Source organism: Diaphorobacter sp. JS3050, assembly GCF_013154915.1.
GTDB classification, from domain to species: domain Bacteria; phylum Pseudomonadota; class Gammaproteobacteria; order Burkholderiales; family Burkholderiaceae_C; genus Diaphorobacter; species Diaphorobacter nitroreducens.
In genome coordinates this window covers 1493960-1550232 of record NZ_CP053553.1, presented here as the reverse complement: position 1 = coordinate 1550232, position 56273 = coordinate 1493960, and the positions used below count along the sequence as shown (strand labels likewise).

The window sequence follows — 56273 nt, the reverse complement described above, 5'->3', positions numbered from 1 at the left end:
GCCCCCTGGCGCTGCCTCGGCCTGCGCCGCAATCTGCGCCGTGCGCGCCATGCCCACGATGCCGCCGGCCGGCCCGGAGAGGATGGCGTCCTTGCCCTGGAAGCGGTGCGCATCCGTGAGCCCCCCCGAGGACTGCATGAAATACAGCGGCACGCCCGGCATCTCGGCCTCCACCTGCTGCACGTAGCGCCGCAGGATGGGCGACAGATACGCGTCCACCACGGTGGTGTCGCCCCGGCTCACGAACTTCATCAGCGGGCTGGTGCCGTGCGAAGTGCTGACCTGCGTGAACCCGGCAGCCAGCGCCAGGCGGGCGGCTGCTTCCTCATGCGCGGGATAGCGGTAGCCGTGCATGAACACGATGGCCACGCTGCGCAAGCCGGCGTCATAAGCGGCCCACAGGCGTTCCTTCAGGTGGTCTTCCTCCAGCGGCTGTACCACCTCGCCGTGCGCGCCCACGCGCTCCTGCGCCTCGATGACGCGGCTGTACAGCAGTTGCGGCAGCACGATGTGCCGGTCGAAGATGCGCGGGCGGTTCTGGTAGGCGATGCGCAGCGCGTCCTTGAAGCCACGCGTGGTAACCAGCAGCGTGGGTTCCCCCTTGCGCTCCAACAGCGCGTTGGTGGCCACGGTGGTGCCCATCTTCACGCACTCCACCAATTCAGGCGTCACGGCCTCGCCCGGCGCCAGCCCCAGCAGGTGGCGGATGCCCGCCACCGCCGCATCGCGGTACTGCTCGGGGTTCTCGGAGAGCAGCTTGTGCGTCACCAGGCTGCCGTCGGGGCGCCGGCCCACGATATCGGTGAACGTCCCCCCCCGATCCACCCAGAACTGCCAGAGTTTCTTTGCCATACCCGTTTCCTTTGTGTGCCGCGTGTGAAACATTGCGGAGAAAGAACCCACAATTTACCGATAATTTATCTGCAAGCCTGCATGATCCATACCGGATATTCACCACCCCGCCCACGCATATGACCCAACCGCCCGCCGCCACAGGTTCCCGGCTGCTTGACCTGCCACTGGAGCGCACGCTGCACGCCTGGGTACAGCGCTTTGGCGAGCCGCGCTGGCGCGGCTGCCACGTGGAAGGCTGGGTGTTCGAAAGCCAGGCCGCGCGCCTTGCTGCGGCGCAGCAGCTGGCGGCCGCAGGCGTGCATGCACGCTTTCACAGTGCCTACAAGCCGCTGGTACAGCATTTCATGGACCACGTGGATTGCACCCAGGTGGTGCAGGCCCGCGTGCGCTACCCGCTGGCGGCGCACGGGCCTGCACAGCGCTTTCGGTTGGAGGCCTATCCGCTCGCCGCCCTGCTGGGGGGCGGCATCTTGCACATGGAGCCCCACGACGACGCCAGTGGCGGCTACCGCGTGGAACTGGAACTGCGCGACGGCACCCGCACCGTGCAGCACGTGCACGCACCCAACCGCGTACACACCGACATGACGGGCGCCACGGTGCTCTCGCCCACCGGCTGGCTGCGCGTGGGCACACAGGAAGGCGCTGCCGACCTGATCGACACCGCCGTATGCACCGACTACGAGCAGGCCTTCGCCGCGGCGGTGCAGGCGGTGCGCGGTCACGCGTGGCCGGACCATGAGCCGTACTTCGACCGCCTGCTGCTGCGCGTGGACCTGCCGGGCTACGAGCAGCCCGTGGGCGCCACCGGCGAGACCATAAGCACCCTGGAGGCGCTGCACGAGGACCTGTACTTCACGCTGCTGGAGTTCTTCCAACAGCACAGCGGCCGCCCCGTGGGCGACCGCCGGTTGCAGCCCGGGCAGATCGTGCCCGACGTGCGCGCGGGCGACGGCGCTCCGCACGTACAGGTGGACCTGCTGCCCTTCGCGGCGTGCGCCGACGACCTGCCAGCCCACCCAACGGCCCACGCCCCGGACAGTTTGGCGACGCTGGCCGAGTCCCCTGCCCCTGATCGCATCACCCAGACCCTGCACGCCTGGCCCGCGCAACGTTTCAGTGCCCGGTCACGCCAGGGACGCACCGTATGGGGGCAGTACCACGCGGGCACGCAGGCACCGGTGTTCATCAGTGCGGGCCAGCATGCCAACGAGACATCGGGCATCGTGGGCGCGTTGCGCGCCGCCGAAGTGCTGCAGGCGCAACCCGGCGCGCACTTCGCGCTGATCGCGCTGGAGAACCCCGACGGCTACGCCCTGCACCGCGCGCTGTGCGCCCGCCACCCGGGCCACATGCACCATGCCGCGCGCTACACCGCGCTGGGCGACGATGTGGAATACCGCGACCACGCGCCGCTCTACGAGCGCGAGGCCCGCCAGTCCGCGCTGGCGCTGTCGGGCGCGCAACTGCATGTGAACCTGCATGGCTACCCCGCGCATGAGTGGACGCGACCGCTGTCGGGCTATGTGCCGCGTGGATTCGAGCAGTGGATGCTGCCCAAGGGGTTCTTCCTCATCCTGCGCTACCACGCCGGCTGGCAGCAGCCCGCGCGTGCGCTGCTGGAGGCCGTGTGCGCGCGCCTGCGGCAAGTGCCGGGGCTGGCAGATTTCAACGCACGCCAGCGGGCCCTCTACGAGCACCACGCGGGCCCGCTGCCCTTCGAGGTGCTGGATGGCATCGCCTGCATGCAGTCGCAGACGTCGCACGATGCGCCGGTGACGCTGATCACCGAGTTCCCCGACGAGACGGTGCACGGCGACGCCTTCCGCTTTGCGCACACGGTGCAGATGCACACCGCCCTGGCCGCCGTGCAGGCCTGGCAGGACATTGCCACGCATCTGCCATCGCCCGTCGGCACTTCAAGCCAAACAGGCCTCTAGCGCTTTACCGACAAGCGCTAACAGCTATTAAATATATAGCACGTCTCACATGGACGCCGCGGCACGGGCCGCCTGGTCGTACATGCCGGACAGCACGCGCAGCAGGCGCGCCAGCTCGCCAATGTCGCGGTTCAGGCCGTCGTCGGCATTCAGCGCATCGATCAGGCAGCTCTCGCGGATCTCACGGTAGCGCTGCACATGGGCGCGGCCCGCCTCGGTGGCGGCGTAGGTCACGTCCTTGCCGTTCTTGCTGGAGGCCACCACGCCCAGCGCCAGCAGCTTCTTGAGCGAGTAGTTCACCACGTGCGTGTCTTCCACGTTCATGATGAAGCAGATGTCGGCCAGCCGCTTGTCGCGTGCGCGGTGCGTCACATGGTGCAGCACCACCACGTCCAGCGGCGTGAGGTCGCGCAGACCGGCCGCGGCCATGCAGTGCACCACCCAGCGGTGAAACGCATTGCCCGCGACGATGAGGCCGAACTCGAACTCGCTCATCTCCGCACTGCGGTCCGACACCAGGTGCGCGGACGACACGATGGGCCCGCGCGCCTTGGCGGCCTTGCCCACCTTGGCAGTGGCAGCGGGGGCTGGGGACTTGGGTCTGGCGGCTGCGGTCATGGTTTCACTCCGAGGACTGCGCAAAAAGCGACAGATGGCATTGGCATGGGATGTGCATGTCGATTGATTGTAGGGAGCAGCCCGATGATTTGCCGGCAATTTATCGACATTCAGGTGAATCACCTAGGCCGTTTCCCTGTGGCCCCCGCTACAGTGAACGCGCTGAGCCCCCTCTCTTCTCAACCCTTGCGGAGACCCCCGAGATGAAGCGTCGAAACCTTGCCGCCGTTGCACTGGCTGCCCTCACCGGCCTGTGCGCCCCCGCCCTGCATGCCCAGACCAAGTGGGACCTGGCCGCCGCCTACCCGGCCACCAATTTCCACACGGAGAACCTGGCGCAGTTCATCAGCGACGTGGACAAGGGGTCAGGAGGCAAGCTCAAGATCACGCTGCATGCCAACGCCGCACTGTTCAAGGCGCCCGAGATCAAGCGCGCCGTGCAGGGCGCGCAGGCGCAGCTCGGCGAGATCCTGCTCGCCAACTTCCAGAACGAATGGCAGATCTTCGGCGTGGACGGCCTGCCCTTCCTGGCCGACAGCTACGACGCGTCGATGAAGCTGTACAAGGCGCAAAAGCCCTTCCTGGAGAAGAAGCTGGCCGAGCAAGGCATGGTGCTGCTGTACGCCGTGGCCTGGCCGCCACAGGGTATCTACACCAAGAAGCCCGTGAACAACGCCGCCGACCTGAAGGGCATCAAGTGGCGCGCCTACAGTCCCGCCACGGCGCGCATCGCCGAGCTGGTGGGCGCGCAGCCGGTGACGGTGCAGGCCGCCGAGTTCTCGCAAGCGCTCGCCACCGGCGTGGTGGAGTCCACCATGACCTCGGGCGCGACGGGCGTGGACAGCAAGCTCTACGAGCACCTCAAGTATTACTACGACACCCAGGCCTGGCTGCCCAAGAACGCGCTCATCATGAACAAGAAGGCATTCGATGCGCTGGACAAGCCCGTGCAGGACGCCGTGCTCAAGGCCGCCGCCGACGCGCAGACCCGCGGCTGGGCCGCCAGCCGCCGCGTGAACGAGGACACGTTGGCCAAGCTCAAGGCCGAGGGCATGCAGGTAGTGCCGCCCAGCAGCCAGCTGAAGGCCGACATGGCCAAGGTGGGCGACACCATGCTCAAGGAATGGCTGGACAAGGCCGGGCCCGACGGCAAGGCGCTGATCGACGCCTACCGCAAGTAACACCTCCCCGCCCAGAGCCTCCACGCGCCAGACCACGATGCGACGCCTGTTGAACTTCCTCTATGACGGCGCCGCCGCGCTGGCGGCGCTGTGCATGGTGGCGCTTCTGTGCGCCGTGCTGCTGTCCATCGTGAGCCGGCAGCTCAGCTTCCATGTACCGGGCATCGACGCCTATGCGGGCTACCTCATGGCGGCTGCGGGCTTTCTGGCGCTGGCGCATACCCTCAAGCGCGGCGAGCACATCCGCGTGACGCTGGTGCTGAGCGCCCTCAAGGGGCGCGCGCACCAGGCGCTGGAGCTGTTCGCGCTGGCCCTGGGCACGCTGCTGGCCGTGCTGTTCGCGTACTACAGCGTGCGGCTGGCCTGGCAGTCGCATGCGTTCAACGACATCTCCACCAGCAGCGACGCCACGCCGCTGTGGCTGCCGCAGCTGTCCATGGGCGTAGGCGCGATGGTGATGGCGATAGCCTTCGTGGACGAACTGGTGCTGCAGCTCCTGGGCCGGCGGGCGGGCGCCACGCCGGGCGAAGCCCTGCGCAACGAATGACCGGAAGACGAATGACCGGAAGACGCCTTCATGAGTGACCTTGCCATCACCGGCCTGTTGATCCTGTCGCTGTTCCTGATCCTGGGCAGCGGCGTGTGGATCGGGCTCACGCTCTCGGGCGTGGCCTGGATCGGCATGCAATTGTTTTCCTCGCGCCCCGCGGGCGATGCCATGGCGGTGACCATCTGGGGCTCCTCGTCGAGCTGGACGCTCACCGCCCTGCCCCTCTTCATCTGGATGGGCGAGATCCTGTTTCGCACGCGGCTGTCGCAAGACATGTTCAAGGGCCTGGCCCCGTGGGTGCAGGGCCTGCCCGGGCGGCTGCTGCACACCAACGTGGTGGGCTGCACCATCTTTGCCGCCGTGTCGGGGTCCAGCGCCGCCACCTGCGCCACCATCGGCAAGATGACGCTGCCCGAGCTCACGCGCCGCGGCTACCCCGAGAAGATGGTCATCGGCACGCTGGCCGGCGCCAGCACGCTGGGCCTGCTGATCCCGCCCTCGATCATCATGATCGTCTACGGCGTGACGGCCGAGGTATCGATCTCCAAGCTGTTCATTGCCGGCATGCTGCCCGGGGTGCTGCTGGCCGCGCTGTTCTCGGGCTACATCATGTTCTGGGCATTGCGCCACCCCGACCAGGTCCCAGCGGCAGATCGGCAGATAGGCCTGCTGGACAAGCTGCGCGAATCGCGCGCGCTGATTCCCGTGGTGCTGCTCATCGCCGCGGTGCTGGGCTCCATCTACACGGGCATCGCCACCGCCACCGAGGCCGCCGCCGTGGGCGTGGTGGGCTCGCTGGCGCTGTCCGCGGCGCAGGGGTCGCTGAACTGGGCGAGCTTTCGCGACGCGCTCATGGGCGCCACGCGGCTGTACTGCATGATCGCGCTGATCCTCGCGGGCGCGGCCTTCCTCACGCTGGCCATGGGCTACATCGGCCTGCCGCGGCACTTGGCGGAATGGATCTCTTCGCTGGGGCTGAGCCAGGCGCAACTGGTGGTGGCGCTGGCCGTGTTTTACATCGTGCTGGGCTGCTTCCTGGACGGCATCTCCATGGTGGTGCTGACCATGGGCGTGCTGATGCCCACGGTGAGCGCAGCGGGCATCGACCCGATCTGGTTCGGCGTCTTCATCGTGCTGGTGGTGGAGATGGCGCAGATCACCCCGCCCGTGGGCTTCAACCTGTTCGTGCTGCAGGGCATGACGGGCAAGCAGCTGCCGTGGATCGCCCGCGTGGCCGCTCCCATGTTCCTGCTGATGTGCGCGGCCGTCACGCTGATCTATGTGTTTCCGGGCATCGTGACCTGGCTCCCGCAGCAAATGACGGCGCGTTGACGAGGCCGCCGCCGCTCGGCAGCGCCTCCCTACAATGCGCCGATGTTCCACGTTCTTGCCATCTGCGCCGGTGCCTGCGCCGGCGCGCTCGCGCGCTGGCGGCTGGGCCTGTGGCTCAACACGCAGGGCGCGCTGCTGCCCTGGGGCACGCTCGCGGCCAACCTCATCGGCGGCTACCTCATCGGCCTGTGCCTGGCGCTGTTCCAGGCACTGCCGCAGTTGGACCCGGTATGGCGCGCGCTGCTCATCACGGGCTTTTTGGGGGCGCTGACCACCTTCTCCACCTTCTCGGCCGAAGTGGTCGGGCTGCTGCAGCAGCAGCGCCTGGCGCAGGCCCTGGGCCTGTGTGCGCTGCATGTGGCCGGCTCGCTGTGCATGACCTGGGCCGGGCTGCACAGCCTGCCCTGGCTGTGGGCGGGCGCGCGGCAAGGCGTTTGATCGCTATTAATTTAATAGCTGTTAGCGCTTGATACATAAGCGCTACAGGCCATTTTCATTAAAATCCCCTCGCTACACTGCGCACCCCGGCGACTGCCCCACAAACAGCCGCCTCCACTGAAAAATCATCCATGCAAGCCAATACCGACCTTCAAGACAGCCGCCTGGCGCATGCCTGGGCCGAGCTGCACAACTACGCCGTTGCCGGCAATCCGCTGCACGCCGACGCCTACCGCCTCGCCTTCGCCGACCCCGAGTTCATGTTGCGCCGCGAGACGCGCGGCATCCGTTTTCAACTGGAACTGCTGAAGCCCGACCTGGGCCTGACGGCGCAGGGCATCGAGCACACCGTCGTGGTGTACGGCAGCGCACGCTTCATCTCGCCCGAAGCGGCCGAGCAGCAACTGGCCGATGCACGTGCCAGCGGCGATACCGAGCGCATTGCGCGCGCCGAGCGTGCGGTGAAGAACGCCTATTACTACGACCAGGCCCGCCAGTTCGCGCGCCTGGTGGCCGAGTACAGCGAGAGCCGCCCGCCCGCCGAGCGCCTGTACATCTGCACCGGCGGCGGCCCGGGCATCATGGAGGCGGCCAACCGCGGCGCGCACGACGCAGGGGCGCTCAACGTGGGCCTCAACATCTCGTTGCCGCACGAGCAAAGCGGCAACCGTTTCATCTCGCCCTCGCTGTCGTTCAAGTTCCACTATTTCGCGCTGCGCAAAATGCACTTCATGATGCGCGCCAAGGCCCTGGTGCTGTTCCCTGGCGGCTTCGGCACGCTGGACGAACTGTTCGAGGTGCTCACGCTGGTGCAGACCGGCAAGGCCAAGCCCGTGCCCATCGTGTTGTTCGGCGTGGCCTTCTGGAAGAAGCTGATCAACTTCGAGGCGCTCGTGGAGCAAGGCACGATCTCGCCCGAGGACCTCCAGCTGTTCCACTACACCGACGACCCAGCCGAGGCCTGGAGCATCATCCGCACGTTCTACGAACTCTGACCGCGCACCAGCGGCGCGGCACACCCTGCGGACCGCCTTGCCAATCCAGGCCTGTCAGGGATGCGGCGGAGGGGCCGGCGCCTCGCCGCGCAGCCGCCAGGCCACGCGCGCACCCAGCCCCACGGTGGCGCCCACGGCCCAGAACAGGCCACTCAGCCCCACCAGCGCGCTCGCGGTGCCAAACAGCAGCGGCATCACCACGCTGGAGCCGTTGATCGCCATCAGCCGCAGACCCAGCGCCTCGCCATGGCGGTGCGCGGGCGTGAGTTGGTGCAGCATGCTCATGATCATGGGCTGCACCGAGCCCAGCGCGAACCCCAGCAGCACCGAGCACGCTCCCAGCGTCACGGCCGTCGGCAGCAGCGGATAGACCGCGAACAGCAGTGCCGTCGCCACCATGGCGCCGGTGACCACGGTGGATTCGCGCAGCCGGTCGGCCACCAGCGGCATGAGCACGCGGATCACCGCGGCGGCAATCGCGAACGCGCCGAGGATGGAGCCGATCACCGAGGCCGACAGCCCCCGCTCATGCCCCAGCAGCGGCACCACGAAGGTGTGCACGTCCCAGCACGACGACAGCAGCCAGTTCACGATGAGCAGCCGCCGAAAGCCGGGCTCGGCCAGCAGGTCCCAGGCCCGCGCGCGCGTGCCGTCCTCCGCGGCCACCACTGGCGGCATCTCCTGCGTGCCGCGCACCCAGAACCAGGTGGCCAACGGCAATACCGCCATGAGCGCGAAGGCCGCGCGAAAGCCCATGGTCGCGCCCGCCTGCGCACCCGCGTGATCGATCAGCAGCCCCGCGCAGAACGGGCCCAGGAAGTTGGACACCGCCGGCCCGATGGCCAGCCAGCTGAAGACCTGGCGCAGCTGCGTGCCGCCGTGCGCGGCGCGGCCCACGTGGCGTTGCAAGGCGATCGTGGCAGCCCCCGTGGCGCCACCGGTGAGCAGTGCCGCAACGCACAGCACCGCAAACGTCGGCCACACCAGCGCCGCGCCGGCACCCAGGACGGCCGCGACGACCGCGTGGCGCACCGGGCGCTTGAGCCCATGGCGGTCGGCATAGCGCCCCGCGGGCAGCGCCAGGAACACCTGCGTGAGCGCGAACAGCGCCAGCAACACGCCCACGGCCGCCGCGCTGTAGCCCTCGCGCAGCGCCAGCAGCGGCGCGGCCATGCGCATGCCCGCCATGCTGGCGTGGATGCAGATCTGGCCGGCGATCAGCCGCGCGAGCGCCAGGTTCAAGTCACTCGCCTTCGTCTTCGATCAGCAGGTCCGGCAAGGGTGCACCCTCTGCATCGCCCTGCCCCGCCGCCGGCTCCGGCGCGGGCAGCTCCTGCACGCCGCGCAGCTTGCGCTGGATGGCACGTGTGCGCACATCCACCTGCTCGAATTTCTTGGCCGCCGCGTCGATGGACTTGCGCGTGGCCTCCACCACGTCGCCGAACTTGGCGAACTCGGTCTTCACCTGGCCCAGCACGCTCCACACCTCGGACGAGCGCTTCTCGATGGCCAGCGTCTTGAAGCCCATCTGCAGGCTGCTGAGCATGGCCGCCAGATTGGCAGGCCCGGTGATCATCACGCGGCAGTCGTTCTGCACCGCCTCGACCAGCCCGGGGCGGCGCATGACTTCGGCAAACAGCCCTTCGGTGGGCAGGTAGAGCACCGCGAAGTCGGTGGTGTACGGAGGCGCCACGTATTTGCTGAAGATCTTCTTGGCTTCCAGGCGGATGGAGGATTCGAAGGCGTTGCCCGCCGCCGTGATCGCGAGCTTGTCCGCCGTGTCCTGCGCGTCCAGCAGGCGCTGGTAGTGCTCCACGGGGTACTTGGAGTCGATGGGCAGCCACACGGGCTGCTCGTCGCTCTTGCCCGGCAGGCGGATGGCAAACTCCACCAGATCGTCGCTGCCCGGCATGGTCTTGACGTTGCGGGCGAACTGCTCGGGCGTGAGCACGTTGTCGATGATCGCGCCCAGCTGCATTTCGCCCCAGGTGCCGCGCGTCTTCACGTTGGTCATCACGCGCTTCAGGTCTCCCACGCTGCCGGCCAGCGTCTGCATCTCGCCCAGGCCCTTGTGCACCTGCTCCAGCCGGTCGCTCACCAGCTTGAAGGACTCGCCCAGGCGCTGCTCCAGCGTGGCGTGCAGCTTTTCGTCCACGGTGCGTCGCATCTCCTCCAGCTTGGCGGCGTTGTCGCCCTGGATGGCGGCCAGGCGCTCGTTGAGCGCGCCCCGCAGCGCCTCGGCATTGTTCTGGCTGCTGGCGACCAGGCCGGACAGCTGCTGCCCCATGGACTCCTGCAGGGCCGAGAACTGGCTGCGCAACTGGTGCGTGGTGCCTTCCAGCTGGTCGCGCAGCGCGCCCGACATGGTGCCCAGCTGGCCCTGGATGTCGCCCTTGAGCGAGTCCAGCGTGCCGCGCGTGGTGCCGCTCAGCGCCTCGAAGCGCTCCTGGATGCGCTGGCCGAAGAGCTGCGTGCTCTCGGCCATGGCGTCGCGCGACTTGAGGCTGTCGGCCGCCAGCGCCTGCGCCGTCTGGCTCAGCTCGGCACGAAAGGCGGACAGCGCATCCGCCTGCTCCTTGCGGGCCACGGCGGCATCGGCGCGCGCCTGCGCCAGGTGCTGCTCCAGACGCGACTGCAGCGCGGCAAAGGACGCCTGCAGCTCGCCGCGGCTGGTGCGCGACTCCTGCGCGGCCAGCGCCAGTCGCTCGTCCAGCAGGGCCTGCGTGGTCTGGGTGAACCCGCGCAGTTGCTGGGCCATGGCATCCAGCGCTCCGTCATTCTTGGCCACGGCCAGCTGCGTGGCCTGCACCGCAGATTCCAGCGACTGCAGGCGCGCCAGCCATTCGGGCGGCAGGTCCACGCGCGGGCGGCGCAACAGCAGCACCGCCAGCAACACCACGGTGAGCACCAGCAACGCCAGTGCGGCGGTCATTTCGAATGTCATTCTTGAACTATCAAAACAATAGCTGTTAGCGCTTGTCCATCAAGCGCCAGAGGCCAATTTCATTCACACCTTGGCGGGCGTGTTCACGGGAGTGAGGGCACCGCGCCCGTCGAAGAACGCCACCAGGTTGTCCGCCGCCAGTTGCGCCATGGCGAGCCGCGTGGGCACGGTGGCGCTGGCGATGTGCGGGGTGAGCACCACGTTGGGCACCTCCAGCAACGCGGGGTGCACCGCGGGCTCGCCTTCGAACACGTCCAGCCCCGCGGCAGCGATGCGGCGCTCCTTGAGCGCCTGGGCCAGCGCCGCGTCATCAACGATGCCGCCGCGCGCGATGTTGATCAGCGTGGCCGTGGGCTTCATGCGCGCGATCTCGGCCGCGCCGATGGCGTGGTGCGACTCGGGCGTGTAGGGCAGCACCAGCACCAGGTGGTCGGCCTGGGCCAGCAGCTCGTCCTTGCCCACGTAACGCGCCTTGCATTCGGCCTCCAGCGCGGGCGACAGGCGCGAGCGGTTGTGGTAGATCACGTTCATGCCAAAGCCGTGCGCCCCACGCTTGGCAATGCCCTGTCCGATGCGGCCCATCCCAAGGATGCCCAGCGTGCTGCCATGCACCTCGCAGCCGGCGAACATGTCGTAGCTCCAGCGCGTCCACTGGCCGGCGCGCAGGTAATGCTCGCTCTCCGTGATGCGCCGCGCCGTGGCCATGAGCAGCGCAAAGCCGAAATCGGCCGTGGTCTCGGTCAGCACGTCGGGCGTGTTGGTGCCCTGCACGCCGGCGGCGGTCATCGCGGCGATGTCGAAGTTGTTGTAGCCCACCGTCATGTTGGCCGCGATGCGCAGCTGCGGGCAGGCGGCCAGCAGCTCGGCGTTCACCGGCTGGGTGCCGGTGAGCAATGCGCCGTCCTTGCCCTGCAGCCGCTCGATGAGCTCGGCCTGCGTCCACAGGTTGTCGTCCTGGTTGGCATACACCTCGAAATGCTGCGTCAGGCGCTCAATGACCTCGGGGAAGATCTTGCGCGCGACGAGGATGTGGGGCTTGGACATGGGAAGTGCTCCTTTCGGTCAGGTGTCGGCAGCCTGAACGCGCGGCCGTGCCGAGGCACCCCGCGGTTCAGGCCCGGGCTCATTGCAACCAGATGAAGGTCATCACGACGAACAGCGGCACCAGGATGCCGCACGACCACAGCATGTAGCCGAAGAAGCTGGGCATCTTCACGCCGCGATCCTCCGCAATCGCCTTGACCATGAGGTTGGGCGCGTTGCCGATGTAGGTGTTGGCGCCCATGAACACGGCGCCCGCCGAGATGGCGGCCAGCGTGGCGGCATGCGTGGTCATCAGCGTGGCCGCTTCGCCGCCGGCCGTGTTGAAGAACACCAGGTAGGTGGGCGCGTTGTCCAGGAACGAGCTGAGCAGGCCGGTGGCCCAGAAGTACATCGCAGGATCGGGCGAACCGTCGGGCCGCGTGACGGCGGAGACGATGGCGCCGAAAGGCCCGTTCACGCCGGCCTTGAGCATGGCAATGACGGGAATGATGGTCAGGAAGATGCCCGCGAACAGCTTGGCCACCTCCTGCATCGGGCCCCAGCCGAACTGGTTGTCTGCATGCACTTGCCGCGGCGTCAGCGCCAGCGATGCCACGGTCACCGCGATCAGCCCCGCATCGCGCACCAGGCCGGGCAGGCCCAGCGGCGTGCCGGCGATCACCCATTCCACGGGCGACTTCCAAATGCCGCTGAGCAGCACCAGCCCCACCACGGCCAGCAGCAGCACGAAATTGATCTTGCCGTCAAAACCCAGCGCGGCCGGTGCCGAGTCGGGGGTGGGATCGGTGCGGCTGACTTCACCCGCCTGGCGGTAGTACCAGCTGTCCAGCGCATAGAACAGCACCAGCAGCACGCCAATCAGGAACAGCGTTTCCGGAAACACGTGCCGCGCCGTCCAGAAGAAATCCACGCCCTTGAGGAAGCCCAGGAACAGCGGCGGATCGCCCAGCGGCGTGAGCGAGCCGCCGGCGTTGGAGACGATGAAGATGAAGAACACCACCACGTGCGCCACATGCTTGCGGTTGTCGTTGGCGCGGATCAGCGGACGGATCAGCAGCATGGACGCGCCCGTGGTGCCCATGAAGCTGGCCAGCACCGCGCCCACGGCGAGAAAGCCGGCATTCAGGGCCGGGCTGCCGTGCAGATTGCCACGGATATAGATACCACCGGCCACGGTGAACAGCGCCGTGAGCAGGATCACGAAGGGCAGGTATTCCGCGACCAGCGCATGCGCGAAGCCCGCCGCCGCCACGCCGGGGCCAAAGACCACGGCAAACGGCACCAGAAACGCCAGCGCCCACGCGGCGGTGACCTTGCCGAAGTGGTGGTGCCAGAACAGCGGCGCCAGCAACGGCAGCAGCGCAATGCTCAACAGCACGCCGGCAAACGGGACACCCCACAGCACCGACAGCTGGCTGCCGTCGATCTCCGCCGCCCCCGCCAGCGCGGGTGCCAGGCACAGCAGCCCAAGGGCCAGGGTGCGGATGGGGTTCATGGACAGGTCTCCTCGGGTCGTTCTTGGGAAAGTTGAAATGCCGCCGGCGGCGCCAGGCGCGCGCTCACTGCGGCGAGGGAATCTCGAACACCTGGCGCAGGTAAGCCAGGTATTTCTCGTCGTTGCACATGTTCTTGCCGGGTGCGTCCGACAGCTTGGCCACGGGCTGGCCGTTGCAGCGCGTCATCTTGATCACGATCTGCAGTGGCTCGTAGCCCAGATCGTTGGTCAGGTTGGTGCCGATGCCGAACGCCAGCTGGCAGCGGCCATTGAAGCGCTGGTACAGCTCGATGATGCGCGGCACGGTCAGCGCGTCGCTGAAGATCAGCGTCTTGGTCAACGGGTCCACGCGGTTGTCGCGGTAGTGCTGCAGCAGCCGCTCGCCCCATGCGAAGGGGTCGCCGCTGTCGTGGCGCGCGCCATCGAACAGCTTGCAGAAGTACAGGTCGAAGTCGCGCAGGAAGGCGCTCATGCCGTACACGTCGGACAGCGCGATCCCCAGGTCGCCGCGGTATTCCTTGGCCCACATCTCGAAGCCGAACACCTGGCTGTCGCGCAGCCGCGGGCCGAGGGACTGGCAGGCCTGCAGGTATTCGTGCGCCATGGTGCCCAGCGGCGTCACGCCCAGCTTCATTGCGTACAACACGTTGCTCGTGCCCGCAAACTGCCCCGGCGCGCCGCGCCGGTCGTCAGAGCCCAGGCGCACGCACAGCACGCGCAGCACCTCCTCGTGCCAGGCGCGCGAAAAGCGCCGGCGCGTGCCGTAGTCGGCAATCTTGAGACTGTCCAACCCCGGCTGCTGCAGCTGGCCGATCTTGGCTTCGAGCCGGCGGCGCCCCTCGGGAAAGTCGGGCACCTTCTGCGTGTTGCGGAAGTACACCTCGTTCACGATCGCCAGCACGGGGATCTCGAACAGGATGGTGTGCAGCCAGGGCCCGGTGATGGTGATGTCGATCTCGCCCGAGGGCAGCGCGCTCACGCGGATGTACTTCTCGTTGAGGCGAAACAGCCCCAGGAAGTCGACGAAATCGCTCTTGATGAAGCGCAGCGAGCGCAGGTAGGCCAGCTCCGCGTCCTGGAACTGCAGGCTGCACAACGCGCGGATCTCGTCGCGGATCTCGCTGACGAAGGGCGCCAGCTCCACACCCGGGTTGCGGCACTTGAAGCGGTACTCCACCTGCGCGCCCGGAAACTGGTGCAGCACCACCTGCATCATGGTGAACTTGTACAGGTCGGTGTCGAGCAGGCTGGTGATGATCATGGATGCGCGCGGGGCAGACTGTCCCGCTACTGGACATGGCGATGGGGATCCGCCGCGCCGCCACACACGCGTGGCCGGGCCGGCGAGCCCCTGATTCTGGCATCAACCACCCGGGCCGCCGCGAACCGGCGCGCAGCCCCGGCAGCCCTCAGGGAAAGCCGGCGCGCCGCGCTCGCGATCAACGCGCCACGCACAAGGGCTGCAGTGCCTGGCGCAGCCGATCGGGCAGCGCACGCGGACGGCGGTCGTCCCGTCCCACGTACACATGCACGAAGTGGCCGCAAGCCGCACTCATGGCCTCGCCCTGGGCGAACAGGCCGACCTCGTAGCGCACGCTCGTGTCACCCAGCCGCGCCACACGGATGCCGGCGTCGATGGTTTGCGGGAACGCCAGCGACGCGAAATAGTTGCACTGCGTCTCGATGACCAGCCCGATGGTGTCGCCGTGATGGATGTCCAGCGCGCCCTGCTCGATCAGGTAGGCGTTCACCGCGGTGTCGAACCAGCTGTAGTACACGACGTTGTTCACATGGCCATAGACGTCGTTGTCCATCCAGCGCGTACCGATGGAGCGAAACACCGCGTAGGCCTCGCGCGGCTGCGGCTGCGGCCGGGGCTGCGGGGCCGTGCCTGCAGCGCCTGCCGCACCTGAGGGAGAGAGGGACGTGTTCATGAGGCGCTGATTCTGCCAGCGGCCAGCGGCGGCCTCCCCTTGTCCCCTGTCTTCGTAATAGGCAGCGCGCAGTCCACCGCCGGTCCAGATGTAACCAACAGAACTTTGGGAGTTGCCCCTAAAAATGCTGCATTGCAACAAAAACGCTTGCACCTAACGACAGGATCCCTAAAATTCGGTTCATGCTGCACTGCAACATGACGCACAGGTCAGTCAGGGCAGATGTCTCAACCCGCCCATCCCGGGCATTCAATGGAGATATGACATGTCGCTGACCCCTGAGCAAATCCTCGCTTCCCACAAGGCCAACCTGGAGACCCTGTTCGGCCTGACGAACAAGGCCTTCGAGGGCGTGGAGAAGCTCGTCGAACTGAACGTGACCGCCTCGCGCGCCGCTCTGGCCGAAGCCGCCAGCCACACCCAGGCCGTGCTGTCCGCCAAGGACGCACAAGAGCTGCTCGCACTGCAAGCCAGCCTGTTCCAGCCCCTGGCCGAAAAGGCCGTGGCTTACAGCCGCCACCTGTACGACATCGCTTCCGGCACGGGCGCCGAATTCGGCAAGACCTTCGAAGCACAGGCCGCAGAAGTGCAGCGCAACTTCACCAACCTGGTGGACAGCGCCGCCAAGAACGCCCCCGCTGGTTCCGAGACCACTGTCGCCGTCTTCAAGAGCGCTGTGTCTGCCGCCAACAACGCCTTCGAGTCGGTGCAAAAGGCCGTGAAGCAGGCCAGCGATGTGGCCGAAGCCAACTTCAACGCCGTGGCCAGCTCTGCCGCCACCGCGGCCAAGACGGCGACCGCCGCAACCGCGGCTCCCCGCAAGCGTTGAGTGAATCGCTGCCACGTCGCTGGCAGATTTCAGGGTTTACCCCTATAATTCACTCACTGGCCCGGCGATGGGAATGAATGTCGCAGGGCCCTCCAGTTGTCTCCTTGGATCCTCTCGAAACTCTGGTTTCCTGGATCCCTTCAAGCCCAGTCCCTGACTGGGCTTTTTTTTGGGCGGATGACCGCCGCGGCCTACCGGCGCCTTCGGCAGCGGCCGAGGCCCCGGCAGCGCCCGTCAATCAGCGGCCTGGATGGCGCCCGCCTGCGTGAGGCGCTCGGCCACCAGCAGCTTGTGCATCTCGGCCTGGGTCATGATGCCCAGGTCCTCGGCCACCACGGCAATCGGCTTGCCCGTGGCAATGGCCGACTTGGCGATGGCGGCCGCCTTCTCGTAGCCGATCAGCGGGTTGAGCGCGGTCACCAGCGTCACCGACGCGGCGATGCGTTCCGTCAGCAGCCCCTGGTTGGCCACGATGCCCTCCACGCAGTTCACCTGCAGGGTGTGGCAGGCCCTGGCCAGGTGGTGCAGGCTCTTGTGCAGCGCCCAGCCCATCAGCGGCTCGAAGGCGTTGAGCTGCAGTTGGCCCGCTTCGGCAGCCATGGTGATGGCGGCGTCGTTGCCGATCACTTCGAAGCACACCTGGTTCATCACCTCGGGAATAACGGGGTTGACCTTGCCGGGCATGATGGACGAGCCCGCCTGGCGCGCGGGCAGCTGGATATCGCCCACGCCGGCCTGCGGGCCCGAGGACAGCAGGCGCAGGTCGTTGCTGATCTTGGAGAGCTTGGCGGCGATGCGCTTGAGCACGCCCGAGATGTCAACGAAGGCCCCCGTGTCCGACGTGGCGGCGATCAGGTTGGCCGCAGCCTTGACCGGCACGCCCGACAGCCGCGCCAGCTCAGGGATGACCACGTCCACGTAGCCGACGGGCGCGTTGATGCCGGTGCCGATGGCGGTGCCGCCCATGTTCACCTCGGTCATCAGGTAGGCGGACTCGCGCAGGCGGCGCTCATCGTCGGCAATCATGGCGGCGAAGGCGGCAAACTCCTGGCCCAGCGTCATGGGCACGGCATCCTGCAACTGGGTGCGGCCGATCTTCAGGATGCCCTTGAATTCCTCGGCCTTGGCCTCGAACGCGCCGCGCAGGGCCGACAGGGCCTTGAGCAGCGTCTCGATACCGAAATAGGTGGCGATCTTCAGCGCCGTGGGGTAGGCATCGTTGGTGCTTTGCGATGCGTTGACGTGATCGTTCGGGTGGATCGTGTCTTAGCGGCCTTTGGGCAATCCCAGGTGCTCCAGGGCGCGGTTGGCGATCACCTCATTGGCGTTCATGTTCGTGGAGGTGCCGGCACCACCCTGGATCACGTCCACGACGAACTGGTCGTGCAACTGTCCGGCGATCAGGTCGTCGCAGGCTTGGGCAATGGCGCGGGCTTGGGTTGCGTTGATCGCGCCCAGCTGCAGATTGGCGTGGGCGGCGGCCTTCTTGACGAAGGCAAAGGCCCGGATCAACTCGGGCATGTGGGCCACGGTGTGGCCGGTGATGGGAAAGTTTTCTACGGCACGAGCGGTGTGGACGCCCCAATACGCGTCCGGGGGAATGGTCTTGATACCGATGAAGTCATGTTCTTGACGCATGGTCGATCTGCTCTCTAGCGAAATGGAATAAACAAAAGGGGAACAAAGCCAGGCCCCAAGTGAAAACACCGCCTGAGGTGCAGGCGGTGCTTGGTGGGTGCAGCCGTGGAGCGCCCTGGAGCCGGGCGCGCACCTTGGGGGCGCAAGTGCCGGGCCAGACGTGGCAATGCCCCGGGCACCATGGCGCCCAGGGCATTGGGTGCGGATTATGACCCACTGCCTCGCACGCGCATGAGAACCTTAGCTTTGCGCATAACCATGCCCACGCGGCGGGCAGGCGCCGGCCAGGAGCGCTCTACACTGCAGCCGTGCCATTTCCTTGCGACCCCACTTTTCCGCCCCTTTCCCCCTCAGGCGCACGGCGCCGCGCGCTGCTGCAGGCGCTGGGCCTCGCCCTGGCGCCCGGCGTGCCCGCGCTGGTCCGGGCGGGCACCGCCCAGCAATGGCCGCAGGCCCTGGCCGTGCCCGGGGGCGTGGCCCGGCTGTCGCTGGGCCCCGCGGCCGAGCGGCCGGTGGTGCACGCGGGCGACATCCCGGTGCTGGTGCTGGGCGATGCGATCGAGTGGACGGCCATCGTCGGCATCCCGCTGGCCGCGCCTACGGGCGAGGCCGAGGTGACGGTACAGGCCACGCCGACCGCACCGGCGCGGCGCGTGGCTTACCGCGTGGCAGCCAAGCAGTACCGCGAGCAGCGCCTGACCGTGGCACCGCGCACGGTGGACCTGGCACCCGAAGACCTGGCCCGCCACGAGCGTGAGCGCGCGCACCAGCAGCACGTCATGGCCACCTTTTCAACGCCCCTGCCAGAGGGGCTGCAGATGCGCCAGCCCGTGCCGGGACGGCGCTCCAGCAGCTTCGGTCTGCGGCGCGTGTTCAACGGCCAGGCGCGCAATCCGCACAGCGGCATGGACATTGCCGCCGCCACGGGCACCCCTGTCGCCGCGCCGCTGGCGGGCCGGGTGATCGATGTGGGCGACTATTTCTTCAACGGCGGCACCGTGTGGCTGGACCATGGCGGCGGCCTGCTCAGCATGTACTGCCACCTCAGCCGCATGGAGTGCCAGGTGGGTGACGTACTGCGCACGGGCGATGCGTTCTGCAAGGTAGGGCCACCGGCCGCGTGACCGGCCCGCACCTGCACTGGGGCGTGATGCTCAACCGCACCATGGTGGACCCGGCCCTGTTCCTGCCCGCATGAGCACGCCCCCCGCCCCACGCCCGCGCCTGGCGCTGCGCCGCCCCGCGGCCGCGCTGGCGCCCGCCCCCAGCGCGCGGCGCGGCTGCTGCGCTTCAACAAGCCCTATGGCGTGCTGAGCCAATTCACGCCCGAGGGGCGCTGGCGCGGGCTCCAGGACTTCATCGACGTGCCCGGCGTCTATGTGGCGGGGCGGCTCGATGCCGACAGCGAGGGACTGCTGCTGCTCACCGACGACGGGGCGCTGCAGGCACGCATCAGCGATCCGCGCCACAAGATGGAGAAGACCTACTGGGTGCAGGTGGAGGGCATTCCTGACGAGGCCGCGCTGCAGGCCCTGCGCCAGGGCGTGCAGCTCGGCGACGGCCCCACCCTGCCCGCACGCGTGCGCCGGCTGGAGCCGCCCCCCGCCCTCTGGGAGCGCGATCCGCCCATCCGCGTGCGCCAGAACATTCCCGACTGCTGGATCGAACTCATCATCCGCGAAGGCCGCAACCGCCAGGTGCGCCGCATGACCGCCGCCGTGGGCCACCCCACGCTGCGGTTGGTGCGCGCGGCCATCGGCCCCTACGCCCTGGACGGGCTGGAGCCGGGCTGCTGGCAGCCCGCCAGCCCGCCCTCGCCGGTGCCGCACCACCGCAAAAAGTAGAGCTGCTGGCGCTTTCCTGCATTGGCTTTGCGCCGGATTCTTCACTTACGCTCAGCACCCTCCACCCAGCAGCGACAATCGCGACGGGAGGAACTGAACACCATGACCACGAACCCTGGCGACGGCCTGTCCCTCGCCCCGCTCGACCCCGCGCCCACGCAACCCGCGCCTGCTGCGGCCTCATCGCACGTCGCACGCACCTGCCCACGCTGCCATTACACGCGCCAGGCCAGCGACACCGCCCCCGCCTGGCAATGCCCGCGCTGCGCGGTGGTCTACGACAAGGCCACGCCGCGCCCACGCGCACGCGCGGGCCACGATGAAGATGACGATACCCAGCCCGTCCCGCTGGACCCGCGCCGCGCCCGGGCCAGCGCGGGCCTGCCCTGGGCCTGGATCGCCCTGGGCAGCGCCGTGCTGGCCGGGGCCGCGCTGCTGGGCTGGAAGTGGAACGGCGAGCGCCAGCGCAGCGCCCAGCAGGTGCAACGCGCCGCCAGCGACAGCCGCGCCGCCGATGTCAGCCAGGCCCGCGCCGTGCAGGACGGGCGGGCGCGCATCGATGCACTGGAACACCAGTGGCGCATGGGCGAAGGCGCCCAGGCGCTGCCTGCCGTGCGCGCGCTGGCCGACGAGGGCGAGCCGCGGGCCATGGTGCTGCTGGGCTCCATGCTGCTGGGTGGCAGCAGCTACCGCAACGCCATCGGCCAGCCGCTGGACCCGGCCGAGGCGCTGCAATGGCTGGAGCGCGCCGCCCGCGCGGGCGATGCCACCGCCGCCGTGCGCCTGGGGGGCTGTATGAGCGCGGTGAACATGTGCCGCGCCAGCCCTCACTGGCCGAGAACTGGTACCTGCGTGCCGCGCGCCAGGGCGACGGCGCGGGCCTGTACAGCCTGGGCATGCTCTACGCGCGGGGCGCCGATCCCGTAAGCCAACGCCCCGTCCCCGCGTGGATGCTGCTCACGCTGGCCGAACGCGCCTCGCGCGCCGCGCCGGTGCGCGACGCGCTGCTGACCGAGCAGCACTACCCGTCCAGCGCGCGTGCAGGCCTGGTCCGCCTCAAGGACAAGCTGCATCCCAGCGACATTGCCGAGGCCGAGCGTCTGGCCGACGCCTGGAAGCCCGGCCAGCCGCTGGGCTTCTAGCGCGGCACGCGCCCGCCAGCGCCACGGGCGGCCTGCACGGTGTGCAGTTGCGCCGCGCGGCGCTAGCGCTTGCGCCACCAGACGACCAGCGCGAGGAACACCACACCCGTGAGCAGCGGCACGGCGGACATGAGCAGCTCGACGAACGAGCTGCGCCGCATGCCGGACCACACCTCCACGCGCACGCCGTCCAGCCGCAGGTTGCTCGCGCCTGCGAACTCCAGCGCCGGCGCCACCTTGCGGTCCTCCTTGAAGCTCACCGGCCCGGCCGTGCCCGCCAGCTGCAGCACCTGGCCCGCGCGCGTGCCCGTCCCGAACGAAGCGCCCTGCACCATCGACAGGCGCGTGCCGTTGTCCGTGTCCCAGCCGGCCATCCAGCGCGTGAGGCCTTCGCCATCGGCCTGGGCCACGCCTGCCACGTGCACCACCAGCGTGTAGGGGTTGCCGCTGGCGGGCAGGTCCAGCGCGCGCGGCGCCTTCCAGGCCACCGTTTCGGAGAAAAAGCCCGCGGGCTTGCTGCCGGCCGTCTTGTCCTGGTGGCGCGCCAGCCGCGCCAGGTCTTCGGGCGTCAATTCGAACGACTCCACCAGGCGCTTGCCCCAGGCGGTGGACGCGTCGCGCGCGCCCGCGGGCGTGGCGGGCAGCGCCAGCAGGCCAGCGGTGGCCAGGGCAAAGCACACGCCCGCCGCAGAAAAGGCGCGCAAACGCTGGCGCGGACAGGACACGGTGGCGTGCATGTGGGGGCTCCCTCGGGTGGCTGTGCGGCGCTGCGAATGGCACCGTTTGCATCGATTTTAATAGCTGCCAGCGCTTGATGGATGGGCGCTAGAGCGGCTTTTTGTCTTGAACCTGCACGGCCGGGCGGCGCAGGCGCAGTGCGCCGTCCAGCACCAGCAGCGCCACGGCGGCGAAGATGGGGCCATAGGTAGGCCACTGCGCCGCGCCGATGCTCTCGCCCAGCGCCAGCGCCACCAGCGCCAGCAGCACCGGCTCCACATAGCTCAAGAGACCAAACAACCCCAGCGGCAGCAGGCGGCTGGCGGCCATGTACAGCGCCAGCGCCACGGCGCTGAGCACGCCCATCACGGGCACCATCGCCCACAGGTGCGCATGCTCCAGCACCAGCGGCAGGGACGACGGCGCGCGCACCACGAACCACAGCGCCGCGGGCACCAGCAGCAGCATGTCCAGCCAATGGCCGCCCAGGTGGTCGGTGCCCAGGCGCCGGCGCATCACGAAATACGCGGTGTAGCCCAGTGCGACCAGCCAGGTCTCCCACGACATGCCGCCGGCGCGCAGCACCTCGTGCAGCACACCCGCGCCCGCCAGTGCCGTGGCCAGCCACTGCAGGTGCGACAGCCGCTCGCGGTACAGCACCCGCCCGGCCAGCACCATCACCAACGGCAGCAGGAAGTAGCCCAGCGACACCGGCAGCGCCCGCCCGTGCAGCGGCGCCCATAAAAACAGCCACAGCTGCACGCCCAGCATGGCGGCGCTGGCCAGCAGCCCCAGCGCCAGCAGCGGCTGACGCCACGCGCGCGCGGCCAGCAGGCGCACGCGCGGCCACTGCCCGCGCGCCAGCAGCAGCGCCGTGGTGAACGGCAGCGTGCACAGCACGCGCCAGCCGAAGATCTGCTCGCCGTCCAGCGGCGCCAGCGCCGGTGCCAGGTAATACATGGCACCGAACAGAACGGACGCGACGATGGACGCAACAAGACCTTGGATCACAACGGCAGCAGGTGGACAAGAAACGATGCGGGAAACCCGGCGACAACGCAGCGTCGCCGCCTCGGGCAAGACAACAACAGGCACGCATCCGGATGAGAACAGCAGGCATGTACCAGAACGAGGAAAGGGCAGGCCTTTGCCCGCGTGCGACCCGCGATTGTCGGCCATTGGCGCGCGCCCCGCCGCCGCACCACTTATGCCCACCGCCTGTGGGCGGCCCTGTGGACAACCGCCGGGACAACCCCGCGCAGGCCGCGCCGGCTTTGGGCTGCAGCGCATCGCCCATTTTTTAGGCAATCGGCATGGGCAAGGCCGCGATGCCGCGCGGACCTGCAAGCGCGCATCACACGCGGTTATAGTGCGCGCCCTTGCGGCGTCACCGTGCGACACCGGCGCGGCCGCAGCGGCCGCATGCCCACACGCCACCGCCACCGCCACCGCCACCGCGCTTTTATCCGCTCTTCACCTCTGCCCCACCTGTGTCCGCTGCCGCCCTCCTCTGCCTTGTGATTGCCATCAGCGATGGCGACACGCTCACCGTGCGTTGCGGCACGCCGGGGACCTGGCGCCCGCAGCGCGTGCGCGTGGTGGCGATCGACGCGCCCGAGAGCCGCCAGGCCTTCGGCCAGCGCGCGCGCCAGAACCTGGCGCGCCTGTGCTTTCGCCAGCAGGCCGCCCTGCGCACGCTGGGCCACGACGACTACGGCCGCACGCTGGCGCATGTGCGCTGCCAGGGGCAGGACGTGGGCACGGCCCAGGTGCGCGCCGGCCTGGCCTGGGTTTATGCACCGCAGGCCCAGCGCTACCCCCACCTGGTGGCGCTGCAGCGCCAGGCACGCGCCAGCCAGACCGGGCTGTGGTCGCAGCCGCGCCCGCAGGCGCCCTGGGACTACCGGCGCCGGCAGCGGTAGGCAACTATCATTTCAATAGCTGTTCGCGCTTATCCATCAAGCGCTACTGGCCATTTTGGCTAGGAACTCGCACCCGTTTCGTCGGCCTGGAACACACCTGACAGCAACTGCGCCAGCCGCTCGCCAGGCAGGCGAAAGCCGCAGGCCTGGGCATGGCCGCCGCCGCCCATGCTCACGGCCAGGGGCGAGCAGTCGTAGCCGCGCTGCGAGCGCAGGCCCACCTTGACCTGCCCGTCCTTGCCCACCACCCACATCAGCGCGAAGGTGCCGCTCTGGCGCGACAGCAACTCGCCCACCAGGCTGTGGAAGGCGCCGGGCGCGTTCACCATCAGCCCGGCCTCGCCGTTGAACACCAGCGGCTGTGCGCCGCCCGCCACGTCCTGCGCCAAATGGCGGAACTTCTCGTCCATGGCCTGCCCGCGCGCGACGAAGGCCGCCGTCTCGGCGGGCGTGAAGTCAGCGATCTGCTGCCAACGGGCGAAGTCGAATGGCTCCATGTCCAGCGCCGCCACGTAGCCCGCGGTGTCGGGGTACTGCCAGGCCCACAGGTCGCGGTCTTCCACGTGGCGCACCAGGGCGGGCAGTGGTGCGTCACGGTGGAAGAACTCCCACGCCAGGCGCGCGCCAGACTTGCCCATGTCGAAGTGCAGGCCCCCGCAGCGGCAGGCAAAGCCCTCCAACTGCTCGGCCGCGCTCTTGTGGTGGTCCAGCAGCACCAGCCGGGCGGCACGCGCGTCGATGGCGGCGAGCAGGTCGGGCGCAAACGCAAAGTCCAGCACATAGACGGCCCGCCCCTGCAGCGGCGGCAGGTCGTCCACGGTAGCCACCTGCCCGTGGGTCAGCCCCAGGCATTCGACCTGACCGCCATAAAAGCGCCAGGCGGCCAACGCGGCGGCAAAACCGTCGGCGCAGCGGCCGTGGTACAGCACCAGCGGGTGCGGGTCGTCCCGCTGCGGCGCGGCCAGCAGCGACAGGGGCAGGAAGGTGGAGCGCGAAGACACAGTCATGGCGGGATTGTCGGTCAGCGCACGGCGCCGAACTGCCCACTTGTGAACGGGGCCTTTGTTGTACCGGCCTCGCCCCAGGGGCCACAATAACCCCGTCCGCCGCACCGTTTGCGCGGCGCAGCACCGGGAGCCAGTCACATGCCCATGGAACTTCTCCGTCAACTTGCGCAGCGGGACCAGTTTCCCGCCCCCGTCGTCGGTGAGGCAGAGGTGGACAAGTTGCGTGTCCTGCGCGCCGCGGGCATGGTGCAGGCTGAACTGCCCGGCGAAGGCGAATCCGTACGCTCCGCACGCGTCATCACCATCACCGGGCTGGGCCGGGCCACCCTGCGCGCCCAGGCGGCCCGCGAATTCATCGCCCGGCGCGACCGACTCCCCGGCACGCCCCTCTCCACCGCCAAGGCGTAGCGCGCCCGCGTCGCCTGCGGGGGCTCCTGGCCGCTGCAGCCCCCGCCACTGCTATCATGGCTGTACAAACATCCAGTTAACACCCTACCACCACGCAACGGCCACATCACCATGGGACTTGACCAGATCGCCATCGCCCTGCTGGGTGCCACCGCCGCCTGGCTGTCGCAGGCGCGCAGAACGGCGCTGCGCCGCTGGGCCTGCATCTTCGGGCTGCTGGGGCAGCCGTTCTGGTTCTACGCCTCGTGGAAGGCCGAGCAGTGGGGCATCTTTGCCGTGTCCATCATCTACATGGGCGCGTGGCTGCGCGGCCTGTGGGTGTACTGGCTCACCTCGCAGCAGGACCCGCCCCATTCGGGCCTGAGTACCATCCAGCTCACCCCGGGGCGCAACCCCTGACGCCCGCGCACCCTCCGCTGCGCCTGCTGTGGCAGGACGCGCACATGGTGGCCGTTTTCAAGCCGGCGGGCTGGCTGGTGCACCGCACAGGACTGGATGCGGGCGAAACGCGCTTCGTGATGCAGGCGCTGCGCGACCAGATCGGCCAGCACGTCTACCCCGTGCACCGGCTGGACAAGGGCACCTGCGGCGTGCTCGTCATGGCCCTGCACCCCGCCGCCGCGCGGGCCCTGGCCGACGCCTTCGCCCGGCATGCCGTGCGCAAGCAATACTTGGCGCTGGTACGCGGCTGGGCGCCGGCGCAGGCCGAAGTGAACCACCCGCTGCGCCCCGACGACGCGCCGCCCGACGCCCCCACCCAGCCTGCCCACACGCGCCTCATGCGCCTGGCGCGGCTGGAGCTGCCCGAATGCAGCGACCCCCGCTTTGCCACGACGCGCGCATCGCTGGTGCGGGCCGAGCCGACCACGGGGCGCCGCCACCAGATCCGCCGCCACCTCAAGCATCTGGCCCACCCCATCCTGGGTGACGCCACCCACGGCAAGGGGCCGCTCAACCGTTGGTGGGCACAGCGCCTCGGCCTGCACCGCCTGTGGCTGCATGCGTGGCAGCTCAGCCTGCCCCACCCCGCAGACGGCCGCCTGGTCACGCTGCACAGTGGATTGCAGTGGCCCGCTGCCAGAACATCCACCACCGACAGCGCACCCCCGCAGCCAAACGCGGACGCGGCGCCGGATTGGCAGCAACACATCTGGACCCTGCCCTGGCAGCAGGACATCGAAGACGCGCTACCAAAAGAGTAGCTTGTAGCGCTTACTTAGCAAGCGCTAACGGCCAATTTTTATCTAACGCCCTGCAGCTTTTCGGAGCATCCCGCCACCCGGCCGTGTCCTACCCGCAGGAGCGGCGGCCGCCGCTGCCCACCCCGGCCTGCGCGCTTCACACTGGCGGCCATGCACCGTGCAGCGCCCCACGCTTTCCTCCCCGCTTTGCCCCTTTCTCGCCTGGTCTTCAGGCCTGGCACGCCATGACCAGCTGGTGGGCTGACGCCCTGGCCGTGGCCGCCCACGAGTTCTCGGACATTGGCGACCCCCAGCAAACCACGCGGGTGGTCTTGCGCATGGGCGTGGCCGCGCTGCTGGGCGGCCTGCTGGGGTGGGAGCGCGAGCAGGCCGGCAAGGCCGCAGGCATGCGCACCCACATGCTGGTGGCCATGGGCGCCGCGTTGTTCGTGCTCGTCGCGCAGCAGGCGGGCATTGCCCCGGCGGACAACAGCCGTGTGCTGCAAGGGGTGATCGCCGGCATCGGCTTCCTGGGTGCGGGCACCATCCTGAAGGGCGACGCGGAAGGCCAGGTCAAGGGCCTGACCACCGCGGCCGGCATCTGGCTCACGGCCGCCATCGGCGTGGCCGCGGGCCTGGGGCGTGAGAGCACGGCCATCCTGGGCACGCTGCTGGCAGTGGTGGTGCTGTGGGTGATTCCTCTGGCACAGCGCGCCGCCCCGACGGACCCGGGCCAGCCTCCGGCTCGACGCAAACGCCTGCGGCGCAAAACGCGCGCTGGTCTGACAGCCGACACTCCGCAGGATGGCCTGTAATGCGATAGGGGGCACCCGTCCCCCTTTTGACCGCAACGACCCAGGAGCACGCACATGCCCCAGCAAGCCACCATCCAAGGCCACGTCACCTACCGGGAAGGAGACGGCATGCCCATTGCCATTCCGGAAGGACCGGTGGAACTCACCTTCGCCACCGACAGCGTCACGCTGAGCTGGCGCGACGACAACAACACCGCAGGCCTCACCGCCCTGCCGCGCGACCAGTACGAGCTGTATGTCGCCGACGGCAAGATCGTGCTGTAGCCCCTCCCGCGTGCGGGCCCCGCTCGGCAAGGCCCCGCGCTGCCCGCCACAACGGCAGAACCCAGGCCCAGCCATGGCCCGTAGGGGCCCACGGGCCGCACATTGATGGCGCAGCGGTGTCGGCGCTACCATGCGCCACACAACCGTGCGCCTTTGCCATGCCCAGCCCCTCTTCATTCGTGCCTCCGCCTGCCAGCGCGGTCGAGCCGGCTCTGTCCAAAGAGCCCGGGCTGCCGGTGGACCACGGACTGTGCGCAGGCGATGCGATGGACGCGGCGCAACTGCGGCGGCTGCTCCAGGCGGCCCTGCCCGACAAGAGCCAGCACAAGGCAGCCGGCTGGTTCGGGCAGACGGACTTTCTGCTCACGCGCAGCCACGTGGATGAAGACCAGGACGCCTACCACGACGCCCTGTTCATCACTCTCTGGAAGCGCTGGGACTTCTGGCTCGCCCTGCCCCGGCCGAGAGCGCACCTACCCACGCGCTGGCGCAGGCCTGGGCGCGGTTGCGCTCTGGCATCCCGCCTCCGCCCCCGGCGCGGACGGCCTGGTGCGCCAATACCGCGCCTACGACAGCGCCGGCCAGCCCGGCGCATGGCAACCGCTCGCCGCACAGGCTGGTCCGGACGACGCGGCAGCCGGCGCGCTGGCCGCCTGCGGAGAGGGTTGGCGCGAGGTGCTGGCCTACTGGCGCCTGGCCGAGGGCCAGCGCCGCGCCGGCCGGCCCGTGCGCGAGCGGCTGCATGCCACGCTCACCCCCGCGCGCATCGAGGCGCTGACGCTGCTGCCCGTATTCACCACCCGCTACAACACATGGAGCGACCCCGAGCGCAACGGCTGGTGGGAGGGCGACGTGTGGATCGGCGCGCGCCAGCCCGGCCAGCAGGGGGGCCATTCATGGGGCCGGGCGCTCAAGTTCAGCTGGCGCAACGGCAGCGAGCGCGCCGGCGACCCCGAGGACGACGCACATGCCTGCTACCAGATCGACCTGACGCCCGGCGATGCCCTGCCGCAGGGCACGGCCCACCCGAACGGCCTGCGCATCAGCTACAGCCAGCGCCAGAGCGATCCGCGCACGCCGCTGCCCAACCACGCCGTGCAGCACATGCAGCACCTGCTGGAGCTGTTCACCACGCTGGAGCAGCGCCTGCACGCCGCCCATGCACAAGAGCAACAGGCGCTGCACTCCAGCGGCTTGTCCGGCGATGCCCCGCCCCTGCCCCGCCTGCCGCCCTTCGCGCCGCACGAGGCCGACGCCGAGGTGTTCGGGCCCGTCCTCATGGCGCTGTCGCACGACTGGCAGGCCCACGGCCGGGCCCACGCCGCCCGCGTGCGGGAGCACTGGCTGCGGCAGGCCGACGCCGCTGATGCCGCGGCGGCCCTGGAGCACGGCACGGAACCCGCGGCGTCATCCGCTGCGGCGGCCGCTGCCGTGGCGGCCGCAGCGGTAGGCGATGCTGTACCCGCCCGTGGTGTGGCGCCCGGTGCCGCGGCAGCCGGCACGCCCCCGGCGACCGTACCGCTGCCCGCCCCTGTGCATTTCATGCCTGCGCAGCCCACCGACCCGCGCGGCCCCCAGGCTGGCGCCGTGCTGCAACTGGCACGCGCTGTACACGCGCTGGCCGACGGCGACCTGTCCGCACGCTTTCACCGGCGCTTTGCCTTCGCGCCCCATGTCTATGCCCACCACGCCGCGCGCACCGGCCACGCCGTGGACGCCCTGCAGTGGCTGGAAGATGGCCGTCTGCTGGCCCGCACGGAGCCCGTGCATCCCACGCAAGCACCCGCGTGGTGGCGGATCAGTGTCGATGCGTGGGCGCTGAGCCCCACGGCCGCACCGCCAAACCTGCCTGCATCGTGCCCCGCCGCCACCGCCCATGGCCTGCGTGTGGAGGGCGACGCACAGGGCGATCTGCACGGCCTGGCCGAGGACGGCACGGCCCTCTGGCGCCACCACATCGGCGGCGCCATCCTGGCGATCGCCGCAGCGCCCGACGGCCACACCCTGGCCGTGGGCAGCGCCAGCGGCTACCTGGTGCTGCTGCGCAAGGGCAGCGGCACCGACCCGGCCCTGCTCAGCACGTCGCGCTATGCGGAGCTGCGGCGCTTCATCTTCTGGGCGGATGCATCCAGCCCGCTGGCCTGGTAGGGGCAGCGCGTGCGTTGCTTCAATATCCATAGCTGCTCGCGCTTGACAGGCGGGCGCTAGAGGCATTTTTCACTCAAACACCACCATGGCCATTTACCACGCCGAAATCACCTGGACGCGCGACGCCACGCCGCAGGACTTCCTCAAGAACCGCTACAGCCGCCGCCACCTGCTGCGCTTTGACGGTGGCGCGCAGTTGGCCGGCTCCTCGTCGCCCCACGTCGTGCCGCTGCCCTGGTCCGACGCGGCCGCCGTGGACCCGGAGGAAGCCTTCGTCGCCGCACTGTCGAGCTGCCACATGCTGTGGTTCCTCTCCATCGCCGCGCGGCAGGGTTTTTGCGTGGACGACTACCGCGACGCAGCCGAGGGCGTGATGGCCCGCAACGCCCAAGGCCGCATGGCCATGACCGTGGTCACGCTGCGCCCGGCGGTGCGCTTTGGCGGCGACCCGCAGCCCACGCACGAACAGTTGCATGCCCTGCACCATGAGGCGCATGAACAGTGCTTCATCGCCAACTCGGTCACCACCGAGGTGCGCTGCGATCCGGTGCTGGCCTAGGGCCTGTTCACACTATTTTTGCCAGTGCGAATGGCGTGAAAACCGCGCCAATCTAGGCGCGTGACGACGCCAAGGCCGGGGCCTTGGCTAGGAGGGCAACGACGAATGGCGCGGTTTTCACTCCGTTCCCTCCGGGTTGCGATCAAAAAGGGCCATTCGCGGCGTTGCCAAGCCTCGCTGGGGTAGCACCCCAGCTTCGTTTGGCGCCTTGCGCCTGGCCCTTTTTGATCGCAACGCATCTGGCAAAAATAGTGTGAACAGGCCCTAGGGCCTGTGAACTGCGCAGATCCTGCGAGCGAACCTGGCCCTGATCAGTCCTCGTCCCGCGGGGCGTTGCGCGCGCGGCGCTCGTTGCGGCGCAGCTGCTCGGCCTTGCGCGCGGCGCGTTCCTTTTCCTGCACCTCGGCGTCGGCCAGCCAGGCCTCGAACTCGGCCGGCGTCTCCAGCGTCACACGGCCCAGCGCTGCGCTGCGCAGGTCGGTGAGCACGATCTCGGCGGCCTTTTGCAGGTTGAGGCGCCCGCCGCTCATCACCGCGCCGCGCTTCCTGGCAATCAGCTCCAGCAGTTCGTCGTCGTGCTTGGCGGCGATGGCCGCCGCGTCCAGCCCCAGCTTGTAGCGCGCATCCAGCAGCGGTGCGTAGTGCTGCTTGAGGTAGGCCAACAGTTCCAGCGCCACTTCTTCCTCGTCGTACGCATTGCGCCCCACGGCGCCGCTGGCGGCGAGCTTGTAGCCGCTTTCGGGCACGGTGATGCGCGGCCACAGCATGCCGGGCGTGTCCCACAGGTAAAAGTCATCGTCCAGCACGATGCGCTGCTCCTGCTTGGTCACGCCGGCCTCGTCGCCCGTCTTGGCTTCGCGCTTGGCGGACAAGGTGTTGATCAGCGTGGACTTGCCCACGTTGGGAATGCCGCAGATCAGTACCCGCATGGGCTTGGAGAGGCCGCGCCGGTTGGGCGCAAGCTGCCGGCACGCGTCGATGAGCCGGCGCGCGGGCGCGGCGTCGGACGCATCCAGCGCAATCGCGCTCGTGCCGGGCCGCGCGTTGTACCAGGCCAGCCACGCCGGCGTGCGCGCCGGGTCGGCCACGTCCTGCTTGTTGAGCACCTTCAGCGCGGGCTTATGGCCCGTCAGCTCGGCCAGCAGCGGATTGCTGCTGGAGCCGGGCAAGCGCGCATCCAGCAGCTCGATCACCACATCGATGTCCTTGATGCGCTCGCCGATCGCCTTGCGCGTCAGGTGCATGTGACCGGGAAACCACTGGATGGCCATGGACTGTGTACTTTCACGAATGGGGCTTGCGAAGCCGCCAAGGATAATCGCCGCCATGCCCTCTTTCTCCCAGCGCAAACAAGATTCCGAGCTGCTGCTCAAGGGCGCGGTGTGCGCGCTCGTTGGCGTGATCATCCTGCTGGCCCCCTACATTGCCCGCTCGCCCGACGTGCGCGAGATGATGGCCCAGGGCCACGTCGTGGGGTGGTTCGCGCTGGTGCTGGGCTGCGCCTTTCTGGCGCGCTACGGTTTGGTCCGTTGGCGCGGGCGCCGGTAAGGCCCCGTCACCTTCATGCTGCAAGCCACCCGCCAGCGCTTCGCCGCCCTGCAGGCGCAGGCCGCCCACGCCGGTGTAGCGCTGCGCCCACCGCCGCCTGAGCCCACCACCTGCTGCGGGCGCGGGTGCAACGGGTGCGTGTGGGAGGGCTTTTATGCGGCGGCGCAGTGGTGGTGCGAAGATGCGCAGGGCGCGCTGGCGCAGCCCGGCGGGGGCTCCTGCTGACGCTGCATCGGGGCTGAATGTGTGCCGCGGGCCGCGAGGCTCTTGCATGCCAGGAAGGGCCGCCTCTGCAGGTCAAGGCTCCAGCAGATCCCCCAGCGCCTTTGCGCCCACGGGCGGGGTCGCCGCCCAGGGAATCAGATAGAACCGGCCTTGCGCCAATGCTTGAACCCGCTCCATCTGCCGCCTCTCGCTGTTCAACCGGGCCTGAAGAAGGGGATCGCGGGTGTTGCTGGCCAACAGTGACTTGTTGACCACCCAGGCAAAGGTGCCGATCCGGGCCCGCTGCAGGTCTTCCTTCAGCGCGGCGGCCTGCGACACCGGGGTGGCCTCGGGCAGCGTCACCAGAATGATCTTGGTGTAGTCAGGGTCCTGTAGCCGCATCAAGGGGGTGGTGATGCGCCCCGACGCCTTGCCTTCGAACTCCCGCACCATCTGGCGGTGGTAGGCGCCCGTGGCATCCATGAGCAGCAGCGAGTGGCCCGTGGGCGCGGTGTCGAGCACCACGAACGCACTGCGGGCCTGAGACACCACATGCGAGAACGCATGGAAGACCGCCACTTCCTCCGTGCATGGAGAACGCAGATCTTCCATCAACAGGTCCTTCTCCGCCGGGGTCATGCCGGCCGACTTGGCGGCAACGACCTTGTCCACGTATTTCTGGGTCTCTGCTTTGGGGTCAATGCGCCCGACGGTCAGGCCCGGGACCTCGCCGTCGAGCGTCACCGCCAAATGGGCGGCGGGGTCCGTGGTGCTCAAGTGCACGGACTTGCCGAGCTTGACCAGTCCCAGGGCGATCGCGGCGGCAATGGTGGTCTTGCCCACGCCGCCCTTGCCCATCACCATGATCAATCCACGCTCACCCCGCGCCAGCTCCGCCACCAGCGCGGACAGTTTCTGGTGCGCGAAGTCGGGCGCGTCCAGGACTGCCGCAGGCACCTCGGTCGGTGATGGCGACAGCAGCGCCCGCAGCGCCTGCAGCCCCACGGAATCGACGGGCCGCATGGGAATCTCGTCGGCCGCCAGACGTTTCAGCGCCTGCGGCATCTCCTGCATGGCCTCCTGTCCCAGAGCCTCGATGGCCAGGGCGACGGCATCGCGAGGGTCTTGCGCCTTGAAAACCGCGTTGATCACCAGGCGCTGGTGGGAAAGGCCCAACTCACGCAGTTCGTCTGAAGACCTGGCGGCTTCGTTGAGCGCTCCCGCCTCAGGCCGCGCCACCAGAACAATGGTGGTGAGCGAAGCGTCGTTCAGGGATGCCAGCGCCCGGTTGAAAAGCTGCTCCTGCATCTTCAACCCCGAATGCGGCCCCAGGCAGGATGCTCCGCGGTCATTGCCCTTGAGGAACCCGCTCCATGCCTTGGGCAGGCTGAGAAGCCTCAAGGTATGGCCCGTGGGGGCGGTATCGAACACGACATGGTCGAAATCCCGCCCTCCCTCCGACAGAAGTTGAGAGAACTCATCGAAGGTGGCGATCTCGGTGGTGCAGGCACCCGAGAGCTGCTCGCGCACGAGGTCCACCTCCTCAGCCGTAGCCTGTGTGCCCATCTGTTCAATGACGCGGGCACGGTAGTTCTGCGACGCGGCTTCCGGATCGATGTTCAGGACCATCAGACCCGGAACCCCCGGCACAGGAACAGGATGGTTGCACAGCGCAATGCCGAGCATTTCATCAAGGTTCGACGCCGCATCGGTACTGACCAATAGAACCTTCTTGCCCGCGTCTGCCAAGGCGATGGAGACGGCCGTGGACACCGAGGTCTTGCCGACCCCACCCTTGCCGGTGAAGAACAAATACTTGGTGGGCGCGTCCAGAAGGGTGAAGTGAGATGGCATAGGCGTTCGTGGTCAATGCACCGTATGGGCTGGGATAAGGGCGTGCCTCAGGCATGCGTAATGTTGCGCCAAAGAAATTTACAATACTTCCATTATCGTTGTATAGTCGTTTTATGCAAGAAATCGATGTCATCCGCTCCCTCGCAGCGTTGGCCCAAGAAGTACGCCTGCGGGTGTTTCGCGCACTGGTCGTGGCCGGCGCAGAGGGACTCACACCGGGCTCGTTGTGCGAGCAACTGGCGGTAGCACCCAACACCCTGTCCTTTCACCTCAAGGAGCTCGTGCACTCCGGCCTCGTCAGCCAGGAGCGTCAGGGGCGCAACCTGATCTACCGGGCCTCCTTCGACACGATGGACGATCTGCTCGGCTACCTCACGGAGAACTGCTGCCAGGGCGCGTCCTGCCTGGCGGAGACAGCAAAGAGCTGCGACTGTTGACCCACTTTTGAAGGAGAACCCATGAAGCGATTCCATGTCCACCTGCATGTGGAAGACCTGGCCCAGAGCATCCGTTTCTACTCCCAGCTCTTCGCGGCTGAGCCCGCTCGCGTGGAGGCCGATTACGCGAAGTGGATGCTCGACGATCCGCGGGTCAACTTCGCGATCTCCACGCGGGGCACCTCCCCAGGCTTGGATCACCTGGGCTTTCAGGTGGACGACGCCGCCGAACTGTCAGAACTGAAGGCCAGGGCCGCATCGGCCGACATGGCCCTGCTCGACGAAGGCGCCACCACCTGCTGCTATGCGCGCAGCGAGAAGCACTGGGTTACCGACCCGCAGGGCATCGCGTGGGAGCACTTTCACACGCTCGGCGACATTCCCATGTTCAACGAGTCCAGCCCAACGGCTGCCGCCGGCGCGTGCTGCGCGCCAAAGGCGCCTGCGGCCACGGCATCCAAGGCGCCCTGCTGCGGGCCCGCCACTTCCTCATCCACCTGCTGCTGATCCGCTGAAGGTCCTTCATGACGACGCCCTTGAACGTTCTTTTTCTCTGCACGCACAACTCCGCGCGCAGCATCCTGGCCGAGGCCTTGCTCAACGCCATGGCAGGCGGGCGCTTCAAGGCCTGGTCTGCCGGCAGCAGCCCGCGCGACAACCAGCAGCCGCATCCCCTGGGCCTGCAGGTCCTGCAAAAGGCAGGCGTCTCCACCGAGGGCTTGCGCAGCAAGAGCTGGGATGAGTTTGCCGCCCCAGGCGCGCCCACGATGGATCTGATCATCACTGTGTGCGACAACGCCGCGGGAGAGGTCTGCCCGATCTGGCCCGGGCACCCCGCAACGGCGCACTGGGGCTTCGCCGATCCTTCCGAAGGCGACGCGCCTGATTCAGAAAAGCTGGAAGCCTTCCGCCAGACGCTGCACCTGATCAAGCGCCGCCTGGACCTGCTGATCAACCTGCCCGCCGACAAGCTGGAGAAAGCGGTATTGCAGACCAGCGCCCGCGAACTCGCAGGGAAATGAAATGAGTACCCAGTGCGAAACCACCGCCCAACGCGCGGCAGGCGCTCCCATGAGCGTGTTCGAGCGCTATCTCACCGTGTGGGTGCTGCTGTGCATCGTGGTAGGCATCGGGCTGGGCCAGGCGTTTCCCGGTGCAGCGCGGACCATTGGGTCGTGGGAGGTGGCCCGCGTGAACCTGCCGGTGGGGCTGCTCATCTGGGTGATGATCATCCCGATGCTGCTCAAGGTGGACTTCTCCGCCCTGGGCGAGGTGCGGCACCACGTGCGCGGCATCGGGGTCACCCTGTTTGTGAACTGGCTGGTCAAGCCGTTTTCCATGGCCTTTCTCGGGTGGCTGTTCATCCGCCAGTGGTTTGCCCCCTACCTGCCTGCGGACCAACTCGACAGCTACATCGCCGGCCTGATCCTGCTGGCCGCCGCCCCCTGCACGGCCATGGTGTTCGTGTGGAGCCGCCTGACCGGCGGCGACCCCCTGTTCACGCTGTCCCAGGTCGCGTTGAACGACAGCATCATGATCGTGGCGTTCGCGCCGCTGGTGGCCTTCCTGCTCGGCCTGTCGGCCATCACGGTGCCATGGGACACCCTGCTCACCTCGGTGGTGCTGTACATCGTCATTCCGGTGGTGCTGGCCCAGTGGTGGCGGCGCGCCTTGCTGGCACGGGGGCAGGCCGCGTTCGATGCGGCACTCCAGCGCATCGGGCCGTGGTCCATTGCGGCGCTGCTGCTCACGCTGGTGCTGCTGTTCGCCTTCCAGGGCGAGGCCATCCTGCGCCAGCCCCTGGTCATCGCACTGCTGGCCGTGCCCATCCTGATCCAGGTGTTCTTCAACTCGGCGCTGGCCTACTGGCTCAACCGCGCGGCGGGTGAAAAGCACGCGGTCGCCTGCCCGTCCGCCCTGATTGGCGCATCCAACTTCTTTGAACTGGCCGTGGCCACCGCCATCAGCCTGTTTGGCTTCGAGTCGGGCGCGGCGCTGGCCACGGTGGTGGGCGTGCTCATCGAAGTGCCGGTGATGCTGCTGGTCGTCAAAGTCGTGAATTCATCCAAGGGCTGGTACGACGCGGGTGCAAAGCGTGCAGCGTAGAACCACCACCACGTTGATGCTGGGCGTGGCCCAGACACTGGCGTGGGCGTCGTCGTACTACCTGCCGGCCGTGGTGGCCGCGCCGATGGGGCGAGACGTCGGCATGTCCTCGTCGGCGGTGTTTGGGGCGTTCTCGATGGCGCTGCTGGTTGCCGCAGCAACCGGCCCCTGGGCGGGGCGCGCCATTGACCGGGCTGGTGGGCGGCCGGTACTGGTCGTCAGCAACCTGGTGTTTGCCGCAGGGCTCGCGGCGCTCAGCCTGGCCTCACAGCCCGCCCATGTCTTTGCTGCCTGGGCCCTGATGGGCCTGGCCATGGGCAGCGGCCTCTACGAAGCCGCGTTCGCCACCGTGGTCCGCCTGCATGGCCAGGACGCCCGGCGGGCGATCACCGGCATCACCTTGCTGGCAGGCTTTGCAAGCACGATCGGCTGGCCATTGACGGCCTCCCTGGAGTCGGCGTTCGGCTGGCGGCAGGCCTGCCTGACATGGGCGGCGCTGCATCTGCTCATCGGCCTGCCGCTGAACGCGATGCTGCCCACGGCCGCGCCGGCCGCTTCGGCCGGTGCGCAGGCCGCTGCGGCAGGGAGCCCTCATCCACAGGCAGCGGCAAGCCTAGCACCGGCCCGGCGGCGTGCGGCCGTGCTCATGGCCTGCGTATTTGCCATTGCGTGGTTCAACAGCACCGCGATGGCGGCGCATCTGCCGCAGGTCCTGCAGGCTTCGGGCGTGGCCTTGGCTGGCGCGATCGGCATTGCGGCGCTGGTGGGGCCGGCCCAGGTCGCGGGGCGATGGGTCGAATTCACCGTACTCAAGCGGTCGCATCCGCTGTTGTCAGCGCGGCTGGCCACGCTGGCGCATCCGCTGGGCGTCGTACTGCTGATGCTGCTGGGCAGCCACGCGGCGCCCGCGTTCGCCGTGCTGCACGGGCTCGGCAACGGCATCCTGACCATTGCCATCGGCACCCTGCCGCTGCTGATCTTCGGCGCACAAGGCTATGGGCAGCGGCAGGGGTTCCTGATGGTGCCCGCGCGCATCGTGCAGGCCGGGGCGCCGTTCCTGTTCGGGCTGGCCGTGGAGCGCTGGGGCGGCGCGGCGCTCTGGCTCTCCGCCACACTGGCGGTCCTGGCATCTTTGGCATTGGCCGCCCTGGCCGCAGGCATGAAACGGTCCGGCGACGCTTGACCGCTATTGCCAGGGAAGGTGTCCGCCCGCAGTGCGCACCATGCGCTCATCCACCAACGCGGCCCCGCTCCTGCTGGCCCGCCACCTCCCGCAGCCACGCCCTGATGGCCTTCACCCCCGCCGACTCTGCACGCGCCAGCGGCACCACGAGGTAGTACGCATCGCTGCTGGTCAGCACGCCACCGGGCAGCTCCACCAGCGCGCCGCTCGCCAATTCCTCCTCCATCAGAAACCGCGGCAGCAGGGCCACGCCCAGGCCGGAGATGGCGGCCTGGGCGATCATGGCGAACTGCTCGAAGCGCGGGCCGCGCAGGGCCTGGGGCGCGGGCACGCCCTCCTGCTCGAACCAGTCGGCCCACAGCATGGGGCGCGTGGTCTGGTGCAGCAGGGTCAGGCCGGCCACGTCGGCAGGGGTCTCGATGCGGTGACGGGTGCGCAGCGCGGGGCTGCACACCGGCACCACTTCTTCGTGCAGCAGGTAGTCGCACACGGCGCCGGCCCAGTGGGGCGCACCGTAGTGGATAGCGGCATCGAACGGTTCCTGGGCGAAGTCAAAAGGCTCGCCACGGGCAGAAAGATTCACCGTCAGCTCCGGGTGCAGCGCGGCAAACGCAGGCAGGCGCGGCACCAGCCAGCGCGCGCCCAACGTGGGCAGCACCGCCAGGTGCAGGAGTCCGCCGCCATCGGCCAGGGCCATGGCCTTCTGCGTGGCGGCACCGAGCTGCTGCAGCACGGCGCGTACGTCGGCGGCGTACAGGCGCCCCGCATCCGTCAACACCACGCGCTGGCGCACCCGGGTGAACAGGGCCTGACCGAGCTGTGCCTCCAGTTGGCGCACCTGGCGCGAGACGGCGCTTTGCGTGAGGTGCAGCTCCTCCGCCGCACGTGAGATGCTGGCGTGGCGCGCGGCGGCCTCAAAGGCGAGCAGGTCGGCCACGGGCGGCAGGAAGAGTTTGCGAAACATGGCGTTAATTCATGCAGTCAAAGAATGAACCCGACCAAGGCTTGTGGTAACGCATAAGGCGTCAGCGCTTGATCCATAAGCGCTGGCGGCAGGCAGGGCTGGGACGGGATATTGCCACTTGATGCGATTTAAGCAACAAGTCGTTCCGCTTTTTTGCTATGCAAGCGCGCATGGCTGGGCGATATTTGCAGCTTCGCCTTCTCTTGGACCTCCATGCCGCACACCGCTACCTCCACCGCCGCATCCCGCACGGGCGGGCAGATCCTCGTCCAGCAGCTCATCGTGCACGGCGTGCAGCAGCTCTTTTGCGTGCCGGGCGAGAGCTACCTGGCCGTGCTGGACGCCCTGCACGACGCCAACATCGCCGTCACCGTGTGCCGCCAGGAGGGCGGCGCGGCCATGATGGCCGAGGCGCAGGGCAAGCTGACCGGCCGCCCGGGCATCTGCTTCGTGACGCGCGGGCCGGGGGTCACCAACGCATCGGCGGGCATCCACATCGCGCACCAGGATTCGACGCCGTTGATCGTCTTCGTAGGCCAGGTGGCGCGCGGTGCGCTGGGGCGCGAGGCGTTCCAGGAGCTGGACTACGGCGCCGTGTTCGGCACCATGGCCAAGTGGGTGGTGCAGATCGACGATGCGCGGCGCGTGCCGGAGCTGGTCTCGCGCGCATTCCACGTCGCCACCTCGGGCCGCCCCGGCCCCGTGGTGGTGGCCCTGCCCGAGGACATGCTGACCGATGCCGTGCAGGTGGCCGATGCCCTGCCCTACACCGTGCCCGAGACCTACCCCGGCGCGCCCGCACTGCAGGCACTGGCGGCGCGGCTGCAGGCGGCCGAGCGGCCGGTGGTCATCGTGGGCGGCAGCCGCTGGTCCGACCAGGCGGTGCGCGACATGCAGGCCTTTGCCAGCGCCTGGCGGCTGCCGGTGTATTGCTCGTTCCGCCGGCAGATGCTGTTCCCGGCCAACCACGCCAGCTACGCGGGCGACCTGGGCCTGGGCGTCAACCCCCAGCTGCTGGCGCGCATCCGCGCGAGCGACCTGGTGCTGGTGCTGGGCGGGCGGCTGTCGGAGATCCCCTCGCAGGGCTACGAGCTGTTCGACATTCCCGTGCCGGCGCAGCCGCTGGTGCATGTGCATGCCGACGCCGACGAACTTGGCAAACTCTACCGCCCGGTGCAGGCCATCCACGCCACGCCGCAGGCCATGGCCGCCGCACTGGCCAGCCTGCGCCCCGCGGCCGAGCCGCGCTGGACCGCGCACACCGAGGCTGCGCGCGCCGAGTATCTTGCCTGGAGCGACCCGGCGCCCATCCGCATCCCCGGCAAGCTGCAGATGGGCGAGGTGATGCAGCACCTGCGCGCGGTGCTGCCCGCCAACACCATCTTCTGCAACGGCGCGGGCAACTTCGCCACCTGGGTGCACCGCTTCTGGCCGTTCACCACCTATGCGAGCCAACTGGCCCCCACCAGCGGCTCGATGGGCTACGGCCTGCCGGCCGGCGTGGGCGCCAAGCGCCTGTGGCGCGAGCGCGAGGTGGTGGTGTTTGCGGGCGACGGCGACTTTCTGATGCACGGCCAGGAGTTCGCCACCGCCGTGCAGTACGGCCTGCCGCTGATAGTGGTGCTGCTGGACAACGCCATGTACGGCACCATCCGCATGCACCAGGAGCGCGAGTACCCCGGACGCATCAGCGCCACACAGCTCAAGAACCCCGATTTCAAGGCCTATGCCCAGGCCTTCGGCGGGCACGGCGAGCGCGTGGAGCGCACCGAAGACTTCGCCCCGGCACTGGCACGCGCACGGGCGAGCGGGCTGCCGAGCGTGCTGCACTGCCTGATCGATCCGCAGGCGATCACACCCACGGGAACGCTGGATGGCATCCGGTCGGCGGCAATGGCGCGCAAGGGGTGATCTGAAGGGCTAAATGGGGCTTTGCGCTTGTGGGGCAAGCGCGGATAGCTATCGTTTTTGAGTTTGCCGCCGAATGCTTGGGTGCCGACCAGGTTATGCGCCCCCGCGCAGCAACATCAAAAAGAATAGCTGGCTGCGCTTACGCCATAAGCGCCGCCCTCAAAAAACTACCCCAACTGCTCGACCGCCATGAACCGCTCGCGCCACGCCTCGAACGGCAGGTCATCTGCCATTTCAATGGCCCGCTGCTCCTCCAGCGACCGCTCGGCCAGCGCCTGGTAGCGCGCCTGCTGCGACTCGCTCCAGGGCTGCCCCATCAGGATGTCCCGCGCCGACTGGGAATGCGCGAGTGCGAAGGCGGTGAAGTCGTTGTCATGCTGCTGTTGCAGCTCGGCCAGCACGCGCGCGGACGGTGTGGAGTGCGGGGCCGCCAGTGTCGCCTGGGCCGCCGTCAGCGCGTGCGCATAAGCCTCGCCGCCGTGGGCGGCATCCAGCGTGGCGGCGATGGGCGCGCATTCGGCCAGCACCTCGGCGGCCCAATCGGTCAGCAGCACACGCTGGCCGCGGCGCATGAGCTGCAGGCCGGCCTCGCGCCCGCGCTCGGCCGCCAGGTGCTGGTTGTTCTTGAGTTCTGCGATCTCGGCTGGCGTGTCGGGCGGGCTGTCCGACAGCAGGCAGTGCAGCAGGAACACGTCCAGCAGGCGCATGGTGTCGGCGGTGATGCCCACGGGCACGAACGGGTCCAGGTCCATCAGGCGCACCTCGACATACTCCACGCCGCGCTCGCGCAGCGCGTGCAACGGGCGCTCGCCGCTGTGGACGGTGCGCTTGGGCCGGATGGTGCCGTAGAACTCGTTCTCGATCTGCAGCAGGCTGGTGCCCAGCTGGTTGTAGTCGCCACCGGGATTGCGCACGCCGATTGCCTCGTAGGCCGGATAAGGCCGCGTGAGCGCCTCGTGCAGCGAGTCGGCATAGCCCTGCAGGCCGTTGTAGCTGACCGCCAGCGTGGCCTGGGCATCGCTCTGGTATCCCAGGCGGCCCATGCGCAGCGAGGTGGCATGGGGCAGGTACAGCGCGCGCTTGCCATCGCCCAGCGGCTGCAGACTATGCTGGCGCCCTTCGACGAAGCAGGGGCACAGCGCGGGCGAAGCGCCAAACAGGTACAGCAGCACAAAGGCATGCCGGCGGAAGTTGCGGATCAGCGCAAAGTATTCGTCGCTGCCCACACCCGGCAGCGACCAGTTGTAGTGGATGCCCGAGATGGTCTGCATGCGACGGCCGTAGCGGTGGCCCAGGCCCATGCGGTACACGCTCTTGGCGCGCCCCGGATTGGACGAGCCGTAGCGCGCCAACGGAATGGTCTCGTCCGTGGGCAGCATGCAGGGCATGCTGGACACCCAGAGCATCTCGCCGCCCGGCTGCTGCTGCAGCACGCGGTGCACGAACTGGTGGATCTCGGTCAGTTCATCCTGGCATTCCTGCACCGTGCGGTGGGCACCGGTGATGAGCTCGATCTGCGATTCGCTGTAGTCCGTGGTGATGCAAGGGTGCGTGAGGGCCGAGCCCAGCGCCACCGGATGGGGTGTGAGCGCCAGGGCGCCCGTGGGCAGCACGCGCAGCCCCTCCTTCTCGATGCCGCGGCGCATGCCTGCCAGCCGGTCGGCGGACAGGGCTGCGATTCGCTGTGGGAGTGTGCTCATGGTGGTGGTTGTTCCATCTTTTTTGAGGTGGGGTCGGAACTTAGCACGCCGCGCTGCGGCCTGCCTGCGCCCACATCAAGCGCCGGCCCGCCGCCGGGGAACTGCCACCGACCTCGGCACGGTCGCTCTTGGTACGGTAGCAGCCGGGCAGCACCGCCCCGGGCAGGCCATGTCAGCGGTGCGCAGCAGCCATGGCCTGCGCCACCTCGTTCGTGCCCTGTGCGGCGCCACTTTGCGGCACCTGCTCACCCGCTCCGCGGGCCGTCACCTCGGCCAGGCGCGCGGCCAATTGCTCCGGCACATCGGCACCTTGTCCCAGGTGGATGCCCTGGGTGAGCGTAATGTGCGCGGCCTCGAATGTGCCCGCGCCTGCACACAGAATGGTGCGCGTGGGCGCGCTCTCATGCGCCAGCACCAGCATGGCGGGTACCACCGCCTCGGGCTGGAGGGCAGCCAGCACTTCCTCGGGCATCAGGCCCTCGGTCATGCGGGTGGCGGCCGTGGGTGCCAAGGCGTTCACATGGATGCCGTACTTGGCCCCTTCGATCGCCAGCGTCTGCATCAACCCCACCTGGGCCAGCTTGGCCGCGCCGTAGTTGGCCTGGCCGAAGTTGCCGTACAGGCCCGTGGAGGACGTCGTCATCACGATGCGCCCATAGTTCTGCGCCTGCATGTGCGGCCACACCGCCTTGCAGCAATGGGCCGCGCCCATGAGGTGGACCTGGACCACGAGGGCAAAGTCCGCCATGTCCATCTTGGCAAACGACTTGTCGCGCAGGATGCCGGCGTTGTTGACCAGGATGTCCACGCGACCCCACGCGTCCATGGCCTGCTGCACCATGGCCTGCACGGCCGCGAAATCGGTCACCGACGCACCGTTGGCCAGCGCCTCGCCGCCTGCGGCGCGGATCTCGTCCACCACGGCCTGCGCGGCGGACACCGAGCCGCCGCTGCCGTCCACGGCACCGCCAAGGTCATTGACCAGCACCTTGGCGCCACGCGCTGCCAGCGCCAAAGCATGCTGACGGCCCAGGCCGCCACCCGCACCCGTCACGATGGCCACACGGCCGTGGAAATCAAGGGACATGTTGAAGTCTTTGAACGAAGGATTGCCACTAGTGTGGTGTCTCAAAAGTAATCATCAAATAATGGTACTCGCTGCCCGCGCCACAGATGCCAAGATGGTGTCCGCACTTTTATGCCACACGAACGGCTTGGGATCCTCGTTGTGACGATCAATGTATTCCCGTATGGATTGCTCCAGCTGAGCAACGCTGGTGTGGGCGCTGCGCTTGATCCACTGCTCGCTGATCTGGCTAAAGAAACGCTCGACCAGATTGAGCCAGGACGCTGAGGTGGGCGTGAAGTGAACGTGGTAGCGAGGATGGGCTGCTAGCCAGGCCCGCACTGCCTGCGTCTTGTGCGTGCCGTAGTTGTCCATGATCAGGTGGATGTCTTGTTCGCCTGGCACCGCTGCATCGATGGCTTTGAGGAACTGCAGGAATTCCACACTGCGGTGACGGCGCTTGAGCTGTCCTATGACTTTGCCAGTGGCCACATCCAGCGCTGCAAACAGCGACGTTGTGCCATGGCGCTTGTAATCGTGCGTGCGCGTGCTGGGTTTGCCAAACGTCAGTGGTAACCCTGGTTGGGTGCGATCCAGAGCCTGGATCTGGCTCTTCTCGTCCACGCACAGCACCAAGGCGCGATCGGGTGGTGCCATATACAGCCCCACCACATCCCGTACCTTGTCCACGAAATGGGGATCCGTCGATAGCTTGAAGGTTTCTTGCAGGTGCGGCTTCAGCCCAAAGGCATGCCAGATGCGCTGCACCGTCGCGGGCGATACGCCAGCGTGCCGACTCATCTGGCGCACGCTCCAGTGCGTGGCGTTGTCAGGCTTGCTCTGGCGAACCTTGTCCACAATGAGCTGAACCTGCTCGTCGCCCACACTGCGCGGGCGGCCAGCGCGCGGGGCATCGGTCAAACCCGCCAGACGATACGCCCGGTAGCGCCGCCGCCACTTGGAGACAGTTTGCACCGTCGTGCCCAAGCGTTGGGCAATCATGGTGCCCGACTCCCCATCTGCGCAGCCCAGCACGATTCGCATGCGCAGCTTCTCGTCCTCGGGCGCTTTGCGTACGCGCAGTCGCGCATGCAGCTCTGCGCGCTCGGCATCGGTGATCTGCAGCTTCGTGGCGGGGCGTCCAGGGTGGGCCATCAGCGTAGTCTCCTATAAGGAAGCTGATTCGACCAACACCGGTCAAAATAGTTCTATCTATTTTTGAGACACCACACTAGGGCCTGTTCACACTATTTTTGCCAGTGCGAATGGCGTGAAAACCGCGCCAATCTAGGCGCGTGACGACGCCAAGGCCGGGGCCTTGGCTAGGAGGGCAACGACGAATGGCGCGGTTTTCACTCCGTTCCCTCCGGGTTGCGATCAAAAAGGGCCATTCGCGGCGTTGCCAAGCCTCGCTGGGGTAGCACCCCAGCTTCGTTTGGCGCCTTGCGCCTGGCCCTTTTTGATCGCAACGCATCTGGCAAAAATAGTGTGAACAGGCCCTAGACACGCAGGCCCGCGACCACCGGTGGCCGGGCACACGCGCAGCGAAAAGAAATGGCCCCGGCCGATGACCGGGGCGATTCAAAGGATACAGGAAGCAACCAGGTTCAATGAGGGCCGCCTAACCGCTTGTATGCCTTCCCCTCACCCTGAGTGCTTGCAGGGCACCAGGGCTATGCGTGGCGTTTTTCCCCAAGCGCCTTGATCGCCGGCCCGATGGACACGGCAGCCTCGTCATAGCCCGACCAGGGGCCGTTGCCGGTCTTCAAGCGCCGGTCCACGGTCTGCACCGTCCAGTGGGCGCCACCCGTGAGGGCGTCCAGTTCCTGCCAGGCGACGGGCACGGACACGCCCATGCCCGGCCGCGCGCGCGCCGTCCACGCACAGGCCGTGGTGGCGCCAAAGCCATTGCGCAGGTAGTCCACAAAGATCTTTCCCACGCGGTTGCGGGGCCCGCTCTTGGCCACGAAACGCTGCGGCAGGGTGCGCGCCAGATGCTGCACCACGGCTTGGCTGAAGTCTTTCACGGTATCCCAGCCGTGCAGTCGCTTGATGGGCACCACCACATGCAGCCCCTTGCCGCCGCTGGTCTTAAGGAACGATGGCAGGCCCAGCTCGGTGAGCATCAAGCGCACGAGCGCTGCGCCCTCTTGCACGTGCGCCCACGGCACGCCCTCGCCCGGATCCAAGTCGAAGGTGATGCGGTTGGGCCGCTCGATCCGGTCCTTGCGAGCATTCCAGGTGTGAAACTCGACGGTGTTCATCTGCGCGGCCGACAGCAGGCCCTGCGCCGTGGCCACTTCCAGCAGCGGCGGGTGCCCAGGATCCAGGTCAGGTGACAGCGCACTCACCCCGTCCAATGTCCCCGTGTCCAGGTGCTTTTGAAAGAAGAGCTCGCCCTCCAGACCTTGCGGCGCCCGCAGCAGGGATACGGGCCGCCCCTGCAGGTGGGGCAGCATGAGGGGCGCTACCGTGGCGTAGTACCGCACCAGATCAAGCTTGGTGAACCCCGTGGAGGGATCGACCACGCGCGCCGGGCTTGTCACCTGCAGCCCCCCCACGCGCGCGGCGCGGCTGGGCGCAGCCCCCTGCAGGTGCGCAGGCTCCTCGTGGACGATGGCGGCGGCGGGCTTGTCGTCGCGCAACCCGCGGAACACGGCGTGGCGCACCTTGCCCTCTTTCGTCCATTCGGCGAAGGAAACCTCCGCCACCAGCGTGGGCCTCACCCAATGCACCTTGCGGGGGATGGAGCGCGGCTGGGCAAACGGGCTGTCCTGGGTGCGCAAAGCGCCCAGCCGCCGGGCCAGGTCCGCGAGGACGCGCTCGCTGAAACCCGTGCCCACATTGCCGGCATAGCGCAGGGCACCGCCCTCGTCATGCACGCCCAGCAGCAGTGAACCGATCCCTGTGCGTGAGCCCTGCGGGTCGGTGTATCCGCCGATGACGAACTCTTGCCGATGGCTGCACTTGAGCTTGATCCAGTCCGTGCTGCGGCGGGAGGCATACACGCTGTCCTTGCGCTTGCCGATCACCCCTTCAAATCCCAGCCGGCAGGCCGAGGCCACCAGGTCCGCCGGCCGGGCTTCGAACGATTCGCTGAACCGCACACGGTCTGAGGAGGCTGGCTGCAGCACGCTGCGCAGCAGCGCGCGCCGTTCAGTGAGGGGCAGTTGCCTCAGATCGCGCCCGTGCGCAAAAGGCAAGTCGAAGGCGTAAAAGACCAGCGCGTCGGTCGATCGCCCGTCAAACGCGTTCTGCAGCGCCTGGAAGTCGGGGACACCCTGGGCGTCCAGCACCAGCACCTCGCCGTCGATCCATGCAGAGGACAGCGGCAAGGCGGCCAGCGCTTGCGCCAGGGCGGGCATCCTCGAGGTCCAGTCGTTGCCGTTACGGGTGTACAGCCGTGCCTTGCCGCGCTGAACCCGCGCCAGCATGCGATAGCCGTCGAACTTGAGCTCCCACAGCCACTGCGAAAGCTCGGCCGGCGGTCCGTCCACCAGCGTGGCGAGTTGCGGGGATAGCTGGTCAGGCAGCGGTGCCGTGGGCGCGGATGTCCACGGCACCGCCGCTGCCGTGGGAGGCTGAATCTGCGCGGGCCCGGCCCTCTGAGCGAATGCGCGCGCTGGTGGCGCAACCGGCGGCTGGTCTGCCACGCTGTCGGGCATTTCGTCCACCACGTTGAACTCCTCGGCCGCACGCTCCAGCCCGTCGCGCTCCTTGATCAGCAGCCAGGGGGGTTTCTTATCGTCGTCCCGGCCATGCATACGCACCAGGGTCCAGTGACCATGCAATTTGTGACCGTGGATCTCGAACTTGAGCTTCCCCTTGCGGTAGTCTTCGCGCGGATTGCCCTGCGGCACCCAATAGCCGCGGTCCCAGATGATGACCCGCCCCGCGCCGTATTGGCCCGGCGGGATCTGCCCTTCGAATTGGTTGTAGGAAATCGGGTGGTCTTCCACCTGCACGGCCATGCGTTTGTCCGCGGGGTCGTAACTGGGGCCCTTGGGTACGGCCCAGCTCTTCATGGTGCCGTCCAGTTCCAGGCGCAGGTCGTAGTGCAGGCGGCTGGCCCAGTGCTTCTGGATCACGTACTGCAGCGCCTGCGACTGCGCTCCGCCGTCCGCGGGCTCTGGCGTCACGGCAAAGTTGCGCTTTTGCTTGTACGCCGCCAGCGGGTCTTTGCGGGGCATGGTCCGTCGCCTTGTCCGGTGTACGCACGGCTATCCGTGTGCGCGGCGAGGTTTCTTGGCCGCAGCGGGCTTGGCAGGCGCCGCCTTGGCCGCCGTCTTGCGGGCCGGTGACTTTTTGGCGGCGGTCGATTTGGCCGCTGCCTTGCCCGACGGTGCAAGGCGGGTCACGGAGGCGGGTTTGTCCTTGCGCGGCGGGGTGGCCGAGGCACCCTCCAGGCTGCGCTTGAGCAACGCCGTGAGGTCCAGCACCTCCGCCCCCGCAGCCACCGCCGGCCCTTCATCCGGCTGAGCGACATGGGCAATCTCTCCGGCTGAGGCCTTGGCCTCGACCAGCCTGTGAATCTCCTCAGAGAAAGAATTGCGGAAGCGGTCCGCGTTCCACTCCTGCGTCATGTCCTCGATGAGCTGCATGGCCATGGCCAGCTCCGCGTCCTTGATACCCGCGGCTTTCGCATCCAGCGGCGGCAGGGCCAGTTGCTCGAATGAGCGGATCTCCCCTCCCCAGCGCAGCAGGTTGAGGATCAGCGCTCGGCCGCACGGAATGAGCACGGCCAGGTGCTGCTTGGACTGGATCACCACTTTGGCCACGCCCACGCGGTTGCTCTGGCGCAGGGCCTCGCGCAGCAGTGCGTACACCTTTTCGCCACGCTTGAGAGGTGCCGTGTAATAGGGACGCTCCAGGTAGACAAAGGGGATCTCGTCGGCGTCAAGAAACGCCTCGATCTCGATCGTCTGCGTGACCTTGGGAAAGGCGGCCGCGATTTCCTCGGGCGTCAGAATGACGTAGCGGCCTTCTTCATACTCCACACCCTTGACGATATCGGCCGTGGCGATTTCCTTGCCCGTGATTTTGTTCACACGCTTGTACCCCACCGGCTCCATCGACCGGCGGTCCAGCCAGTCAAAGTCGATGCCCGAGCTGACGGTCGCCGAGTACAAGCCCACAGGAATATGGACGAGGCCAAAGCTGATCGCCCCCTTCCAGAGGGTGCGTGTCGAGGTGGGGGCCTTGCCCTGCCCCTGCTTCGCGCCAGATGGGAGAGCGTCGCTCGCGGTGGGTTGCTTAGATCGCATGTGCAAACGCTATCCATGGCGCAGGGGCGCAGATGTAGGACAGCGGTTGCTTCTATCGTGGTGGAATCTCCGATCATCCTGGGGCGTCGGACTATGTGCGGAGGCTTCTTGCCGTCGGCCTGATGTGCGGACGCTGTCGCATCCCCATCGCCGCGCCCCCGGTGCATCGCCCTGCACCCGACAACTGCACTGCCCGCACACGGACCAGCGGCTCGCTCTGCTTGTTCAGGCAGCCTGGCAGGCACCAGCACTAAGCCCCACGTTCATAGGCAGCCCCGTGTGCGCCCCGTTCGGCGCAATCCACGCCCTCTTCCCCAATGCAATCCATATTCACATAAAAAGGCTGCAACCCCTACCTAGCAAGCGCCAGCAGCTCCTATTTTTAGAGCAAAAGACCAACGCCCGGTGTTCAGACCGGGCGTTGTGCGGAAGTTGACGGGGGTTACAGGAGCAGCACCTACTGCCTCCTAGACGCCGGTAAGCGTCACTCCCACTCGATGGTGGCAGGCGGCTTGCTCGACACGTCGTAGGTCACGCGGTTGATGCCGCGCACCTCATTGATGATGCGGCTGGAGACCTTCTTCAACAGCGCATAGGGCAACTCCGCCCAGTCGGCTGTCATGAAGTCGCTGGTCTGCACCGCGCGCAATGCCACCACATAGTCGTAGGTGCGGCCATCGCCCATCACGCCCACGCTCTTGACGGGCAGGAACACGGTGAAGGCCTGGCTGGTGAGGTCGTACCAGGTCTTGCCCGTGGCTTCGTCGGTGAAGTTGCGCAGCTCTTCGATGAAGATGGCATCGGCGCGGCGCAGCAGGTCGGCGTATTCCTTCTTCACCTCGCCCAGAATGCGCACACCCAGACCCGGGCCGGGGAACGGATGGCGGTAGACCATTTCGCGCGGCAGTCCCAGGGCCACGCCGAGCTCACGCACCTCGTCCTTGAACAGGTCGCGCAGCGGCTCCAGCAGTTTGAGGCCGAGTTGCTCGGGCAACCCGCCCACGTTGTGGTGGCTCTTGATGGTGACGGCCTTCTTGCTCTTGGCACCGCCGGACTCGATCACGTCGGGGTAGATGGTGCCTTGCGCCAGGAAGGTCGCGCCCTTGTGGCCCTGGCCGCTGGCCTTGAGCTTTTCGGCTTCGGCCTTGAACACGTCCACGAACAGGCGGCCGATGATCTTGCGCTTTTGCTCGGGCTCCGACACACCGGCCAGCTCACCCAGGAACAGGTCCGAGGCATCCACGCGCACCACCTTCGCGTGCAGCTTGCCTGCGAACATGTCCATGACCATATCGCCTTCGTTGAGGCGCAGCAGGCCGTGGTCCACGAACACGCAGGTAAGCTGGTCGCCAATCGCACGGTGGATCAGGGCCGCAGCCACCGACGAATCCACGCCGCCAGACAGGCCCAGGATCACTTCCTCGTCGCCCACCTGCTCGCGGATCTTCTGCACGGCTTCCTCGATGTGGTCGCGCATGATCCAGTCCGCCTGGGCGCCACAGATCTCGCGCACGAAGCGGTTGAGCAGCGCGGCGCCCTGCACCGTGTGCGTGACCTCGGGGTGGAATTGCACGGCGTAGAAGCGCCGCGTTTCGTCCGCCATGCCGGCGATGGGGCAACTGCCGGTGGAGCACATCAGCTTGAAACCGGGAGGCAGCTCGGTGACTTTGTCGCCGTGGCTCATCCACACCTTCAGCATGCCGTGGCCCTCGGGCGTGGAGAAATCCTCGATGCCCTTGAGCAGCGCGGTATGGCCATGGGCGCGGACTTCGGCATAGCCGAACTCGCGGCTGTGCGAGCCCTCGACCTTGCCGCCCAGTTGCGCGGCCATGGTCTGCATGCCGTAGCAGATGCCCAACACGGGCACCCCCAACTCGAACACGGCGTCAGGGGCGCGGTCGTCCACTTCGTAGACGCTGGCGTGGCTGCCCGACAGGATCACACCCTTGAGCTTGCCGTCTGCGGCGAACTGGCGCACCCAGTCGCTGCTCACGTCGCAGGGGTGGACCTCGCAGTAGACATGCGTCTCGCGCACGCGGCGCGCGATGAGTTGGGTGACCTGGGAGCCGAAGTCGAGGATGAGGATCTTGTCGTGTTGCATGGAGAGCGACAGGGTCGGTAAAAGACAAAAGGCCCGAACACCTGGAGACGGGTTCGGGCCTGCGGAATGGCGAAAACTCAGTCCGCCCGGTAGTTGGGGGCTTCCTTGGTGATCTGCACGTCGTGCACGTGCGACTCGCGGATGCCAGCCGCCGTGATCTCCACGAATTCGGCCTTGTTGTTCATCTCTTCGATGGTTGCGCAACCACAGTAGCCCATGGCCGCACGCACGCCGCCGGCCATCTGGAACACGATGGACACCATGGAGCCCTTGTAGGGCACGCGGCCTTCGATGCCTTCAGGCACCAGCTTGTCAGCGTTGGGATTGCCCGTGGTGGCCTCCTGGAAGTAGCGGTCGGCCGAGCCCTGCTGCATGGCGCCGATCGAGCCCATGCCGCGGTAGCTCTTGTAGGAGCGGCCCTGGTACAGGATGACTTCGCCCGGCGCTTCCTCGGTGCCAGCGAACATGCCGCCCATCATGATGGTGGACGCGCCTGCGGCCAGCGCCTTGGCGATATCGCCCGAGAAGCGAATGCCGCCGTCGGCGATCAGTGGCACACCTGTGCCCTGAAGCGCGGTGGCGACGCTGTCGATGGCCATGATCTGGGGTACGCCCACGCCAGCCACGATGCGTGTGGTGCAGATGGAGCCGGGACCGATGCCGACCTTGACCGCATCGGCGCCTGCCTCGGCCAGGGCCAGCGCGGCAGCGCCGGTGGCGATGTTGCCGCCGATCACGTCCACTTGCGGGTAGTTCTGTTTGACCCAGCGCACGCGGTCGATCACACCTTTGCTGTGGCCGTGGGCTGTATCCACCACGATGGCATCCACACCGGCCTTGACCAGCAACGCCACGCGCTCTTCGGTGCCCGCGCCGACGCCCACGGCAGCAGCCACGCGCAGGCGGCCTGCCGCATCGCGCGCGGCGTTGGGGAACGTGGTCTGCTTGTTGATGTCCTTGACCGTGATGAGGCCCTTGAGCTCAAAGGCGTCGTTCACCACCAGCAGGCGCTCCAGCTTGTGGCGGTTGAGCAGTGCCTTGGCCTGCGCGGGGGTGGTGCCGTCTTTTTCGTTGACGGTGATCAGCTTCTCGCGCGGCGTCATGATCTCACGCACCTTGACGTCGTAGCGCGTCTCGAAGCGCACGTCGCGGCTGGTGACGATGCCCACCACCTTGCCACCGTCACAGACCGGGAAGCCCGAGATGCCCAGGTTCTCGGACAGTTCCAGCACCTGCAGCACCGTGTGTTCGGGTGTGATGACCACGGGATCGTGCACCACGCCGGATTCATGCCGCTTGACCTTTGACACCTCGGCCGCCTGCTGCTCGGCCGTCATGTTCTTGTGAATGACGCCAATCCCCCCTTCTTGCGCGATGGCGATGGCCAGACGCGCTTCGGTCACGGTGTCCATGGCGGCGGACACGAGCGGGAGGTTCAGGGTGATGTTGCGCGTGAAGCGCGTGACGAGGGAGGTGTCCTTGGGCAGGACCTGGGAGTACGCCGGCACCAACAACACATCGTCGAAGGTGAGCGCTTTTCCAAGAAGGCGCATGTGAAAGCTCCAAAAAAAGGATTGTACCCGCCGCGCGACAAATCGCACACGTCCCGCGTGAACGCCCCTTGGTGGGTGCAGCCGCTCACCGCTACACTCGCCCGCATGAAACCGCACAAGCTTCTTCTGCTGGCGCTGGGCTGCGCCTGGGCCATGGGCGCATCGGCCCAATGGCAATGGGTGGACAAGGATGGGCGCAAGGTGTTCAGCGACCGCCCACCGCCACAGGACATTCCTGACAAGAGCATCCTCAAGCAACCGCAGCGCGCCCTGCCGCGTACCGCGATGGCAGCGCCCGCATCGCCAGCGTCGGCTCCCGCATCCGAAGCCGCCGCGCCTGCCAGCGGCAAGGACAAGCAGCTGGAGGAGAACAAGGCCAAGGCTGACGCCGCCGAAGCCGCCAAGAAGAAAGCGGAGGAAGACCGCGTGGCCAAGGCCCGTGCCGACAACTGCGCGCGCGCCAAACGCGCAAAGGAGCAGTTGGCGCCCGGCCAGTTGGTGAGCAATGTCAATGCCAAGGGGGAGCGGGGCTTCATGGACGACGCAACCCGCGCAGCAGAATTACGCCGAGCGGAAGCGACCATCGCTTCCGACTGCAAGTAGCAGCTACCCCATAAACGCGCCACCGGCCGCCCTTCTGCATGGATGAGGCGGCCGTTTTGTTTTCAGCGTATGCTGAGAAGCACTCTCAATAACCGGACTTGGCCCCCGGCCGGCGTTTGGCGAACAATCCCGCCGCACGAGCGCCCTGGCGCGCAAAGCGCTGGCGGCGCGCCAGCTTCGGGTCAACCCGCAAGGGGCGGCAGCCTTCCACGCGGTCACCATCGTGCAACAGGTCGTCCAGTCTGCCTTCCCTGCCCCAAATGCCCCAGACAAGCCCCTCAGCCTGTGCATCCAGTCCGCAGGCGCTCAGAGCATCGGCCACCGTAGCACCGGCCGGAAGCAGTAGCACCCACTCGTGCACATCGCCCGGTTGCCGCGAGATGGCCACCGCGATGCGCAGCCGCTCCGGCGGGGGCAAGGTTTCAGCCATAAACCTGCTCGGCCCGTTTGATGAAGGCATCGATGAACGTGGCGGCGATGCGGTCAAACACGGGGCCGACCAACGCCGCCAATGCCCGGTTGTCAAAGCCGTAGCTCAGCTGGAGTTCGACCTTGCATGCGCGCTGCGTACCGTCCCCCACAGGATGAAAGTGCCAGTCGCCGTCGAGCTGTGAAAAGGGGCCCTCCACCAGCTCCATCTTGACGCGGCGCCCGGGCTCATGCGTATTGCGCGTAACAAACGACTTGCGTATGCCGCCCAACGCAATGCCCACTTCCGCCTTCATGCCGTTTGCATGGGTTTCCAGGACGGTGGCGTGGTCGCACCACGGCAGGAACTGCGGATACTTGGCCACGTCCGTCACGAGGGCGAACATTTCTTCGGGGCTGTACCAGATGAGGACGGACTTGTTGACAGTTTTCATGCAGGCGAAGGCTGGATGGGCCTGGTGGCACAGCCGGCCTAGAATCGATGGTGCGAGACGACAACAATTGTAGGGAGACCCTTGATCTCCCGGTTTGCGCCGCATCTATTCACCATGGCCAAGAAACCTGACACATCGTCCCGCATCGCCGACAACAAGAAGGCGGCATACAACTATTTCTTTGAAGAGCGCTACGAGGCGGGGCTGGTGCTGCACGGCTGGGAGGTCAAGGCACTGCGCGAGGGCAAGGTGCAGCTTACCGACGGCTACGTGATCATCAAAGATGGGGAACTGTTTCTCATCGGCTGCCAGATCAACCCGCTCAAGACCGCGTCCACGCACGTCAGCCCCGACGCGGCGCGCATCAAGAAGCTGCTGATGCACAAGGACGAAATCCGGCGCCTGATCGGCAAGGTCGAGCAAAAAGGCTACACCCTGGTGCCGCTGAATCTCCACTGGAAGGACGGCCGCGCCAAATGCGAGATTGCCTTGGCCAAGGGCAAGGCCGAGCACGACAAGCGCGACACCATCAAGGAGCGCGAAGGCAAGCGCGAGGTGGAACGCGTCATGAAGAGCCGCCACCGCTGATCTTTTTTTGGCGGAGGGTGGAATAAACGCACCGCCCCCGGTGTTCATGCCAGCGTCCGGCCACAATTCCTCTGGCCGGCACCCTTCCGGAGAACACCATGACCAAGCTCAGTTCCCTGCTCGCCGCGCTGGCACTCGCCGGCTGTTATTCCCTCGCGCCCGCGCAAGTCAGCACCCAGGACGGCGTGCTCGTCGGCCCGAACGGCATGACGCTCTACACCTTCGACAAGGACGTAGCGGGCGATGGCCAGTCGGCCTGCAACGGCGCCTGCGCCACCAACTGGCCACCCCTGACCGCCACCAGCGCCCCCGCGGGTGAAGGCTACAGTCTGATCCAGCGCGCCGACGGCAGCAAGCAGGTGGCCTACAAGGGCAAGCCGCTGTACTACTGGATCAAGGACGGCAAGCCCGGCGACAAGACGGGGGACGGCGTGAACAACCTGTGGCGCGCCGCCAAGCCATGAGCCCCACAATGCGTCCATGAACCGCGTCCAGATCGTGGAGCAACTGCCGGGGTTGCGCCGCTATGCGCGCGCGCTCACCGGCGACGCATGGGCAGCCGACGATCTGGTGCAGGACACGCTGGAGCGCGCCTGCCGCAAGTGGCTGCTGTGGCGCGGCGGCAGCAATCTGCGCGCCTGGCTTTTCACGCTGATGCACAACCTGTACCTCAACCAGCGCCGCGGCCTGGTGCCCGTGCAGGCGCTGGATGTGGATGCCCTGGCGGCCATCGCGGACGCGCCTGACGCCTCCCACGAAACAGCCATGGACCTGGACCGCTGCCTGCAACGCCTGCCCGTCGATCAACGGGCCGTGCTGCTCCTGGTGACACTGGAAGACATGGCCTATGCCGACGTGGCGCGTGTGCTGGGTATACCGGAAGGCACGGTGATGTCGCGGTTGTCCCGCGCTCGCGCACGCATGCGCGAATTGATGGAGCCCTCAGTCCACGCCCAGCCGTCATCCACCCCGACTGCCTTGCGCCGCATGAAATGAAGCGCCCTTTCCGCCCGTAGTGAGCCCGCCATGAAGCCCGACCCTTTCAGCCCTTCGGACGAGACGCATCTGCATGCTTTGGCGGACGACCGGCTGCCGCGCGCCCAGGCAGAGTCGCTGCACTCCCGCATGGACTCCTCGCAGAGGCAGCGTGCCGAAGCGTGGGCGCAACAGCGTGCGCAGCTGCAGACCCTGCACGCTGACTGGTTGCGGCAGCCTGTGCCCAATGTGCTGGTACAGGCGGCAGAGCGCCTGCAAGACGCACACGACACGCAACAGCACTGGGCCCGTTGGGGCGGCTTTGCCGCGGGCTGGGTGCTGGCGTTCGGGCTGGGCTGGAGCCTGCATGCGACGGACGGCAAACAAACCACACTGGCCACGGCCCCCCCGCAACGGTTCGTGCAGCAGGCGGCCGTGGCGCACGCGGTCTACCAACCCGAACAGCGCCATCCTGTGGAAGTGGCGGCCGCGCAGCAGGACCACCTGGTGCAGTGGCTGTCCAAGCGGCTGGCGCGCCCGCTCACCGTGCCGCGGCTGCAGGCCGAGGGGTTCGAATTGATGGGCGGGCGCCTGCTGCCCGGCGGCAGCGGGGCGCGCGCGCAATTCATGTACCAGAACGCCGCGGGCGCGCGAATCACGCTGTACCTGGGCGCACTCGACGGCCTACAGGCTGCGGCGGCACCGACCACCGCGTTCCAGTTCCACGACGAAGGGACCGTGTCCAGTTTCTACTGGGTGGACCAGGGTTTTGGCTACGCCCTCAGCGGCGAACTGCCGCGGCCCACGCTGCAGGCGCTGGCCACGGCGGTGTACCAGCAGATCAGCGCAGCGCCGCCAGCGGGTGCGCGTGCGCCGGCCAAGGGCTCTTGAAGAACGCTTGCACCAGCGCGGGCTCCACATCCTCCACGCGCGCGGGGTTCCAGCGCGGGCTGTGGTCCTTGTCCACCGCCAGGGCGCGAATGCCCTCCACCGTCTCGCTCTGGCCGGGACGCAGGTAGAAGCAGTGCCGAACCATGTCGCGCTCCATGCGCAAGTCGTCGGCCAGACCCATGCTGCGCGCACGGCGGACCTGCTCCAGCGCGACATGCAGCATCAGTGGAGAGCGCTTGCGCAACGTGGCAGCCGTGGCGCGTGCCCACTCGTCGTCAGACTGCTCCAGCGCAGCCACGATGGCCGCCGCATCATCCAACGCGAAGTAGTGATCAATTTGACCTCTAGCGCTTACAGCGCAAGCGCCAGCAGCTACAAATTTTGATGCAACCCACTGCTGAACGGCAGCGCCGTCGGCAAACGTCTGCAACGCCAGACCGTCCCACACCGCCGCTTGCTGGCCCGCCGGCAGGAAGCCGTCCGCCAGGCCGAAGTCAATGGCATCGGCTGCGCCGATGGCGTCGCCCGTCAGTGCCAGCCACTCGCCCACGCGGCCAGGGCAGCGCGAGAGGAAGTAGCCGCCGCCCACATCGGGGAACAGGCCGATCGCCGTCTCCGGCATGGCCATCTTGGTGCGCTCGGTCACGATGCGCAGCGTGCCG

General features: G+C 67.7%; 55 protein-coding genes and 2 pseudogenes (2 of these 57 running past the window's edge). 32 read left to right on the top strand and 25 right to left on the bottom strand.

The genetic code is table 11. The features are described from left to right. Positions 1-852: the 5' end (the start) of a hydantoinase B/oxoprolinase family protein gene (locus HND92_RS07610; RefSeq protein ID WP_172206655.1), read on the bottom strand. 2868 nt of this gene lie to the left of the window's left edge; the window shows 852 of its 3720 coding nt (coding positions 1-852); it begins with the start codon at positions 850-852; its stop codon lies off the left edge, out of view. Positions 853-971: 119 nt separating this feature from the next. On the opposite strand from HND92_RS07610, the gene HND92_RS07605 reads away from it, so the two are divergent. Next, positions 972-2795 carry a peptidase M14 gene (locus tag HND92_RS07605; RefSeq protein ID WP_172206654.1) on the top strand — a complete coding sequence of 608 codons (1824 nt, stop codon included), beginning with the start codon at positions 972-974 and terminating at the stop codon, positions 2793-2795. 45 nt (positions 2796-2840) lie between these two features. Here the strand turns inward: HND92_RS07605 and HND92_RS07600 are convergent, their stop codons facing one another. Continuing rightward, positions 2841-3413, bottom strand: coding sequence for a winged helix DNA-binding protein (locus tag HND92_RS07600; RefSeq protein ID WP_015912995.1), 573 nt, complete (start codon positions 3411-3413; stop codon positions 2841-2843). Positions 3414-3616: 203 nt separating this feature from the next. Here HND92_RS07600 and HND92_RS07595 point away from each other — a divergent pair, with 203 nt between their 5' ends. From HND92_RS07595 to HND92_RS07575, 5 genes are all read left to right on the top strand, one after another. Further along, the gene (locus tag HND92_RS07595) at positions 3617-4594 is read left to right on the top strand and encodes a TRAP transporter substrate-binding protein (RefSeq protein WP_172206653.1); all 978 of its coding nucleotides are present in this window, start codon (positions 3617-3619) and stop codon (positions 4592-4594) included. Between the two features lie 37 nt (positions 4595-4631). Then, positions 4632-5141, top strand: coding sequence for a TRAP transporter small permease (locus tag HND92_RS07590; RefSeq protein ID WP_015912993.1), 510 nt, complete (start codon positions 4632-4634; stop codon positions 5139-5141). Between the two features lie 30 nt (positions 5142-5171). Next, positions 5172-6476: a TRAP transporter large permease gene (locus HND92_RS07585; protein WP_172206652.1), complete on the top strand. Its 1305-nt coding sequence runs from the start codon at positions 5172-5174 to the stop codon at positions 6474-6476. A 42-nt stretch (positions 6477-6518) separates the two neighbouring features. Further along, entirely contained in the window at positions 6519-6914 is a 396-nt protein-coding gene (crcB, locus tag HND92_RS07580; RefSeq protein WP_011805686.1) for a fluoride efflux transporter CrcB, read from the top strand. A 131-nt stretch (positions 6915-7045) separates the two neighbouring features. Continuing rightward, positions 7046-7909 (top strand): TIGR00730 family Rossman fold protein, encoded by an 864-nt coding sequence (locus tag HND92_RS07575; RefSeq protein ID WP_103737543.1) that lies wholly within the window; start codon positions 7046-7048, stop codon positions 7907-7909. Positions 7910-7963: 54 nt separating this feature from the next. Here HND92_RS07575 and HND92_RS07570 read toward each other — a convergent pair whose 3' ends face one another. From HND92_RS07570 to HND92_RS07545, 6 genes are all read right to left on the bottom strand, one after another. Beyond that, positions 7964-9151 carry an MFS transporter gene (locus tag HND92_RS07570; RefSeq protein WP_172206651.1) on the bottom strand — a complete coding sequence of 396 codons (1188 nt, stop codon included), beginning with the start codon at positions 9149-9151 and terminating at the stop codon, positions 7964-7966. A gap of 1 nt (position 9152) precedes the next feature. Further along, positions 9153-10853, bottom strand: a complete 1701-nt coding sequence (rmuC, locus tag HND92_RS07565) for a DNA recombination protein RmuC (RefSeq protein ID WP_172206650.1) — start codon at positions 10851-10853, stop codon at positions 9153-9155. Between the two features lie 63 nt (positions 10854-10916). Further along, complete coding sequence (locus HND92_RS07560; protein WP_011805690.1) at positions 10917-11897, bottom strand: D-glycerate dehydrogenase; 981 nt, start codon at positions 11895-11897, stop codon at positions 10917-10919. Positions 11898-11976: 79 nt separating this feature from the next. Beyond that, on the bottom strand, positions 11977-13392 hold the full coding sequence (locus HND92_RS07555; protein ID WP_011805691.1) for a sodium:proton antiporter: 1416 nt from the start codon (positions 13390-13392) through the stop codon (positions 11977-11979). A gap of 64 nt (positions 13393-13456) precedes the next feature. Further along, entirely contained in the window at positions 13457-14653 is a 1197-nt protein-coding gene (gene pncB / locus HND92_RS07550; RefSeq protein WP_011805692.1) for a nicotinate phosphoribosyltransferase, read from the bottom strand. 178 nt (positions 14654-14831) lie between these two features. Then, on the bottom strand, positions 14832-15326 hold the full coding sequence (locus tag HND92_RS07545) for a thioesterase family protein (RefSeq protein ID WP_172206649.1): 495 nt from the start codon (positions 15324-15326) through the stop codon (positions 14832-14834). 265 nt (positions 15327-15591) lie between these two features. Between HND92_RS07545 and HND92_RS07540 the strand changes: the two genes are divergently transcribed. Continuing rightward, positions 15592-16155, top strand: coding sequence for a phasin family protein (locus HND92_RS07540; RefSeq protein WP_103737538.1), 564 nt, complete (start codon positions 15592-15594; stop codon positions 16153-16155). 234 nt (positions 16156-16389) lie between these two features. Here HND92_RS07540 and HND92_RS07535 read toward each other — a convergent pair. Then, positions 16390-17793, bottom strand: a pseudogene (locus HND92_RS07535) (aspartate ammonia-lyase). Positions 17794-18164: 371 nt separating this feature from the next. On the opposite strand from HND92_RS07535, the pseudogene HND92_RS07530 reads away from it, so the two are divergent. The 4 genes and pseudogenes from HND92_RS07530 to HND92_RS19315 all read left to right on the top strand — a co-directional run bounded on the left by HND92_RS07530 (position 18165) and on the right by HND92_RS19315 (position 20779). After that, positions 18165-18991: pseudogene (locus HND92_RS07530) on the top strand (peptidoglycan DD-metalloendopeptidase family protein). 82 nt (positions 18992-19073) lie between these two features. Continuing rightward, the gene (locus tag HND92_RS07525) at positions 19074-19637 is read left to right on the top strand and encodes a pseudouridine synthase (RefSeq protein ID WP_172209199.1); all 564 of its coding nucleotides are present in this window, start codon (positions 19074-19076) and stop codon (positions 19635-19637) included. Positions 19638-19739: 102 nt separating this feature from the next. Continuing rightward, positions 19740-20564 carry a hypothetical protein gene (locus tag HND92_RS07520; protein ID WP_253940118.1) on the top strand — a complete coding sequence of 275 codons (825 nt, stop codon included), beginning with the start codon at positions 19740-19742 and terminating at the stop codon, positions 20562-20564. Further along, the gene (locus HND92_RS19315; protein WP_253940117.1) at positions 20534-20779 is read left to right on the top strand and encodes a hypothetical protein; all 246 of its coding nucleotides are present in this window, start codon (positions 20534-20536) and stop codon (positions 20777-20779) included. The genes HND92_RS07520 and HND92_RS19315 overlap by 31 nt, the downstream gene beginning before the upstream one ends. Before the next feature lie 62 nt (positions 20780-20841). Here the strand turns inward: HND92_RS19315 and HND92_RS07515 are convergent, their stop codons facing one another. Together HND92_RS07515 and rarD are read right to left on the bottom strand one after the other, a co-directional pair. Beyond that, on the bottom strand, positions 20842-21516 hold the full coding sequence (locus tag HND92_RS07515; RefSeq protein ID WP_172206648.1) for a hypothetical protein: 675 nt from the start codon (positions 21514-21516) through the stop codon (positions 20842-20844). 88 nt (positions 21517-21604) lie between these two features. Then, complete coding sequence (gene rarD, locus HND92_RS07510; protein ID WP_172206647.1) at positions 21605-22507, bottom strand: EamA family transporter RarD; 903 nt, start codon at positions 22505-22507, stop codon at positions 21605-21607. A 506-nt stretch (positions 22508-23013) separates the two neighbouring features. Here rarD and HND92_RS07505 point away from each other — a divergent pair. Continuing rightward, complete coding sequence (locus HND92_RS07505) at positions 23014-23418, top strand: thermonuclease family protein (protein ID WP_253940116.1); 405 nt, start codon at positions 23014-23016, stop codon at positions 23416-23418. Between the two features lie 59 nt (positions 23419-23477). On the opposite strand, the gene HND92_RS07500 is transcribed toward HND92_RS07505, so the two are convergent. After that, positions 23478-24425 carry a DHH family phosphoesterase gene (locus HND92_RS07500; RefSeq protein WP_047351103.1) on the bottom strand — a complete coding sequence of 316 codons (948 nt, stop codon included), beginning with the start codon at positions 24423-24425 and terminating at the stop codon, positions 23478-23480. A 144-nt stretch (positions 24426-24569) separates the two neighbouring features. On the opposite strand from HND92_RS07500, the gene HND92_RS07495 reads away from it, so the two are divergent. The 7 genes from HND92_RS07495 to HND92_RS07465 all read left to right on the top strand — a co-directional run bounded on the left by HND92_RS07495 (position 24570) and on the right by HND92_RS07465 (position 29800). Then, a complete protein-coding gene (locus HND92_RS07495; protein WP_231403416.1) occupies positions 24570-24833 on the top strand; it encodes a hypothetical protein in 264 nt (87 codons plus the stop codon). A gap of 111 nt (positions 24834-24944) precedes the next feature. Beyond that, positions 24945-25232 (top strand): hypothetical protein, encoded by a 288-nt coding sequence (locus tag HND92_RS07490; RefSeq protein WP_011805703.1) that lies wholly within the window; start codon positions 24945-24947, stop codon positions 25230-25232. Between the two features lie 44 nt (positions 25233-25276). Beyond that, on the top strand, positions 25277-26035 hold the full coding sequence (locus HND92_RS07485; protein WP_253940115.1) for a pseudouridine synthase: 759 nt from the start codon (positions 25277-25279) through the stop codon (positions 26033-26035). Between the two features lie 224 nt (positions 26036-26259). Continuing rightward, on the top strand, positions 26260-26829 hold the full coding sequence (locus HND92_RS07480) for an MgtC/SapB family protein (protein WP_172206645.1): 570 nt from the start codon (positions 26260-26262) through the stop codon (positions 26827-26829). Positions 26830-26883: 54 nt separating this feature from the next. Further along, positions 26884-27093, top strand: a complete 210-nt coding sequence (locus HND92_RS07475) for a hypothetical protein (RefSeq protein WP_011805706.1) — start codon at positions 26884-26886, stop codon at positions 27091-27093. Between the two features lie 549 nt (positions 27094-27642). Beyond that, positions 27643-29241 carry a hypothetical protein gene (locus HND92_RS07470; protein ID WP_253940114.1) on the top strand — a complete coding sequence of 533 codons (1599 nt, stop codon included), beginning with the start codon at positions 27643-27645 and terminating at the stop codon, positions 29239-29241. A gap of 85 nt (positions 29242-29326) precedes the next feature. Next, positions 29327-29800, top strand: a complete 474-nt coding sequence (locus tag HND92_RS07465; protein ID WP_011805708.1) for an OsmC family protein — start codon at positions 29327-29329, stop codon at positions 29798-29800. A 311-nt stretch (positions 29801-30111) separates the two neighbouring features. Here HND92_RS07465 and ylqF read toward each other — a convergent pair whose 3' ends face one another. Then, positions 30112-31071: a ribosome biogenesis GTPase YlqF gene (ylqF, locus tag HND92_RS07460; protein ID WP_172206644.1), complete on the bottom strand. Its 960-nt coding sequence runs from the start codon at positions 31069-31071 to the stop codon at positions 30112-30114. A 55-nt stretch (positions 31072-31126) separates the two neighbouring features. Here ylqF and HND92_RS07455 point away from each other — a divergent pair, with 55 nt between their 5' ends. Both HND92_RS07455 and HND92_RS07450 read left to right on the top strand, forming a co-directional pair. Next, complete coding sequence (locus HND92_RS07455) at positions 31127-31348, top strand: hypothetical protein (RefSeq protein ID WP_172206643.1); 222 nt, start codon at positions 31127-31129, stop codon at positions 31346-31348. A 15-nt stretch (positions 31349-31363) separates the two neighbouring features. Next, positions 31364-31573 carry an oxidoreductase-like domain-containing protein gene (locus HND92_RS07450; RefSeq protein WP_172206642.1) on the top strand — a complete coding sequence of 70 codons (210 nt, stop codon included), beginning with the start codon at positions 31364-31366 and terminating at the stop codon, positions 31571-31573. A 72-nt stretch (positions 31574-31645) separates the two neighbouring features. On the opposite strand, the gene arsA is transcribed toward HND92_RS07450, so the two are convergent. Further along, a complete protein-coding gene (gene arsA, locus HND92_RS07445; RefSeq protein ID WP_172206641.1) occupies positions 31646-33406 on the bottom strand; it encodes an arsenical pump-driving ATPase in 1761 nt (586 codons plus the stop codon). Positions 33407-33519: 113 nt separating this feature from the next. On the opposite strand from arsA, the gene HND92_RS07440 reads away from it, so the two are divergent. The 5 genes from HND92_RS07440 to HND92_RS07420 are packed head-to-tail and all read left to right on the top strand — an operon-like array spanning position 33520 to position 37132. After that, positions 33520-33843, top strand: a complete 324-nt coding sequence (locus tag HND92_RS07440) for a helix-turn-helix transcriptional regulator (RefSeq protein ID WP_015912969.1) — start codon at positions 33520-33522, stop codon at positions 33841-33843. Between the two features lie 21 nt (positions 33844-33864). Then, positions 33865-34350, top strand: a complete 486-nt coding sequence (locus HND92_RS07435) for an ArsI/CadI family heavy metal resistance metalloenzyme (protein ID WP_103737526.1) — start codon at positions 33865-33867, stop codon at positions 34348-34350. Positions 34351-34367: 17 nt separating this feature from the next. Beyond that, on the top strand, positions 34368-34865 hold the full coding sequence (locus HND92_RS07430) for an arsenate reductase ArsC (RefSeq protein ID WP_015912967.1): 498 nt from the start codon (positions 34368-34370) through the stop codon (positions 34863-34865). A 1-nt stretch (position 34866) separates the two neighbouring features. Then, a complete protein-coding gene (gene arsB, locus HND92_RS07425; RefSeq protein WP_172206640.1) occupies positions 34867-35949 on the top strand; it encodes an ACR3 family arsenite efflux transporter in 1083 nt (360 codons plus the stop codon). A gap of 16 nt (positions 35950-35965) precedes the next feature. Continuing rightward, entirely contained in the window at positions 35966-37132 is a 1167-nt protein-coding gene (locus HND92_RS07420) for an MFS transporter (protein ID WP_172209195.1), read from the top strand. A 46-nt stretch (positions 37133-37178) separates the two neighbouring features. On the opposite strand, the gene HND92_RS07415 is transcribed toward HND92_RS07420, so the two are convergent. Further along, entirely contained in the window at positions 37179-38096 is a 918-nt protein-coding gene (locus HND92_RS07415) for a LysR family transcriptional regulator (RefSeq protein WP_172206639.1), read from the bottom strand. A gap of 213 nt (positions 38097-38309) precedes the next feature. Between HND92_RS07415 and HND92_RS07410 the strand changes: the two genes are divergently transcribed. Next, positions 38310-40007: a thiamine pyrophosphate-binding protein gene (locus HND92_RS07410; RefSeq protein ID WP_172206638.1), complete on the top strand. Its 1698-nt coding sequence runs from the start codon at positions 38310-38312 to the stop codon at positions 40005-40007. A 167-nt stretch (positions 40008-40174) separates the two neighbouring features. Here the strand turns inward: HND92_RS07410 and gshA are convergent, their stop codons facing one another. The 7 genes from gshA to guaB form a co-directional block, all read right to left on the bottom strand. Further along, positions 40175-41707 carry a glutamate--cysteine ligase gene (gene gshA, locus HND92_RS07405; protein WP_172206637.1) on the bottom strand — a complete coding sequence of 511 codons (1533 nt, stop codon included), beginning with the start codon at positions 41705-41707 and terminating at the stop codon, positions 40175-40177. 172 nt (positions 41708-41879) lie between these two features. Next, entirely contained in the window at positions 41880-42794 is a 915-nt protein-coding gene (locus HND92_RS07400; RefSeq protein ID WP_172206636.1) for an SDR family NAD(P)-dependent oxidoreductase, read from the bottom strand. A 54-nt stretch (positions 42795-42848) separates the two neighbouring features. Next, complete coding sequence (locus tag HND92_RS07395; RefSeq protein WP_005801445.1) at positions 42849-43928, bottom strand: IS630 family transposase; 1080 nt, start codon at positions 43926-43928, stop codon at positions 42849-42851. Positions 43929-44446: 518 nt separating this feature from the next. Continuing rightward, entirely contained in the window at positions 44447-46963 is a 2517-nt protein-coding gene (gene ligD, locus HND92_RS07390) for a DNA ligase D (protein ID WP_172206635.1), read from the bottom strand. 30 nt (positions 46964-46993) lie between these two features. Next, a complete protein-coding gene (locus HND92_RS07385; RefSeq protein WP_172206634.1) occupies positions 46994-48037 on the bottom strand; it encodes a Ku protein in 1044 nt (347 codons plus the stop codon). A 484-nt stretch (positions 48038-48521) separates the two neighbouring features. Next, complete coding sequence (guaA, locus tag HND92_RS07380; RefSeq protein WP_011805742.1) at positions 48522-50138, bottom strand: glutamine-hydrolyzing GMP synthase; 1617 nt, start codon at positions 50136-50138, stop codon at positions 48522-48524. 77 nt (positions 50139-50215) lie between these two features. Further along, entirely contained in the window at positions 50216-51691 is a 1476-nt protein-coding gene (gene guaB, locus HND92_RS07375) for an IMP dehydrogenase (RefSeq protein ID WP_011805743.1), read from the bottom strand. A gap of 105 nt (positions 51692-51796) precedes the next feature. Here guaB and HND92_RS07370 point away from each other — a divergent pair, with 105 nt between their 5' ends. Next, the gene (locus HND92_RS07370) at positions 51797-52294 is read left to right on the top strand and encodes a DUF4124 domain-containing protein (protein WP_047350566.1); all 498 of its coding nucleotides are present in this window, start codon (positions 51797-51799) and stop codon (positions 52292-52294) included. An 85-nt stretch (positions 52295-52379) separates the two neighbouring features. On the opposite strand, the gene HND92_RS07365 is transcribed toward HND92_RS07370, so the two are convergent. Continuing rightward, entirely contained in the window at positions 52380-52724 is a 345-nt protein-coding gene (locus tag HND92_RS07365; protein ID WP_011805745.1) for an RnfH family protein, read from the bottom strand. Further along, positions 52717-53157, bottom strand: coding sequence for a type II toxin-antitoxin system RatA family toxin (locus tag HND92_RS07360; RefSeq protein WP_011805746.1), 441 nt, complete (start codon positions 53155-53157; stop codon positions 52717-52719). Before HND92_RS07360 ends, HND92_RS07365 begins: the two co-directional genes overlap by 8 nt. Before the next feature lie 114 nt (positions 53158-53271). On the opposite strand from HND92_RS07360, the gene smpB reads away from it, so the two are divergent. From smpB to HND92_RS07340, 4 genes are all read left to right on the top strand, one after another. Next, complete coding sequence (gene smpB / locus HND92_RS07355) at positions 53272-53745, top strand: SsrA-binding protein SmpB (RefSeq protein ID WP_011805747.1); 474 nt, start codon at positions 53272-53274, stop codon at positions 53743-53745. Between the two features lie 98 nt (positions 53746-53843). Further along, complete coding sequence (locus HND92_RS07350; RefSeq protein ID WP_011805748.1) at positions 53844-54209, top strand: hypothetical protein; 366 nt, start codon at positions 53844-53846, stop codon at positions 54207-54209. A 16-nt stretch (positions 54210-54225) separates the two neighbouring features. Beyond that, positions 54226-54741 carry an RNA polymerase sigma factor gene (locus HND92_RS07345; RefSeq protein ID WP_047350564.1) on the top strand — a complete coding sequence of 172 codons (516 nt, stop codon included), beginning with the start codon at positions 54226-54228 and terminating at the stop codon, positions 54739-54741. 30 nt (positions 54742-54771) lie between these two features. Then, positions 54772-55611, top strand: coding sequence for an anti-sigma factor (locus HND92_RS07340; protein ID WP_011805750.1), 840 nt, complete (start codon positions 54772-54774; stop codon positions 55609-55611). On the opposite strand, the gene HND92_RS07335 is transcribed toward HND92_RS07340, so the two are convergent. Next, positions 55562-56273 carry the 3' portion of an enoyl-CoA hydratase/isomerase family protein gene (locus HND92_RS07335; protein ID WP_172206633.1) on the bottom strand. It continues 380 nt past the right edge of the window, so only the last 712 of its 1092 coding nucleotides appear in the window; its start codon lies beyond the right edge, outside the window — the gene reads right to left on this strand; its stop codon occupies positions 55562-55564. The genes HND92_RS07340 and HND92_RS07335 overlap by 50 nt on opposite strands.

Coding starts and splice junctions, on each gene's coding strand:
- HND92_RS07605 (WP_172206654.1), top strand. CDS start 972: ATGACCCAACCGCCCGCCGCCACAGGTTCCCGGCTGCTTGACCTGCCA.
- HND92_RS07600 (WP_015912995.1), bottom strand. CDS start 3,413: ATGACCGCAGCCGCCAGACCCAAGTCCCCAGCCCCCGCTGCCACTGCC.
- HND92_RS07595 (WP_172206653.1), top strand. CDS start 3,617: ATGAAGCGTCGAAACCTTGCCGCCGTTGCACTGGCTGCCCTCACCGGC.
- HND92_RS07590 (WP_015912993.1), top strand. CDS start 4,632: ATGCGACGCCTGTTGAACTTCCTCTATGACGGCGCCGCCGCGCTGGCG.
- HND92_RS07585 (WP_172206652.1), top strand. CDS start 5,172: ATGAGTGACCTTGCCATCACCGGCCTGTTGATCCTGTCGCTGTTCCTG.
- crcB (WP_011805686.1), top strand. CDS start 6,519: ATGTTCCACGTTCTTGCCATCTGCGCCGGTGCCTGCGCCGGCGCGCTC.
- HND92_RS07575 (WP_103737543.1), top strand. CDS start 7,046: ATGCAAGCCAATACCGACCTTCAAGACAGCCGCCTGGCGCATGCCTGG.
- rmuC (WP_172206650.1), bottom strand. CDS start 10,853: ATGACATTCGAAATGACCGCCGCACTGGCGTTGCTGGTGCTCACCGTG.
- HND92_RS07560 (WP_011805690.1), bottom strand. CDS start 11,897: ATGTCCAAGCCCCACATCCTCGTCGCGCGCAAGATCTTCCCCGAGGTC.
- HND92_RS07555 (WP_011805691.1), bottom strand. CDS start 13,392: ATGAACCCCATCCGCACCCTGGCCCTTGGGCTGCTGTGCCTGGCACCC.
- pncB (WP_011805692.1), bottom strand. CDS start 14,653: ATGATCATCACCAGCCTGCTCGACACCGACCTGTACAAGTTCACCATG.
- HND92_RS07545 (WP_172206649.1), bottom strand. CDS start 15,326: ATGAACACGTCCCTCTCTCCCTCAGGTGCGGCAGGCGCTGCAGGCACG.
- HND92_RS07540 (WP_103737538.1), top strand. CDS start 15,592: ATGTCGCTGACCCCTGAGCAAATCCTCGCTTCCCACAAGGCCAACCTG.
- HND92_RS07520 (WP_253940118.1), top strand. CDS start 19,740: ATGACCACGAACCCTGGCGACGGCCTGTCCCTCGCCCCGCTCGACCCC.
- HND92_RS19315 (WP_253940117.1), top strand. CDS start 20,534: ATGCTCTACGCGCGGGGCGCCGATCCCGTAAGCCAACGCCCCGTCCCC.
- HND92_RS07515 (WP_172206648.1), bottom strand. CDS start 21,516: ATGCACGCCACCGTGTCCTGTCCGCGCCAGCGTTTGCGCGCCTTTTCT.
- HND92_RS07500 (WP_047351103.1), bottom strand. CDS start 24,425: ATGACTGTGTCTTCGCGCTCCACCTTCCTGCCCCTGTCGCTGCTGGCC.
- HND92_RS07495 (WP_231403416.1), top strand. CDS start 24,570: ATGGAACTTCTCCGTCAACTTGCGCAGCGGGACCAGTTTCCCGCCCCC.
- HND92_RS07490 (WP_011805703.1), top strand. CDS start 24,945: ATGGGACTTGACCAGATCGCCATCGCCCTGCTGGGTGCCACCGCCGCC.
- HND92_RS07485 (WP_253940115.1), top strand. CDS start 25,277: ATGGTGGCCGTTTTCAAGCCGGCGGGCTGGCTGGTGCACCGCACAGGA.
- HND92_RS07480 (WP_172206645.1), top strand. CDS start 26,260: ATGACCAGCTGGTGGGCTGACGCCCTGGCCGTGGCCGCCCACGAGTTC.
- HND92_RS07475 (WP_011805706.1), top strand. CDS start 26,884: ATGCCCCAGCAAGCCACCATCCAAGGCCACGTCACCTACCGGGAAGGA.
- HND92_RS07465 (WP_011805708.1), top strand. CDS start 29,327: ATGGCCATTTACCACGCCGAAATCACCTGGACGCGCGACGCCACGCCG.
- ylqF (WP_172206644.1), bottom strand. CDS start 31,071: ATGGCCATCCAGTGGTTTCCCGGTCACATGCACCTGACGCGCAAGGCG.
- HND92_RS07455 (WP_172206643.1), top strand. CDS start 31,127: ATGCCCTCTTTCTCCCAGCGCAAACAAGATTCCGAGCTGCTGCTCAAG.
- HND92_RS07450 (WP_172206642.1), top strand. CDS start 31,364: ATGCTGCAAGCCACCCGCCAGCGCTTCGCCGCCCTGCAGGCGCAGGCC.
- arsA (WP_172206641.1), bottom strand. CDS start 33,406: ATGCCATCTCACTTCACCCTTCTGGACGCGCCCACCAAGTATTTGTTC.
- HND92_RS07440 (WP_015912969.1), top strand. CDS start 33,520: ATGCAAGAAATCGATGTCATCCGCTCCCTCGCAGCGTTGGCCCAAGAA.
- HND92_RS07435 (WP_103737526.1), top strand. CDS start 33,865: ATGAAGCGATTCCATGTCCACCTGCATGTGGAAGACCTGGCCCAGAGC.
- HND92_RS07430 (WP_015912967.1), top strand. CDS start 34,368: ATGACGACGCCCTTGAACGTTCTTTTTCTCTGCACGCACAACTCCGCG.
- arsB (WP_172206640.1), top strand. CDS start 34,867: ATGAGTACCCAGTGCGAAACCACCGCCCAACGCGCGGCAGGCGCTCCC.
- HND92_RS07420 (WP_172209195.1), top strand. CDS start 35,966: ATGCTGGGCGTGGCCCAGACACTGGCGTGGGCGTCGTCGTACTACCTG.
- HND92_RS07415 (WP_172206639.1), bottom strand. CDS start 38,096: ATGTTTCGCAAACTCTTCCTGCCGCCCGTGGCCGACCTGCTCGCCTTT.
- HND92_RS07410 (WP_172206638.1), top strand. CDS start 38,310: ATGCCGCACACCGCTACCTCCACCGCCGCATCCCGCACGGGCGGGCAG.
- gshA (WP_172206637.1), bottom strand. CDS start 41,707: ATGAGCACACTCCCACAGCGAATCGCAGCCCTGTCCGCCGACCGGCTG.
- HND92_RS07400 (WP_172206636.1), bottom strand. CDS start 42,794: ATGTCCCTTGATTTCCACGGCCGTGTGGCCATCGTGACGGGTGCGGGT.
- HND92_RS07395 (WP_005801445.1), bottom strand. CDS start 43,928: ATGGCCCACCCTGGACGCCCCGCCACGAAGCTGCAGATCACCGATGCC.
- ligD (WP_172206635.1), bottom strand. CDS start 46,963: ATGCCCCGCAAAGACCCGCTGGCGGCGTACAAGCAAAAGCGCAACTTT.
- HND92_RS07385 (WP_172206634.1), bottom strand. CDS start 48,037: ATGCGATCTAAGCAACCCACCGCGAGCGACGCTCTCCCATCTGGCGCG.
- guaA (WP_011805742.1), bottom strand. CDS start 50,138: ATGCAACACGACAAGATCCTCATCCTCGACTTCGGCTCCCAGGTCACC.
- guaB (WP_011805743.1), bottom strand. CDS start 51,691: ATGCGCCTTCTTGGAAAAGCGCTCACCTTCGACGATGTGTTGTTGGTG.
- HND92_RS07370 (WP_047350566.1), top strand. CDS start 51,797: ATGAAACCGCACAAGCTTCTTCTGCTGGCGCTGGGCTGCGCCTGGGCC.
- HND92_RS07365 (WP_011805745.1), bottom strand. CDS start 52,724: ATGGCTGAAACCTTGCCCCCGCCGGAGCGGCTGCGCATCGCGGTGGCC.
- HND92_RS07360 (WP_011805746.1), bottom strand. CDS start 53,157: ATGAAAACTGTCAACAAGTCCGTCCTCATCTGGTACAGCCCCGAAGAA.
- smpB (WP_011805747.1), top strand. CDS start 53,272: ATGGCCAAGAAACCTGACACATCGTCCCGCATCGCCGACAACAAGAAG.
- HND92_RS07350 (WP_011805748.1), top strand. CDS start 53,844: ATGACCAAGCTCAGTTCCCTGCTCGCCGCGCTGGCACTCGCCGGCTGT.
- HND92_RS07345 (WP_047350564.1), top strand. CDS start 54,226: ATGAACCGCGTCCAGATCGTGGAGCAACTGCCGGGGTTGCGCCGCTAT.
- HND92_RS07340 (WP_011805750.1), top strand. CDS start 54,772: ATGAAGCCCGACCCTTTCAGCCCTTCGGACGAGACGCATCTGCATGCT.